Annotated in this window: 52 protein-coding genes, 1 tRNA gene and 1 pseudogene (1 of these 54 running past the window's edge); 25 read left to right on the forward strand and 29 right to left on the reverse strand. The window is 59.9% G+C overall.

The window, feature by feature from the left end; translation table 11 throughout:
• From ACQUTP_RS15180 to ACQUTP_RS15195, 4 genes and pseudogenes are all read right to left on the reverse strand, one after another.
• A pseudogene (locus ACQUTP_RS15180) lies at positions 1–174 on the reverse strand (carbohydrate porin); the annotation flags it as partial.
• 144 nt (positions 175–318) lie between these two features.
• Positions 319–621, reverse strand: coding sequence for a PTS lactose/cellobiose transporter subunit IIA (locus ACQUTP_RS15185; protein WP_004205145.1), 303 nt, complete (start codon positions 619–621; stop codon positions 319–321).
• A gap of 98 nt (positions 622–719) precedes the next feature.
• Positions 720–2,042 (reverse strand): PTS sugar transporter subunit IIC, encoded by a 1,323-nt coding sequence (locus tag ACQUTP_RS15190; RefSeq protein WP_004205144.1) that lies wholly within the window; start codon positions 2,040–2,042, stop codon positions 720–722.
• Positions 2,043–2,053: 11 nt separating this feature from the next.
• Positions 2,054–2,368: a PTS sugar transporter subunit IIB gene (locus tag ACQUTP_RS15195; protein ID WP_023291423.1), complete on the reverse strand. Its 315-nt coding sequence runs from the start codon at positions 2,366–2,368 to the stop codon at positions 2,054–2,056.
• A 293-nt stretch (positions 2,369–2,661) separates the two neighbouring features.
• Here ACQUTP_RS15195 and ACQUTP_RS15200 point away from each other — a divergent pair, with 293 nt between their 5' ends.
• The 3 genes from ACQUTP_RS15200 (at position 2,662) to ACQUTP_RS15210 (ending at position 6,463) form a co-directional block, all read left to right on the forward strand.
• Positions 2,662–3,603 (forward strand): LacI family DNA-binding transcriptional regulator, encoded by a 942-nt coding sequence (locus ACQUTP_RS15200; RefSeq protein ID WP_004205142.1) that lies wholly within the window; start codon positions 2,662–2,664, stop codon positions 3,601–3,603.
• Positions 3,604–3,816: 213 nt separating this feature from the next.
• A complete protein-coding gene (locus ACQUTP_RS15205) occupies positions 3,817–5,187 on the forward strand; it encodes an MFS transporter (protein WP_043522802.1) in 1,371 nt (456 codons plus the stop codon).
• A 13-nt stretch (positions 5,188–5,200) separates the two neighbouring features.
• Complete coding sequence (locus ACQUTP_RS15210) at positions 5,201–6,463, forward strand: gallate dioxygenase (protein WP_004205139.1); 1,263 nt, start codon at positions 5,201–5,203, stop codon at positions 6,461–6,463.
• Here the strand turns inward: ACQUTP_RS15210 and ACQUTP_RS15215 are convergent.
• A complete protein-coding gene (locus tag ACQUTP_RS15215; protein WP_017900183.1) occupies positions 6,460–7,686 on the reverse strand; it encodes a LysR family transcriptional regulator in 1,227 nt (408 codons plus the stop codon). The genes ACQUTP_RS15210 and ACQUTP_RS15215 overlap by 4 nt on opposite strands.
• 127 nt (positions 7,687–7,813) lie before the next feature.
• Between ACQUTP_RS15215 and galB the strand changes: the two genes are divergently transcribed.
• The 4 genes from galB to ACQUTP_RS15235 are packed head-to-tail and all read left to right on the forward strand — an operon-like array spanning position 7,814 to position 11,220.
• Complete coding sequence (gene galB, locus ACQUTP_RS15220; protein WP_004205133.1) at positions 7,814–8,554, forward strand: 4-oxalmesaconate hydratase; 741 nt, start codon at positions 7,814–7,816, stop codon at positions 8,552–8,554.
• On the forward strand, positions 8,551–9,264 hold the full coding sequence (locus tag ACQUTP_RS15225; protein WP_017900182.1) for a 4-carboxy-4-hydroxy-2-oxoadipate aldolase/oxaloacetate decarboxylase: 714 nt from the start codon (positions 8,551–8,553) through the stop codon (positions 9,262–9,264). The genes galB and ACQUTP_RS15225 overlap by 4 nt, the downstream gene beginning before the upstream one ends.
• A 1-nt stretch (position 9,265) precedes the next feature.
• Positions 9,266–10,351 carry a 4-oxalomesaconate tautomerase gene (locus tag ACQUTP_RS15230; RefSeq protein WP_004205131.1) on the forward strand — a complete coding sequence of 362 codons (1,086 nt, stop codon included), beginning with the start codon at positions 9,266–9,268 and terminating at the stop codon, positions 10,349–10,351.
• Positions 10,352–10,353: 2 nt separating this feature from the next.
• On the forward strand, positions 10,354–11,220 hold the full coding sequence (locus ACQUTP_RS15235) for an NAD(P)-dependent oxidoreductase (RefSeq protein WP_285756187.1): 867 nt from the start codon (positions 10,354–10,356) through the stop codon (positions 11,218–11,220).
• Positions 11,221–11,223: 3 nt separating this feature from the next.
• Here the strand turns inward: ACQUTP_RS15235 and ACQUTP_RS15240 are convergent, their stop codons facing one another.
• The 8 genes from ACQUTP_RS15240 to eefA all read right to left on the reverse strand — a co-directional run bounded on the left by ACQUTP_RS15240 (position 11,224) and on the right by eefA (position 22,003).
• Positions 11,224–11,514, reverse strand: a complete 291-nt coding sequence (locus ACQUTP_RS15240) for a YicS family protein (RefSeq protein WP_002923120.1) — start codon at positions 11,512–11,514, stop codon at positions 11,224–11,226.
• 106 nt (positions 11,515–11,620) lie between these two features.
• A complete protein-coding gene (locus ACQUTP_RS15245) occupies positions 11,621–12,523 on the reverse strand; it encodes a DMT family transporter (RefSeq protein WP_004205129.1) in 903 nt (300 codons plus the stop codon).
• 151 nt (positions 12,524–12,674) lie between these two features.
• Positions 12,675–14,105, reverse strand: a complete 1,431-nt coding sequence (gene murP / locus ACQUTP_RS15250; RefSeq protein ID WP_043522794.1) for a PTS N-acetylmuramic acid transporter subunit IIBC — start codon at positions 14,103–14,105, stop codon at positions 12,675–12,677.
• 24 nt (positions 14,106–14,129) lie between these two features.
• Complete coding sequence (gene murQ / locus ACQUTP_RS15255; RefSeq protein ID WP_017900180.1) at positions 14,130–15,032, reverse strand: N-acetylmuramic acid 6-phosphate etherase; 903 nt, start codon at positions 15,030–15,032, stop codon at positions 14,130–14,132.
• A 162-nt stretch (positions 15,033–15,194) separates the two neighbouring features.
• Positions 15,195–16,358, reverse strand: a complete 1,164-nt coding sequence (locus tag ACQUTP_RS15260) for a multidrug effflux MFS transporter (RefSeq protein ID WP_285756181.1) — start codon at positions 16,356–16,358, stop codon at positions 15,195–15,197.
• A gap of 45 nt (positions 16,359–16,403) precedes the next feature.
• Positions 16,404–17,768 (reverse strand): multidrug efflux RND transporter outer membrane subunit EefC, encoded by a 1,365-nt coding sequence (gene eefC, locus ACQUTP_RS15265; RefSeq protein ID WP_285756180.1) that lies wholly within the window; start codon positions 17,766–17,768, stop codon positions 16,404–16,406.
• 3 nt (positions 17,769–17,771) lie between these two features.
• Complete coding sequence (gene eefB / locus ACQUTP_RS15270) at positions 17,772–20,879, reverse strand: multidrug efflux RND transporter permease subunit EefB (RefSeq protein ID WP_428902437.1); 3,108 nt, start codon at positions 20,877–20,879, stop codon at positions 17,772–17,774.
• Positions 20,879–22,003: a multidrug efflux RND transporter periplasmic adaptor subunit EefA gene (eefA, locus tag ACQUTP_RS15275; RefSeq protein WP_032456753.1), complete on the reverse strand. Its 1,125-nt coding sequence runs from the start codon at positions 22,001–22,003 to the stop codon at positions 20,879–20,881. The genes eefB and eefA overlap by 1 nt, the downstream gene beginning before the upstream one ends.
• A gap of 206 nt (positions 22,004–22,209) precedes the next feature.
• Between eefA and ACQUTP_RS15280 the strand changes: the two genes are divergently transcribed.
• A complete protein-coding gene (locus tag ACQUTP_RS15280) occupies positions 22,210–22,332 on the forward strand; it encodes a hypothetical protein (RefSeq protein WP_032426094.1) in 123 nt (40 codons plus the stop codon).
• Here the strand turns inward: ACQUTP_RS15280 and ACQUTP_RS15285 are convergent.
• On the reverse strand, positions 22,292–22,408 hold the full coding sequence (locus ACQUTP_RS15285) for a hypothetical protein (RefSeq protein WP_032431163.1): 117 nt from the start codon (positions 22,406–22,408) through the stop codon (positions 22,292–22,294). The genes ACQUTP_RS15280 and ACQUTP_RS15285 overlap by 41 nt on opposite strands.
• On the opposite strand from ACQUTP_RS15285, the gene ACQUTP_RS15290 reads away from it, so the two are divergent.
• Positions 22,383–22,799, forward strand: a complete 417-nt coding sequence (locus tag ACQUTP_RS15290; RefSeq protein WP_004205120.1) for a GNAT family N-acetyltransferase — start codon at positions 22,383–22,385, stop codon at positions 22,797–22,799. The genes ACQUTP_RS15285 and ACQUTP_RS15290 overlap by 26 nt on opposite strands.
• Before the next feature lie 738 nt (positions 22,800–23,537).
• Here the strand turns inward: ACQUTP_RS15290 and ACQUTP_RS15295 are convergent.
• Positions 23,538–24,185, reverse strand: a complete 648-nt coding sequence (locus ACQUTP_RS15295) for a TetR/AcrR family transcriptional regulator (RefSeq protein WP_032456747.1) — start codon at positions 24,183–24,185, stop codon at positions 23,538–23,540.
• 80 nt (positions 24,186–24,265) lie between these two features.
• Between ACQUTP_RS15295 and ACQUTP_RS15300 the strand changes: the two genes are divergently transcribed.
• Complete coding sequence (locus tag ACQUTP_RS15300) at positions 24,266–25,759, forward strand: MDR family MFS transporter (protein WP_306738482.1); 1,494 nt, start codon at positions 24,266–24,268, stop codon at positions 25,757–25,759.
• Here ACQUTP_RS15300 and ACQUTP_RS15305 read toward each other — a convergent pair.
• Positions 25,756–26,670, reverse strand: a complete 915-nt coding sequence (locus ACQUTP_RS15305; protein ID WP_004205115.1) for a LysR substrate-binding domain-containing protein — start codon at positions 26,668–26,670, stop codon at positions 25,756–25,758. The genes ACQUTP_RS15300 and ACQUTP_RS15305 overlap by 4 nt on opposite strands.
• Before the next feature lie 95 nt (positions 26,671–26,765).
• Between ACQUTP_RS15305 and ACQUTP_RS15310 the strand changes: the two genes are divergently transcribed.
• Both ACQUTP_RS15310 and ACQUTP_RS15315 read left to right on the forward strand, forming a co-directional pair.
• Positions 26,766–27,398, forward strand: coding sequence for a pyridoxamine 5'-phosphate oxidase family protein (locus tag ACQUTP_RS15310; RefSeq protein WP_023319359.1), 633 nt, complete (start codon positions 26,766–26,768; stop codon positions 27,396–27,398).
• The gene (locus ACQUTP_RS15315) at positions 27,395–27,865 is read left to right on the forward strand and encodes a DUF1348 family protein (RefSeq protein ID WP_004205113.1); all 471 of its coding nucleotides are present in this window, start codon (positions 27,395–27,397) and stop codon (positions 27,863–27,865) included. Before ACQUTP_RS15310 ends, ACQUTP_RS15315 begins: the two co-directional genes overlap by 4 nt.
• Positions 27,866–27,885: 20 nt before the next feature.
• On the opposite strand, the gene ACQUTP_RS15320 is transcribed toward ACQUTP_RS15315, so the two are convergent.
• The gene (locus ACQUTP_RS15320; RefSeq protein ID WP_004205112.1) at positions 27,886–28,422 is read right to left on the reverse strand and encodes a carboxymuconolactone decarboxylase family protein; all 537 of its coding nucleotides are present in this window, start codon (positions 28,420–28,422) and stop codon (positions 27,886–27,888) included.
• Positions 28,423–28,540: 118 nt separating this feature from the next.
• On the opposite strand from ACQUTP_RS15320, the gene ACQUTP_RS15325 reads away from it, so the two are divergent.
• The 3 genes from ACQUTP_RS15325 (at position 28,541) to ACQUTP_RS15335 (ending at position 31,261) form a co-directional block, all read left to right on the forward strand.
• Complete coding sequence (locus ACQUTP_RS15325; protein ID WP_306738481.1) at positions 28,541–29,446, forward strand: AraC family transcriptional regulator; 906 nt, start codon at positions 28,541–28,543, stop codon at positions 29,444–29,446.
• A gap of 126 nt (positions 29,447–29,572) precedes the next feature.
• Complete coding sequence (gene nlpA / locus ACQUTP_RS15330; RefSeq protein ID WP_017900755.1) at positions 29,573–30,382, forward strand: lipoprotein NlpA; 810 nt, start codon at positions 29,573–29,575, stop codon at positions 30,380–30,382.
• A 24-nt stretch (positions 30,383–30,406) separates the two neighbouring features.
• The gene (locus tag ACQUTP_RS15335) at positions 30,407–31,261 is read left to right on the forward strand and encodes a DMT family transporter (protein ID WP_004205109.1); all 855 of its coding nucleotides are present in this window, start codon (positions 30,407–30,409) and stop codon (positions 31,259–31,261) included.
• Here ACQUTP_RS15335 and ACQUTP_RS15340 read toward each other — a convergent pair.
• Positions 31,251–31,811 carry an NUDIX hydrolase gene (locus tag ACQUTP_RS15340; RefSeq protein WP_004205107.1) on the reverse strand — a complete coding sequence of 187 codons (561 nt, stop codon included), beginning with the start codon at positions 31,809–31,811 and terminating at the stop codon, positions 31,251–31,253. The two genes, ACQUTP_RS15335 and ACQUTP_RS15340, sit on opposite strands and share 11 nt — an antisense overlap.
• A 166-nt stretch (positions 31,812–31,977) precedes the next feature.
• On the opposite strand from ACQUTP_RS15340, the gene ACQUTP_RS15345 reads away from it, so the two are divergent.
• Together ACQUTP_RS15345 and ACQUTP_RS15350 are read left to right on the forward strand one after the other, a co-directional pair.
• Entirely contained in the window at positions 31,978–32,757 is a 780-nt protein-coding gene (locus ACQUTP_RS15345; RefSeq protein WP_130945284.1) for an MBL fold metallo-hydrolase, read from the forward strand.
• A gap of 21 nt (positions 32,758–32,778) precedes the next feature.
• Positions 32,779–33,732, forward strand: coding sequence for a GlxA family transcriptional regulator (locus tag ACQUTP_RS15350; RefSeq protein ID WP_069135558.1), 954 nt, complete (start codon positions 32,779–32,781; stop codon positions 33,730–33,732).
• Here the strand turns inward: ACQUTP_RS15350 and ACQUTP_RS15355 are convergent.
• The 5 genes from ACQUTP_RS15355 to ACQUTP_RS15375 form a co-directional block, all read right to left on the reverse strand.
• Positions 33,729–34,778 (reverse strand): NAD(P)-dependent alcohol dehydrogenase, encoded by a 1,050-nt coding sequence (locus ACQUTP_RS15355; RefSeq protein WP_285756171.1) that lies wholly within the window; start codon positions 34,776–34,778, stop codon positions 33,729–33,731. The genes ACQUTP_RS15350 and ACQUTP_RS15355 overlap by 4 nt on opposite strands.
• 154 nt (positions 34,779–34,932) lie before the next feature.
• Positions 34,933–35,223 (reverse strand): putative quinol monooxygenase, encoded by a 291-nt coding sequence (locus tag ACQUTP_RS15360; protein WP_004205103.1) that lies wholly within the window; start codon positions 35,221–35,223, stop codon positions 34,933–34,935.
• 1 nt (position 35,224) lies between these two features.
• Positions 35,225–36,232, reverse strand: coding sequence for a zinc-binding alcohol dehydrogenase family protein (locus tag ACQUTP_RS15365; protein ID WP_004205102.1), 1,008 nt, complete (start codon positions 36,230–36,232; stop codon positions 35,225–35,227).
• A gap of 112 nt (positions 36,233–36,344) precedes the next feature.
• Positions 36,345–36,812, reverse strand: coding sequence for a DUF3237 domain-containing protein (locus tag ACQUTP_RS15370; RefSeq protein WP_032456750.1), 468 nt, complete (start codon positions 36,810–36,812; stop codon positions 36,345–36,347).
• 165 nt (positions 36,813–36,977) lie between these two features.
• Positions 36,978–37,072: transfer RNA gene (locus tag ACQUTP_RS15375), tRNA-Sec, on the reverse strand.
• A 292-nt stretch (positions 37,073–37,364) separates the two neighbouring features.
• On the opposite strand from ACQUTP_RS15375, the gene ACQUTP_RS15380 reads away from it, so the two are divergent.
• From ACQUTP_RS15380 to ACQUTP_RS15390, 3 genes are all read left to right on the forward strand, one after another.
• Positions 37,365–38,759 (forward strand): glycoside-pentoside-hexuronide family transporter, encoded by a 1,395-nt coding sequence (locus tag ACQUTP_RS15380; RefSeq protein WP_064794963.1) that lies wholly within the window; start codon positions 37,365–37,367, stop codon positions 38,757–38,759.
• 12 nt (positions 38,760–38,771) lie between these two features.
• Positions 38,772–41,090: an alpha-xylosidase gene (gene yicI / locus ACQUTP_RS15385; RefSeq protein ID WP_032456738.1), complete on the forward strand. Its 2,319-nt coding sequence runs from the start codon at positions 38,772–38,774 to the stop codon at positions 41,088–41,090.
• A 158-nt stretch (positions 41,091–41,248) separates the two neighbouring features.
• Positions 41,249–41,971, forward strand: a complete 723-nt coding sequence (locus ACQUTP_RS15390) for a MurR/RpiR family transcriptional regulator (protein ID WP_004205097.1) — start codon at positions 41,249–41,251, stop codon at positions 41,969–41,971.
• A 330-nt stretch (positions 41,972–42,301) separates the two neighbouring features.
• Here ACQUTP_RS15390 and ACQUTP_RS15395 read toward each other — a convergent pair whose 3' ends face one another.
• The 4 genes from ACQUTP_RS15395 to xanP all read right to left on the reverse strand — a co-directional run bounded on the left by ACQUTP_RS15395 (position 42,302) and on the right by xanP (position 48,762).
• Entirely contained in the window at positions 42,302–43,681 is a 1,380-nt protein-coding gene (locus tag ACQUTP_RS15395) for a maltose-6'-phosphate glucosidase (RefSeq protein ID WP_004205096.1), read from the reverse strand.
• A 12-nt stretch (positions 43,682–43,693) separates the two neighbouring features.
• A complete protein-coding gene (locus tag ACQUTP_RS15400; protein ID WP_004205095.1) occupies positions 43,694–45,253 on the reverse strand; it encodes a PTS transporter subunit EIIC in 1,560 nt (519 codons plus the stop codon).
• A 251-nt stretch (positions 45,254–45,504) separates the two neighbouring features.
• Positions 45,505–47,220, reverse strand: coding sequence for an AsmA family protein (locus ACQUTP_RS15405; RefSeq protein ID WP_062914601.1), 1,716 nt, complete (start codon positions 47,218–47,220; stop codon positions 45,505–45,507).
• 150 nt (positions 47,221–47,370) lie between these two features.
• Entirely contained in the window at positions 47,371–48,762 is a 1,392-nt protein-coding gene (gene xanP, locus ACQUTP_RS15410; protein ID WP_043522761.1) for a xanthine/proton symporter XanP, read from the reverse strand.
• 284 nt (positions 48,763–49,046) lie between these two features.
• Between xanP and gltS the strand changes: the two genes are divergently transcribed.
• Positions 49,047–50,249: a sodium/glutamate symporter gene (gene gltS / locus ACQUTP_RS15415; protein ID WP_004901437.1), complete on the forward strand. Its 1,203-nt coding sequence runs from the start codon at positions 49,047–49,049 to the stop codon at positions 50,247–50,249.
• A gap of 114 nt (positions 50,250–50,363) precedes the next feature.
• Here the strand turns inward: gltS and glpK are convergent, their stop codons facing one another.
• Both glpK and ACQUTP_RS15425 read right to left on the reverse strand, forming a co-directional pair.
• Positions 50,364–51,875, reverse strand: coding sequence for a glycerol kinase GlpK (gene glpK / locus ACQUTP_RS15420; protein ID WP_004873089.1), 1,512 nt, complete (start codon positions 51,873–51,875; stop codon positions 50,364–50,366).
• Positions 51,876–51,896: 21 nt separating this feature from the next.
• A complete protein-coding gene (locus tag ACQUTP_RS15425; RefSeq protein WP_004205091.1) occupies positions 51,897–52,748 on the reverse strand; it encodes an MIP/aquaporin family protein in 852 nt (283 codons plus the stop codon).
• Positions 52,749–53,190: 442 nt separating this feature from the next.
• On the opposite strand from ACQUTP_RS15425, the gene zapB reads away from it, so the two are divergent.
• The 4 genes from zapB to ACQUTP_RS15445 form a co-directional block, all read left to right on the forward strand.
• A complete protein-coding gene (zapB, locus tag ACQUTP_RS15430) occupies positions 53,191–53,436 on the forward strand; it encodes a septal ring assembly protein ZapB (protein WP_004150222.1) in 246 nt (81 codons plus the stop codon).
• A gap of 152 nt (positions 53,437–53,588) precedes the next feature.
• Positions 53,589–54,578 carry a sulfate ABC transporter substrate-binding protein gene (locus tag ACQUTP_RS15435; protein ID WP_004205090.1) on the forward strand — a complete coding sequence of 330 codons (990 nt, stop codon included), beginning with the start codon at positions 53,589–53,591 and terminating at the stop codon, positions 54,576–54,578.
• A 242-nt stretch (positions 54,579–54,820) separates the two neighbouring features.
• A complete protein-coding gene (locus tag ACQUTP_RS15440; RefSeq protein ID WP_285756170.1) occupies positions 54,821–55,591 on the forward strand; it encodes a CDP-diacylglycerol diphosphatase in 771 nt (256 codons plus the stop codon).
• Positions 55,592–55,655: 64 nt separating this feature from the next.
• Positions 55,656–55,775 carry the beginning of an SLC13 family permease gene (locus tag ACQUTP_RS15445; protein ID WP_043522754.1) on the forward strand. 1,185 nt of this gene lie beyond the right edge of the window, so only the first 120 of its 1,305 coding nucleotides appear in the window; the start codon lies at positions 55,656–55,658; the stop codon falls past the right edge of the window.

Here is a 55,775-nt window from a genome sequence, read left to right on the forward strand (position 1 = left end):
CTTTTTGTCGGCCGCGGCGTCGATTTTCGCCTGGCGTTCGGCCAGCGCTTTATCAACGGCTTTGGCGACGATGGCGTCGATCTGTTCCTGAGTAAATTCTTGCGCCATTACGGAAATTGGGCACAGCGCGGCGACAACCGCCATGGCTAAAGGCAGTTTTTTCACAGTATTCATGGTTATCTCGCTTTAATAATTAATATATTTCAGATAATAACCATCCCATTCTGGCTAAAATATATAGCCAAAATAAGCTGATTTGTTTTTTAGGGTACAGCGACGCCGGAGAATAATATTCTCGCAGGCGTTATTCCATATTAATTAACGCTGGTACAGATGGATTAATTCTTCTGAGAACTCGCGGGCCAGCAGCGAATTCATCAGATGATCCTGGGCATGTACCATAATCAGCGTCATAGGCTGACGCGCTTCACCGGCATCCTGCTCGATGAGCTGGGTCTGCATCTGATGCGCCCGACGGGCGTAACCGTCGGCTTCATTTAACAGTAAACGCGCTTCGTCGATATTTCCGGTTCGGGCCGCATGTAGCGCTTCAAAACATAATGAGCGTGACTGTCCCGCATTAACGATAATTTCCATTACCGCATCTTCTAATTCAATCATGTGTATTCCTGAGGTCTTTATTATTTAATAATGCAGTGAAAGTCCTTTTTCTGCATTATTACGCTGCCATCATATTATCTCTCCGGGGCGGAGAGGAATTAGCTAACGGTTTCTGCCACCGGAACGCTATTTTTGGTTTTCTCAACTTCGGTTTTCATTAAGGAACGTTCATAGGCGCGCAGGAACGGCAGGTAAATCACCGCCGACATCACCATGCAGATAAGGCACATCACTACCGGGCTCAGCGTCCAGTTGGCCGCCCACGAGGCGCCAATTGGTGCCGGCGTGGTCCACGGAGTGAGGGACACCACCTGGCTCAGCCAGCCAAGACGCGTCGCTCCGTAAGCCAGCACCGCGTTGACCATCGGTACGCAGACGAAGGGGATAAACATCATCGGGTTCATGATGATCGGCGCCCCGAACAGGATCGGCTCGTTGATATTAAAGAAGCTCGGCACGATACCCATCTTGCCGATGGTGCGCAGATGCGTGGCCCGACTACGCAGCAGCAGGAAGGCCAGCGGTAGGGTCGAACCGACGCCGCCAATCAGCAGATAGTGATCCCAGAAGCCCTGCAGATAGACGTGCGGCAACACCGTGCCGGCCGCCAGCGCCGCCTGGTTTGCCGAGAGGTTAGCCATCCAGAACGGGTTCATAATACCGGTGACAATCAGCGAGCCGTGGATCCCAGCGAACCAGAAAATCTGGCACATCAGGACGGAGAGCAAAATCGCCGGCAGCGAGTCGGATGCGGAAACCAGCGGCTCCAGCAGATGCATGATCGCCTGCGGCAGGATCATCCCGGTCTGCGCTTCGATAAACAGGTTCAGCGGATGCAAAGTACCAATCACCACCAGCACCGGGATAAGGATTTCAAACGAACGAGCGACGCCGGTCGGTACCTCTTTCGGCAGTCGAATGGTGATGTTGTTTTGCTTCAGCCACGCGTAGACGCGGGTGGAGTAGATGGCGGTGATGAGGGCGGTAAAAATGCCCTGTCCGGACAGATACTGAGTGGAAATTTTTCCATCGGCATAGGGCGCGGCGACCAGCAGGAAGGCCATAAACGCCAGCAGACCGGACATCACCGGATCCAGCTGAAACTGACGACCGAGGCTGGCGCCAATGCCGACCGAGATAAAGAAGGTCATTACGCCCATGCTGAGGTTAAACGGCAGCATCAGCTGTTCGCGGTAGTGCTGGGAGAAATCGAGCCAGCCGCGGGCAAAGCCGTTGGTGGTCTCGGGTGAAAACGGCGGAAAGATAAATACCAGCATGAAAGAGCCGATGATCATAAACGGCAATGCGGCAGTGAAGCCATCGCGGATAGCGATAACATATTTCTGCTGCCCAAGGCGTCCTGCCAGCGGAGTAATAGATTGCTCGATCACGGCAATCATGGACTGATACAGAGAACTCATTTCAACACCTCTCAGTGCGCCGCTGGGATCAGCGACAGAGCATAATTCAGGACGTTGTCTCCCCGCTGCATACCGTAGTCCATCGTATCGATGGGCTGAACGGGAATGTTCAGGGAAGCCGCTTTGTCAGACAGGGTTTTCAACATGTATTTCACCTGGGGGCCTAGCAACACCACCTGATACTGCGGAAACTGGATGTCAAATTCGGAAACGCCATAGGCGTCAATCTGCACCGGCAGATCACGTTCATTCGCCGCCTCCACCATCTTTCTGACCAGCAGACTGGTGGACATTCCGGCAGAGCAGCACAGCATAATCTTGTACATCGACGACCATCCTCAAAATGTAAAAAGTTATTGCGTGGATGATTTGATATCAGACGGAAACCGGTTTCCATTTATAAAAAGCAGAACTGTGATAGTGGTCAAGATCTCCTGCTTATGGGGCGGATTTATTGGATTTGGCTCACATTATTCTGTCGATTTGGCGATGTTTTGCGCTGAAATGGAAAATCGGTTTCCAAACAAATGGCGAAATGGATATACTGCGCTGGTCATAATTGAAGCGATTCAGGTTTACAGGATTTTGGCGGGACGTGGCGCCCGCGCAGGGGAAAATGATGTCGACAATCAATGATGTTTCACGACTTGCCGGGGTTTCCAAAGCCACGGTGTCGCGAGTGTTGAGCGGCTCACGTGGCGTGAAGGAAGCCAGTCGTCAGGCGGTGCTGCAGGCGGCGGAAGCGCTCAATTACCGGCCAAACATGATAGCCCAGTCGTTGCTTAGCCAGTCCACCGGCTGCATCGGCGTCATCTGCGCCCAGGACAATATCAATCAAACCACCAGCTATCTCTACGCCCTGGAAAAACAGCTCAGCCAGCACCAGAAGCACCTGCTGCTGCGCTTCGCCAACACCAGCAGCGGCGTGATGAACTCGCTGGAGGAGTTAACCTGCGGGCTGTGCGATAACGTGCTGATCATCGGCGCGCGTTTTCCTCTGAATATTAACCGCCCGGACGTGGTGTTGGTGGACTGCCTCGACAGCGAGGGCGAAAACAGCATTCAGTTCGATCACGCCTTCGCCGCCGAAACCGCCTGCCACTATCTGATAAGCCAGGGCAGAAGGCAGATTGCGCTGATCCATCCGCAGAGCAGCGGCTTTGCCGATCAGGTGCTGCTGGGCTACAAGCACGCGCTGGAAAAAAACTTTTTGCCGTTTAATCGCAATCTGGTGTTTCTGGATAACACCTCGCCGTCGGTGGCGGTGCAGGAGCTGGTCAATAACGCCACGACGCTGAACTTTAACGCGCTGCTGGTGAGCGATGAGCTGCAGGCGCAGCGCGTGGTCCCGCAGCTGCAGGCGTTTAACCGCGCCGTTCCGCAAAATGTGATGGTGTTTAGCCTCGCCGGATCGTTACAGCTGCCCGGAATCCCGACTATCCCGGCGATTGAATATTCCATGGACGCGATGGCGTCGCGGATCGTCAACTGGCTGACCGAGAAAACGGACAACCCGGGCGGCAGCCCGCTGCGCGGCGATTTAATTATTCCAAAGCACTGATCGTCGCTCTTGCCCTGACCCGCCGCCGTTGGCTGCGGGTTTTTTATTGGCTGTTTTTTGTCGTATCCCTCACATTATAAATAAAACTCATATCTGTCGCCGGGTTTTCGAACCGGACAGCCTGCGTGACCTGCCTTAAGTTGAGTACGAAAGTTCCACTCAAAAAAAACACTAACCAGAACATTCGTACCGCCTGCTTGAGGAAGTCACCCTATGAATCACATGAACGTTGTCGATGTGAAAGCGTGGATAGATGCCCGCCCGGTCTCGCGCTTTCAATGGAACGTGCTGCTGCTCTGTTTCATCATCATTATGCTGGATGGGTATGACGCTGCGGTGATGGGCTTTGTCGCCCCGGCGCTCATCGAGGACTGGGGCATCAGCCGGGCTGAAATGGGGCCGATTCTTGGGGCGGCTATGTTCGGCGTCGCCATTGGCGCGCTGGTGGCGGGCCCGCTTTCTGACCGCTACGGCCGAAAACGCATTTTACTCTGGTCGGTGGCGCTGTTTGCGCTGTTCAGCCTGGCCGGCGCCGTGGCGCAAAGCCCGTCGCAGCTGGCGCTGCTGCGCTTTCTCACCGGCCTCGGACTTGGCGCCGTGATGCCCAATTGCGTCACGCTGGTGGCGGAATATATGCCGGAGCGGCGTAAAGGGGTGATGATCACCCTGATGTACAGCGGATTCAACGTGGGTTCCGGCCTCGGCGGCTTTATCGCTGCCGGGTTGTTATCGCATTACAGCTGGCACTCGGCGCTGATTTTTGGCGGCGTGCTGCCGCTCGTGGTGCTTCCCTTTATGATCGTGATGTTGCCGGAGTCGGCGATGAGCATGGTGGCGCGCCGACTACCGGGCGAGCAGATCGCCAGGGCGCTTAACCGGCTTGGAGGCCAGTTTACGGCTGACACCGTCTTCCAGCTGAATGCGCCGCCCATCACGCGGAGCAGTAAAGTGGCGCAGCTGTTTCGGTATGGCTATGCCCGCGGCACGATAGCGCTGTGGCTGACCTATTTTATGGGGCTGTTCGTGATATATCTGCTGAACGGCTGGCTGCCAACCATTCTCCGCTCCGGCGGGCTGTCGCTGCAGCAGGCGGCGATGATGACCGGCTTGTTCCAGCTCGGCGGCCCGCTGGGCGGCATCCTTGTCGGTATGCTGATGGATCGTGCTTCGGCGAAAGCGGTGATTGCGGCAACCTATTTCCTTGGCTGCCTGTGCCTGTTGTCCCAGGGGTTGATGGACTTCGGATCGGCGGCGCTGTCGGTGCTGATTTTTATCAGCGGGATGTGCATTAACGGCGCGCAGAACGGTCTGCAGGCCTATTCGCCAGCCTATTATCAAACCGAGATCCGTGCTACCGGCGTCAGCTGGATGCATGGTATCGGCCGTACCGGGGCTATTCTCAGCTCCACGCTGGGCGGGATGCTGATGCTGGCCGTGCCGGGACACTCGTCGATCTTTTTGGTGCTTGCGCTGCCGGCCTGCCTGGCGGGGACCTGTATTTTGTTGCACCGTATGAATCACGCTAAGCCTCGACTCACAGAGGCAGAACTGGACGCTTTGTCATCCCCCCTGGAACACCGATAAGTGGAGTTATCTGATGGCTAACATTCTCGGCGGTATCGCCGTCTCTCATACCCCGACTATCGGCTTCGCGGTCGATCATCATAAACAGCAGGACCCGGCATGGTCGCCGATCTTCCAGAGCTTCGAACCGCTGCAGCGCTGGCTGGAGGAGAAAAAACCGGATGCGCTGGTGTACATCTTTAATGACCATGTGACCGCCTTTTTCTTCGATCACTATTCGACATTTACGCTGGGAATCGATAGTCAATATGACGTTGCCGATGAAGGCGGCGGACCACGCTGTCTGCCGCCGGTCCAGGGCAATGCGGCGCTCTCAAGGCACATTGGCGCCAGCCTGATGGCCGATGAGTTTGATATGTCGTTCTTTATGGATAAAAAGCTCGACCACGGCCTTTTCTCGCCGCTTTCGGCGCTGTTGCCCTGGGATGAAGCGCAGGGGTGGCCGACGGCGGTAATCCCGTTACAGATCGGCGTGCTGCAATTTCCGGTACCGAGCGCGCGCCGTTGTTACCGACTCGGCCAGGCGCTGCGCCGGGCAATTGAAAGCTTCCCGGAAGATATCAATGTGGCGATTGTCGCGACCGGCGGGCTCTCGCATCAGGTTCATGGCGAGCGCTGCGGATTTAATAATCCCGACTGGGATGCCCAGTTTGTTGACATGCTGGTTAATGACCCGGAAAAGCTTACCGAAATGACCCTTGGCGAATATGCCGAGCTGGGGGGAATGGAAGGGTCTGAGGTGATCATGTGGCTGGTGATGCGCGGCGCGCTATCAGCCAATGTCACCGAAACCTGGCGCGACTATTACCTGCCGTCGATGACCGGTATCGCTACGCTGATCCTTGAGAACAATGCGCGCCTGCCCCCCGTCGATACCCTGACGCGCCATCGCCAGCATATGGCGCAGCAGCTGGCCGGGGTGGAGAAACTGCCGGGAACCTATCCTTTTACCCACGAGCGCAGCCTGAATGGCTTGCGGCTTAACCGTTTCCTGCATCGGCTGATTGAGCCTGCCTGGCGCGAACGTTTTCTGCAGTCGCCTCAGTCGCTTTATGCCGAAGCCGGACTGAGTGAGGAGGAACAGCAGTTGCTCAACGCACGCGACTGGCGGGGATTGATTCAGTATGGCGCCAGTTTCTTCCTGCTGGAGAAAATGGGCGCGGTGGTCGGCGTATCCAACCTGCATATTTACGCCGCGATGCGCGGGCAGACGCTGGAGGCGTTTCAGCAAACGCGCAACCAACAGGTAACCTATTCGGTGGCGGGTAAACGTTAAACAGTCCCGTCCTGAACCTGCTGATAAATAAAACGCAACAGCGCCTGCGTCGCCGGGGAGGGCAGGCTGCCGGCGCGAAACGTCAGCCCGATACGCCGGGTGGTATCGGGCAGGGGGACCGGCAACACGCTGAGCAACCCATTGTCAGTTTCAAAACGCATCTGGCTGGCGGAAACCGCCGCCAGCATGTCGGAGTCCTGCAGCAATCCTCGCACCATCGCCGCATCCCCGGTCTCCACCGTCGGCTGGGGCAGCGGCAGCCCCAGGGTGACAAACGCCTTATCCAGCAAATGGCGCGCCGGCGCGTTGGCGCGCGGCAGCACCCATTGTGCCGTCGCCAGCTGGCTGCGCGGATCCGGATGGCGCAGCAGCGGGTGGTTATTACGCAGTAAAATCAGCATATCCTCTTCGAATAACGCCTCGCTACAGAGGTCCGGGAGATCTTCATCCTGACGCAGGGCGCCGATAATAAAATCGATATTACCTGCGCGCATATCGGCGACCAGCGACTCATACGGGCTTTCATTGGTCATGAGGGTAATGCCCGGGTGCTGGGCCAGAAAGGCGGCGATGGCGGAGGGCAGTAGCCGGGTGCGACTCAGCGGCAGGGCGCCAATGCGCACGGTGCCCTCCAGCACCCCGCGACGGGCGGCGAGATCGCTCCAGATGTTTTCCAGCTCGTTGAGCGCTCTGCTCACCGGGGGATAGAGCAGTTCTGCGGCAGGCGTGGGACGCACCCCTTCTGGCGTTCGGCGAAACAGCGCCGAATCCGCCCCTTTCTCCAGGACCTTCAGCGCGGCGCTGACCGCCGGCTGGGTGATCCCCAACTGTTGCGCGACGGTTTGGGTATGGTTGACGTGATAGAGCTGAATAAAAATGGCTAACCGGCGGGTATTGAACAGCCAACCGGCGTCCGCCAGCGGGCCGCTGGTGCGGGTATGGTGCTTCTGCAACAGCGCCGGGATGGCCTGCAGGTCGTCAATCGCCCGCCGGGCGCGCGGCAGGATGCACTTGCCATACTCGGTGGGCACCATGCCGCTGTAATGGCGTTCGAACAGCGTGACGTTCAACGCGGCTTCAAGGTCGCGGATAGCCCGGGTTATCGCTGACTGCGTGCGGAATAAGTCATCGGCAGCACGCGAGACGCTTCCGCGCAGCGCGACCTGACAAAAAAAGCGCAGCTGCATGATATTTATGATTTTATCGTGCTTTCTCTTCAGCATTATTCGTCAGGCCTGAAATAGTGAGTGAGTCGACAACATAAATAAAAATCATAGCCTTCGCAAGTTAACGAATTACCTTCCAACGGCGGGACATGACAAGCTGAAAAAAACAACAGAGGAAGCCATCATGTCTCATCCGGTTAGCGAAAAAAGTGCCCTTGTCGTCAGCGCCCACTCGGCCGATTTCGTCTGGCGCGCGGGCGGTGCGATAGCCCTGCATGCCCTGCAGGGCTATCAGGTCCATGTGGTCTGTTTGTCCTTTGGCGAGCGCGGCGAGTCCGCCAAACTGTGGCGTAAAGGCAACATGACCGAGGAGGCGGTGAAGCAAGTCCGTCGCGAAGAGGCGCAGGCCGCCGCCGAGATCCTGGGCGCCAGCGTCGAATTCTTTGATATCGGCGACTATCCGTTGCGCGCCGATAAAGAGACGCTGTTTCGTCTGGCGGATGTGTATCGCCGTATCCAGCCCCACTTTGTTCTGACGCACTCGCTGCAGGATCCCTATAACTACGATCACCCGCTGGCCTCCCACCTGGCTCAGGAGGCTCGGATTATCGCTCAGGCAGAAGGCTATCGCCCCGGCGAGAAAATTGTCGCTGCTCCCCCGGTTTACTGTTTCGAACCGCACCAGCCGGAGCAGTGCAACTGGAAGCCTGATGTGCTGCTGGACATCACCACTGTCTGGGAGAAAAAGTATCAGGCCATTCAGTGTATGCAGGGCCAGGAGCATTTGTGGGAGTACTACACCCGCGTGGCGCTGCAGCGCGGAGTGCAGGCCAAACGCAACATCGGCATCACGGCCGCGCGCGATATCGTTCACGGCGAAGCCTTCCAGAGCATCTTCCCCCGCGTAACGGAGAACCTGGCATGAAGCTGTTAAATAAAAAAGGCCTTGTGATCCGCCATCTGCCGCGCCATGACGAGGCGGTTTTGCGCCGCTGTGAGGCGGCCGGGGTGGCGACGCTCCATGAAGCCTGGGCACGCCAGGGGCTGATGGGACCGGCAATCCGTCCGATTCAGCAGGGCGTCAGCCGGGCGGGCAACGCGGTCACGGTACTGGTGACGCCAGGCGACAACTGGATGTTTCATGTCGCGGTCGAGCAGTGCCGCGCCGGCGATATTCTGGTGGTGGCCCCGACGTCGCCGTGCGGCGATGGCTTCTTCGGCGATCTGCTGGCGACGTCTCTCCAATCGCGCGGTGTGGTCGGTCTGGTGGGCGATATCGGCATTCGCGATTCGCAAACGTTGCGGGAGATGGGATTCGCCGTCTGGTCCCGTCAGGTTTATGCCCAGGGAACGGTGAAAGAGAGCCTCGGCTCGGTTAACGTCCCGGTGATTTGCGCAGGCCAGCTTGTGCAGCCGGGCGATGTCGTGGTGGCCGACGACGATGGCGTCGTGGTGCTGCCTCACGCCCAGGTGCGTGATGTGCTCGATAAAGCGGAAGCACGCATGAGCAATGAGCTTGCGAAGCGTGAGCGGATGCGCCATGGCGAGCTGGGGCTGGATATTTACGCGATGCGCCAGCGTCTGGCGGAAAAGGGGCTGCGGTATTACGACAGCGCAGATGAGGTGGAGGAGTAAGATGGCGCAACGCGGAATTCCCTGTCTATGGATGCGCGGCGGCACCTCGAAGGCGGCCTGTTTTCTGGCTGACGATCTGCCTGCCGATCCGGTGCAACGTGATGCGGTGCTGCTGGCGGTGATGGGCTCGCCTGATCCCCGGCAAATTGACGGGATCGGCGGCGCCGATCCGCTGACCAGTAAAGTGGCGATTATCCGCCGCTCCGCACGGCCTGACGCCGATGTGGACTATCTGTTTGCCCAGGTGAACGTGACGGGGGCCTCTGTGGACTACGGCCAAAACTGCGGCAATATTCTTGCCGCCGTTGGCCCTTTCGCCATCGAGCGTGGGCTGATTCGCCACGATGCGCCGCTCACTCGGGTGCGTATTTATATGGAGAACACGGGGCAACTGGCGGTGGCAGAGATCCCCTGCGATGCCGACGGGGTCGACTACGTCGGCGAGAGTCGTATCGATGGCGTACCGGGCAGCGCCAGCCCGATCCTGCTCCATTTTCTTGATGTGGCAGGCTCCAGCTGCGGGGCACTGCTGCCGACCGGCCGGGTCCGTGATCGTTTTGACGGCGTCGAGGTGACCTGCATCGATAACGGAATGCCGGTGATCCTGCTGCGCGCGTGCGACCTCGGTTGCACCGGCTATGAGACACGCGAACAGCTGGATAATGACGACGCGCTTAAACGTCGCCTGGAGTCGATTCGCCTGCAGGCCGGGCCGCTGATGCAGCTTGGCGACGTCAGCCAGCGCACGGTGCCCAAGATGACCCTGATCGCCGAGCCGCGACACGGCGGCGCCATCAGCAGCCGCACCTTTATCCCGCACCGCTGCCACGCGTCGATCGGCGTATTTGGCGCGGTGAGCGTGGCCAGCGCCTGTCTGCTTCCTGGATCCGTCGCGCAGGGCATGGCGCAGGTCGCGCCAGGCGCTACGCCGCTGCTCAGCGTTGAGCATCCGACAGGCGAATTTAGCGTGACGCTTCAGCTTGACGCAGACGGCGCCCTGACAGGCTGCGGCCTGTTACGCACGGCGCGACTGCTGTTTGCTGGCGAAGTTTTTATTCCGGCCCGCGTCTGGCCGCGTGAGGAGTAATGATGACGACAATCGCGTTTATTGGTTTTGGCGAGGCGGGTGGCATTCTGGCGGCAGATCTGGCCCGTGAGCATGCGGTGACCATATGGGATTGCAAGCTCAATGGCCCGGAGCGAGAGGCAATGGTCAGGAAAGCCGGTGATTCGCGCGTTCAGGCGGGGAGTTCGCTGGCGCAGGCGCTGGAGAGCGCCGCGCTGATTTTTTCTACTGTGACCGCCGGTGAGGCGCTAAAGGTCGCGCAGCAGGCCGCCGCGCTGCTGCAGCCGGGGCAATATTTCCTCGATCTCAACTCCGTGGCGCCGGAAACGAAACGGCAGGCAGCTGAACATTTTCTGCCCGGCGCCTACATTGATGTCGCGGTGATGGCGCCGGTGCCGCCGGCCCGATTGCAGACACCGTTATTGATCGGCGGGCCGCAGGCGGAGGCGATCGCGCCGCGTCTGCAGGGGCTGGGGCTGAATGCCCGCTATGGCGCCAGTACGGTGGGCCAGATGTCGGCGATAAAAATGTGCCGTAGCGTGATGATCAAAGGTCTTGAAGCGCTCACCACAGAATGCCTGTTCGCGGCCCGTGAATATGGCGTCGAGGAGGAGGTGCTTAGCTCCTTGCATCATAGTTTCCCGTCTCTGGGCTGGACAGGCGCGTTTCCCGACTATCTGATCAGCCGGGTGGCGGAACATGGCGTTCGGCGCAGCGAAGAGATGGAAGAGGTGGTAAAAACCCTGCGTGATGTGGGGAGCGGCGGGATAATGAGCGAGGCGATCGCGAAAAGCCAGCGCCAGCTTCCGGAGCAGATGGCCGCCCGTAGCCTGAGCTACAGGCAGCTGACGCCGTTTGACTGGAAAACGCTGGTCGCCAGGCTGAAATAACCGCTATTTGGCCGGACAGACGATTTTGTCGATTGCGGCCTGGTAGCTTTTTTGGTTATTGCGCTCTTTCGCCAGCGTCGCTTCGCGGACCGCGTTCTTGTTGCCGTCGGTCGCCAGTACTTTATTGGCAAAATCGTTGTCGCTGAGGTGGCTTGCTGGCGCGCATTTTTCCTTCACCGCTTTGAGCACCTGCTGCTTTTGCTGCTCGAACTGCAGGCTTTGCAGCGGTGATTCGGCCCACGCCGACGTGGCGCTCAGGGCGGTGACCAGGCATACCATCCAACATGCTTTCATCAGGCTTCTCCTTCCGTAATCGCTTCCGTCAACTATATGCGCAGGTGGGAAAACACGCAAATAGCGGTTAATTTAACTTATTGAAAAGGCGTTTGTTATCATCGCCTCAGGCGGCTCTCACCCGCCGCCGCGAGTCGATAGCGATCAGCACCACCGACGCCAGGATCAGCAGAGTGCCCAGCCAGTCCGGCAGCGTGAAGGTGATCCCCAGCAGCAGGAGCGACAGCAGGGCGCTGCTCAGCGGTTCGGCGCAGCTGAGGATCCCCGCTTTGGCGCCGCCAATCTTCTGCGCGCCGTTAAGATAAAGGCTGAATGTCAGCGAAGTACCGATCACCACCAGGTAGAAAAAAGCTAACAGCAGGCTGCCGTTCACCACAAAATCGGTGCCCTGGCCGCCGTAAAACGGCAGCAGCATCGCACCGCCGAACAACATACTCCAGCCGACGATCGGCAGCGTCCCGTAGCGGGCAATTAGCGTCGAGGGATAGGTGGTATAAAACGCGGCGGCAAACGCCGAGGCGATCCCCCAGAACAGCGCCGCCGGCGAAATCGACAGCGTCGTCGGGTTGCCGTGGGTTACCAGCAGAAAGGTGCCCGCCAGCGAGGTGCAGATAGCCCCCAGCACCAACGGAGTGGGGCGCGCTTTGCGGGCGAGGGCGAACCAGGCGACGATGATCGTCGGGGACAGGAACTGCAGCACTGTGGCCGTGGCGGCATTCGATTTTTCAATGGTCATCAAAAAGGTGAATTGCACGGTTAACGCGCCAAACAGCGAGAAAAACAGCAGGCTGACGGCGTCGCGGCGGTTTTGCAGCACGCGGAAAATGCGGTCGCCGTGAACAAAGCCGAGCATCAGCAGGATCAGCCCGGCGAACAGCAGACGCGTCATGGTCAGAAACGGCGACGACATCTGGCTTTCCTGCATAATAAACTGCGCGCATACCCCGGAACTGCCCCACAGCACGGCGGCAATCAGTACGTTCAGCATCCCTTTTTTGCTGGAGCCCATCTTTTCCTCTGGTGAAATGTGACAAAGGGGAATCATAACATGCGCCCGCCCGGGCGGCGGGGCAGGAAATGGTAGTTGGCCGCGCCGGGGTAACGATTTTGCAGGCCCGGGAAGGCGAAGTCGCCGCCGGGCATGACCCGACAATCGCGTTCTAGCTTAAATCGACATTTTTACTGCCGAACAGCCAGGTGAGCACAAAGCCGCACAGGTAGGAGACCGCCAGTCCGCCGGCGTAAACCGCCATCCCGGCGTAAATCCCGCTGCCGGAGGTCATCAGCGGCAGCGCCACCAGCCCGGACGGACCGAACACGGTGTTCAGGCCGACCGGCAGCCCCAGCCAGGCGATCAGTCCGACGAAGAAGCCGCCGCAGGCGCCGCCGAGGCAGGCGGTGACAAACGGCTTCATCCGCGGCAGGGTGACGCCGTAGATCAGCGGCTCGCCAATCCCGAGGAAGCCCGGAATAATCGCCCCTTTAATCTGGGTTCGCAGCAGCGAATCGCGCTTCGCCCGCCAGAACAGCGCCAGCGCCGCCCCCACCTGCCCGGCCCCGGCCATCGCCAGGATCGGGAACAGCGAGTTAAAGCCTTGGGCGTCCACCAGCGCAAAATAGACCGGGACAAACCCCTGATGGACGCCGAACATCACCGCCAGCAGGAACAGACCGGCCAGCACCGCCGAGCCAAACGGATTGCCATTAAGATGCAGGAACAACCACGACATGCCGGTAAACAACCAGCCGCCAATCGGCATGATCACCGTAAAGGTCACCGCGCCCATGATCAGCAGCGTCACCGCCGAGGTGAGGATCATATCGAGGTTGGCCGGCATTACCCGCCGCACCTGGCGTTCAACCCACGCGCCAAGGATGGCGGCGATCAGTACGCCGATGATATTGCCGCGCGGATCGATGCTGTGGCCGAAGAAGGTGGAGATCCCGGCGTAGACGCCGCTGGTCGCCTCCGGGTTGTAGCCCAGCACGAACAGCGAGGCGATAATCGCGCCGTTTACCCCGGAGCCGCCGAACGCCTTCTGAGCGTTATAGCCAATCAGGATGCTCAGGAAGGTGAACATCCCTTTGCTGAAGACCTTCATATAGCCAATCAGCGCCACCAGGCTGGCGTTCGGATGGGCGTTCTCCAGCACGAAAACCTGTTCCGCCAGGGTGGCGAAGCCCAGCAGCAGCCCGACGGCGATAAAGCCGGGGATTAGCGGCGTAAAGATGGTGGCGAATTTGGCGAGAAACTTCTGTACCGCGCTGGTCTGCTTGCCCTTCAGCGCCTGTTTTCTCTCCGCCGCGACGTCGGCCAGCGACGGCGCGGCAGGGGCCTCCTCCAGCAGGCCGTTCATCATCTCGGCGGCGGTTTGCGCTTTGCCGGGGCCGAGCACTACCTGGAACTGCTCGTCGCTGACGATTACCCCCATCACGCCGTCAATCTGGCGGATGGCGGTGGTGTCGGCCAGCCCTTCATCGCGCAGGGTCAAGCGCAGGCGCGTCATGCAGTTGCCCGCCTGCGCGACGTTTGCGGCGCCGCCCACGTGGCTGAGGATCCGCGCTATCATCTCTTTCGTTATTTTTGCCATTGCCCGTTACCTGTCTGTCGGCGCTCAGGCGTTGCTGAGCGCCTTGCGGATATAGCCGTTGTTTTTCGCCAGCAGCGACTGCGCCTCTTCGGCGCTTAAGTCTGCCAGCACCATCACGATCGCGGTTTTACAGTGGCGGCCGCAGGCCTCCAGCGCATTCTGGGCGGTGGGGCGATCGCAGTCGGTCGCCTCCATCACGATGGAAACCTGGCGCTCAATCAGCTTGGCGTTGGTCGCTTCGACGTCGACCATCAGATTGCTGTAGACCTTGCCGACGCGGATCATCGCCCCGGTGGAGATCATGTTCAGCACCAGCTTCTGCGCAGTGCCGGCTTTCAGGCGGGTTGAGCCGGTCACCACCTCCGGGCCGACCACCGGAGTAATGGCGACGTCCGCCAGCTGGGCCATTTCGCCATGCGGGTTACAGCTGACGATGGCGACAAAGGCATTCTGGCGATGGGCATACTCCATGGCGCCAATGACGTACGGCGTGCGTCCGCTGGCCGCCAGCCCCACCAGCACATCGCGGTGGCTGAAGTTCAGGTTCTGCAGATCCATCGCCCCCTGCGCTTTATTGTCTTCCACGTTTTCCACGGCGCTGAGAATCGCTTTATGTCCGCCGGCGATGATCCCCACCACCTGCTCCGGGCGGGTGCCGAAGGTCGGTGGGCATTCGCTGGCATCGAGGATCCCCAGACGCCCTGAGGTGCCAGCACCGATATAAATCAAGCGGCCACCGGCCTGCAGCGCCGTCGCGACCTTATCCACCACCTCGGCAATCTGCGGCAGATAGGGCGTAATCGCCTGGGCCACCTGCTGGTCTTCCTGGTTTATCACCGTCAGCATCTCAAGGGTGGAAAGGGTGTCAATGTTGGCGCTGTTGGCGTTGCGTCGCTCGGTCAGCAGTTTGCTCAGGTCGATACTCATAGAAACCTCGTTATTCTCAGTCGTGCGCAGTATAAGGAATTATTTATTCCTTGCCTGTGAAGAGTATCACGATTAGTACGCGGAGAATAATACGAGAATGGTAGAGATGGCGGGAAATGGTGCGGTAATAAAGGTGGAATATTTTATTACCGCACCTGGCGTTTAGCGCGCGCTGCGCGACTGGCTGAGGCCCATTAGCAGCGCCAGCAGGTAGCAGATCGCCATCGCGAGGCTCATTTTCAGCATCGTTTCGCCGCCGAGGCCCGCCAGCGGCGCGGCGATGCCGCCGAAGACAAACATCAGGGTGCCCATCAGCGCGGACGCGGTGCCGGACTGGGCGGCGTCAACGGCGCTCATCGCCTCCGCGCCGGCGACGGTGCTGATGCCGCTCATCAGCGACACGGTAAAGAACAGGCCGACCAGCGCCAGCACCGGCAGCTGCAGCCAGGCAAACAGCAGCATGATCGCCGCGCAGCTCACCGCCAGCGTCAGGCCGCCGCGCAGCAGGCTTTCGGCGCTGAAGCGGCGCGCCAGACGGGAAAAGATCATCGCCGCGATAATCAGCCCGATACCGTTCAGACCGAACAGCAGGCTGAACTGCATGGCGCTCATGCCGTATTCGCTCTGCATCACGAAGGAAGAGGAGCCGATGTAGGAGAACAGTCCGGCCATCATAAAGGCCTGAATCAGGCAGAAGCGTAGAAAACGACGATTCTTCAGCACCGGCTGGCCGGGCCGCTGGCGGGTCGCATTGGTTGCCGCGGCCGGGCGCGTTTCCCGCAGGATAGTCAGGCTCATCACCAGCAGCGCGCCGCCAATGGCGGCCATCGTCCAGAAGAGAATTCGCCAGTCGAAGGCGGTGATCACGTAGCCGCCCAGCACCGGTGACAGAACCGGCGCAATACCGTTCACCGTCATCAGCAGGGCGAAAAACTGGGTCAGCAGGGTGCCCTGGTATTTATCGCGGGCGATGGAGCGCGACAGCACCGAACCGCCGGCGCCGGCGAAGCCCTGTAAAAAACGCCAGACAATCAGCATGTTGATATCCCTTGTCAGGGCGCACATCGCCGAAGAGAAGATAAACAGCAGCAGGGACAGCGCCAGGGGTTTCAGGCGGCCAATGCGGTCGCTCAGCGGGCCGAAAAACAGCTGACCCAGGCCGAGGCCAATCAGCGCGGCGGTCAGCGACAGCTGGGTCTGGGTGCTGGTGGCCTGCAGCTGCTGAGTGATCTCCGGCAGCGCCGGCAGATAAAAATCAGTGCACAGCGGGCCGATACCCGACAGCAGGCCGAGGATCAGCGCCCAGGAGAGGGAAACACGTGCCATAACGATTCCTTGTAGAGGCCGGGCTCGGTCGCCCGGCGGGTAAGTTTAACTGGCGCCGCCGCCCAGCGACTGCCAGAGGGTGATCCGGTTATTGAGGTCGGTCTGCTGCAGGGACAGCAGCGTATTTTTCGCCGACCACAGCGTGCGCTGAGCGGTGAGCACCGACAGATAATCGCCGACCCCGGCCTGATAGCTCTTCATGGCGATATCCAGCGATGTCTGCTCGGCGGCGACGTACTGCCGCTGGGCATCGAGCTCTTCGCTCAGCGTTTCCCGGCGGGCCAGCGCATCGGCAACGTCCTTAAAGGCGCTCTGAATCGATTTCTCGTAGGTGGCGATCAGCCCCTTTTTCTCCGCTTCCGCATAGCGCAACTGCGCCAGGTTGCTGCCGCCGGTGAACAGCGGCAGGCTGATGGAGGGGGCGAACGACCACACCTGCATCCCGTGGCTGAACAGCGACGACAGCGAGTCGCTGCCGACCCCGGCGCTGGCGGTCAGGGAAATCGACGGGAAGAAGTTCGCTCGCGCCGCGCCGATATCGGCATTGGCGCTCTTCAGATTGTGCTCCGCTTCCTGAATGTCCGGCCGACGCAGCAGCACCGACGACGACACGCCCGCCGGCACCAGCGCGATGCTGTTATCCCCGAGACTCTCGAGAGTGCCGGGCAGCAGGCTCTCCGGCACGGTTTCCCCCGCCAGCAGGTTAATGGCGTTTTTATCCTGCGCCACCAGCGTGCGATAGCTGGCGACGCTGGCGCGCGCCTGCTGATAGACGCTTTCCGCCGAGCTTACATCGCCGGCTGAGGCGGTGCCAACCGCCATCTGGCGGGCGACGATGTTGCGCGAGTTTGCCGCGCTGTCCATGGTCTGCTGCGCCAGCGCCAGATTGCTGTTATCCGTCGCCAGCGTCACCCAGGCGGTGGTCAAATCGGCAATCATCGTCAGTCGGGTATTCTGCGCGGTGAATTCGCTGGCAAGCCAGGTTTCGCGCGCCGCGCGCGACAGGCTCTGGTTCTTGCCAAACAGATCCAGCTCGAAGCTGGAGACCGCGCCGTCGGCCTGCGAAGTTGAGCTCAGGCCGCTGGCCACCGTTTTGCTGCGGGTATGGCTCAGCTCGGCATCAACGGTGGGAAACAGCGACGCCCGCGTCTCGCCGTACTGGGCGCGCGCGGCCTCGATATCGGCCAGCGCCTTTTGCACATCGCGGTTGCTGTTCAGCGCGATACTGACCACTTTTTTCAGCCGCGCGTCATTGACCACTTTCTGCCAGTCGCCGACCACCGCCGTCGATTCGCCGTGCGCCCCGGGCAGGGTGGCCGGCACCGGCGCGGCCGGGCGATCATAATGCGGATCAAGCGAGACGCAGCCCGCGGTCAGGAGCGCGATAAACATAAAACTCAAACGAAACATACTTTACTCCTGAGAAGGACGTTGGCGAGTGAAGAAGCGTTTCACCAGCACGAAGAACAGCGGCACAAAGAACACCGCCAGCAGGGTGGCCGTCAGGGTGCCGCCGATGATGCCGGTGCCGATCGCCACGCGGCTGTTGGCCCCGGCGCCGGTGGCGACGGCCAGCGGCAGCACCCCGGCAATAAACGCCAGCGAGGTCATGACAATGGGGCGCAGACGGGTCTGCGCGGCGCGGATCGCCGCCCGGGAGAGCGAATACCCCTCATCCACGGCGGATTCAGCGAACTCGACGATCAGGATGGCGTTCTTCGACGACAGGCCGATGGTGGTCAGCAGCGCCACCTGGAAGTAAACGTCGTTGCTTAAGCCGCGCAGCGTCGCCGCCAGCGCCGCGCCGAGCAGGCCGAGCGGGATGACCATGATCACCGAGAACGGCACCGACCAGCTCTCATACAGCGCCGCCAGGCACAGGAACACCACCAGAATCGAAATGGCGTACAGGCTCATCGCCTGGCCGCTGGCCAGCTTTTCCTGCAGCGAAATGCCGCTCCACGCCCAGGTGGAGCCCGCCGGCAGGCTGTCGGCCAGCTTTTCCATCTTGTCCATCGCCGCGCCGGAGCTGAAGCCGGCGGCGTTTTCGCCCTGGATCTCAAAGGCGGCGGAGCCGTTGTAGCGCACCAGGCTTTCCGGGCCGTATTGCCAGTGGGTGGTGGCGAAGGCGGAGAACGGCGTCATGCTGTTATCGCTGCCGCGAACGAACCATTTGCCAAGGTCGGAGGGCACCGCGCGCGCGTCGCTCTCGCCCTGGATATAGACCTTCTTCACCCGGCCGCGATCGATAAAGTCATTCACGTAGGTGCCGCCCCAGGCGCTGGAGAGCGTATCGGTCACGTCGCTCAGCGACAGCCCCAGCGAGACCGCTTTGTTGTTATCGATATCCACCTGCAGCTGCGGCATCTGCGGCAGGTCGTTGGCGCGCACCGACTGCAGCTCGCCGCTCTGGTTGGCCGCCGCCAGTAGCTGACTGCGCAGCTTCATCAGGCTGTCGCGGTCGGTACCGCCGCTGGCCATCAGCTCGAAGGTGAAGCCGTTGCTCTGTCCGAGACCGTCCACCGACGGCGGGGTCATGGCGAACAGGGTGGCGTCGCGGATCGCCCCAAGTTCTTTGTTGGCGCGCAGGGCGATGGCCTGGGCGGTATTGTCGTCGCCTTTGCGCTGCGACCAGTTGTTCAGCGACACGAAGGCCATCCCGGCGTTCTGACCGCTGCCGCTAAAGCTGAAGCCGTCGACGGTGAAAATGACGTTGGTATTGGCTTTCTCTTTCGTCAGGAACCAGTCGGTTACCTGGCGGCGCACCTCGGCGGTGCGCACCGCGGTGGCCCCGGCGGGCAGGGTGTACTGGACCATGATCTCGCCCTGGTCCTCCACCGGCAGGAAGCTGCCCGGCAGTTTCCACATCGCCAGCGCCATCGCCCCGCAAATCAGGACGTAAGCGGCCATCATCACCGCGCCCCGGCGCAGGCCGCCGAGCACGCGGCGCTGGTAGCCCGCTTCCGTACGCCCCCACAGGCGGTTAAACGCGCCGAAGAACCCTTTGGTATGAGGCCTGGAGTGGCTGAGCAGCGCGCCGCACAGCGCCGGAGTGAGGGTCAGGGCCACCACCACCGACAGCATCATCGCCGAGATAATGGTCACTGAGAACTGGCGATAGATGACCCCGGTCGAGCCGCCGAAAAAGGCCATCGGCAGAAAGACCGCCGACAGCACCAGGGCGATCGCCACCAGCGCGCCGGAGATTTCGCCCATCGATTTTTCGGTGGCTTCCCGGGCGGGCAGCCCTTCGTCGCGCATAATGCGCTCGACGTTCTCCACCACCACGATGGCGTCGTCCACCAGCAGGCCGATCGCCAGCACCATGGCGAACAGCGTCAGGGTGTTAATCGAGTAGCCGAACAGCGCCAGCACCCCGAAGGTGCCGAGCAGCACCACCGGCACCGCCACCGCCGGAATGAGCGTCGCGCGGAAATTCTGCAGGAACAGATACATCACACAGACCACGAGAACGATCGCTTCGAACAGGGTCTGAATCACGTCCTCGACCGAAATTTTAATAAACTCGGTGCTGTCCTTCGGATAGGCGATATCGTATCCCTGCGGCATCTGACGCTGGAATTCGGCGATCTTGCTTTTCACCAGGGTCGCGGTATCCAGCGCGTTGGCGCCGGGGGCCATCATCACCGCGATCCCGGCGGCCGGATGGCCGTTCAGATTGGCGGTAGCGGTATAATCCTCGCTGCCCATCTCCACCCGCGCGACATCGCTCAGGCGCACCACCGAGCCGTCGGCCTGGCTTTTCACGATGATCGCTTTGAACTGATCGGGGGTTTGCAGCCGCGACTGCGCGCGTACGGTGGCGGTCAGCTGCTGGGCGCTGGACGACGGCAGGGCGCCGATTTTACCGGCGGAGATCTGCACGTTCTGCGCCTCAATCGCCGACTGGACGTCGGAAGGCATCAGCGAGTAGGAGGCGAGTTTGGTCGGATCCATCCAGACGCGCATCGCGTATTCGGCGCCGAACACCTGCAGGCTGCCGACGCCCTCCACGCGCGCCAGCGGATCCTGCAGGTTGCTGACCAGCCAGTCGGAGATATCGGAGCTGGTGGCGCGGTCGGTTTTGTCATACACCGCGAGGATCAGCAGGAAGCTGCTCTGCGATTTTTCCACCGTCACGCCGGACTGCTGGACTTCGCTCGGCAGCCGCGATTCCGCCTGCTGGACTTTGTTCTGCACCTGCACCTGGGCGGTGTCCGGGTCGGTCCCCTGCTCAAAGGTGACGGTGATGCTGACCGAGCCGTCGGAGCTGCTGGTAGAGCTGAAGTAGAGCAGATGGTCGAGGCCGGTAAGCTGCTGCTCGATGACCTGGGTGACGCTGTTCTCCAGGGTTTCGGCAGAGGCGCCGGTATAGGTGGCGGAGATTTTCACCGCCGGCGGGGCGACGTCCGGATACTGGCCCACCGGTAGGGTGCGGATCGCCAGCACGCCGGCGAGCATAATCAGAATGGCGATCACCCAGGCAAAGACCGGGCGACGCACGAAGAAACGGGAGAACATCAGGCGTTGCCTCCGTTATTGTTGACGGCAACGGCCTTCACCGTCTGGCCAGGGGCCACTTTACCGGTGCCTTCGACGATCAGCTTGTCGCCCGCTTTCAGGCCGCTCAGCACCAGCCATTTATCGCCGTAGGTGTCGCCGGTTTCCACGGCGCGCTGCGCAACTTTGTTGTCGGCATCGACCACCAGCGCCGTGGCGTTGCCTTTGGCATCGCGGGTAATCCCCTGCTGCGGGGCGAGGATCGCGTCGTTCATGATGCCTTCATCGATGCGCGCGCGAACAAACATCCCCGGCAACAGGACGTGCTGCGGGTTGGGGAAGATAGCGCGCAGGGTTACCGAGCCGGTGGATTCATCGACGGCGACTTCGGTGAGCGCCAGACGCCCTTTTTCCTGATAGGTGCTGCCATCTTCCAGGGTTAACGTCACGCTGAGGGTGTCGCTGTTGCTGGCCAGGCTTTGTTTGCGTAAGCGCAGGAGATCGACGCTGGATCGCGTCAGATCGACATACATGGTGTCGAGCCCGCGGATCGTCGCCAGCGCGGTATCCTGATCGGCGGAGACCAGCGCCCCCGGCGTGACCGACGAGATGCCGATGCGCCCGGCAATCGGCGCGGTGACGGTGGTCCAGTTCAGGTTGATGCGCGCGCTCTCCAGCGCCGCTTTCTTCGATTCCACGCTGGCCTTGTCCTGGGCGCAGGTGGAGGCGGCGTCGTCGGCATCCTGGCGGGAGACGCCGTTATCCCGGACCAGCGACGCGTAGCGCTGAGCCTTCTGGCAGTCGGAGACTACCAGCGCCTGGGCCTGTTTCAGCGCCGCCGCCGCTTCGTTCCAGGTCGCGCGATAGCTGGAGGGATCGATCTGGTAAAGGGCCTGCCCGGCCTTCACCATATCGCCTTCGGTAAACAGGCGCTTCTGGATGATGCCGCCCACCTGCGGGCGTACTTCGGCGCTGAGCGAGGCGGTGGTGCGGCCGGTGAGCTGGCTGACTACCGGAACCGGCTGGCTTTGCAGAGTGACCACGCCCACTTCCGGCGTGGGTTGCTGCGGGGCAGATGTCTGCGCATTATCGCATCCGCTAAGGAGAAATAATGCTGTCGCGATGGGAGCTATGATGTATTTCATTATATTTTCTCAAGATATAAGACGTCCGCCCCGTTTATTTAAAAACGAGGGAATAGGTTGGGCGCTGAGGCATTTTCGGCTAAGCGAAAATGACAAAAAAGGAACACAGATGTTCCTGAACGTGATTGTTATTGTGTCTCCGCTGAAGCCAACCTCTTCGGCCTTCAGGAGGTGAAAAGTGCATCTCCTCTGGTTTTTTGGTGAGAATGATCATTCTCATTTTTTGCCATTATACGATCCGCCGCGATAATGGAAAGGTTTTTTTGCTTACTTTTAGAACGCAAAAAATTAAGGCAAATAATCATGGAGAAAATAAGAATTTTTTGTGAAAGTGGAGAGGGAAAATAACCATTCGGCATCGCGATACTGGAGATAGTTAATGGCGTTAATCATTACAAAAAGCATTAATCCCGACGATCAACAAGAATTATTCGCCGGTCTGCGGCACTATAATCAGCAGTATCTTGATGCGGCGCAGTTTGGCGATCTGGGGGTTTACTCCCGCGATGCACAAGGGGTGATGCAGGGCGGGCTGATTGCCAAACGCAAAGGCAACTGGCTGTGTATTGAGTATCTGTGGGTCAGCGAGGCGACCCGCGGACGCGGTCTGGGAAGCGAGCTGATGCAGGAGGCGGAGCGGCAGGCGCAGGCGCTGGGCTGCAGCCATCTGCTGGTGGATACCTTTAGCTTCCAGGCGCTGCCGTTTTATCAGAAATTAGGCTATCAGTTGCAGATGTCGCTGCCCGACTTCCCGCACGCGGGGATGCAGCGTCACTATTTGTCGAAAGCGCTGTAACGATCCTGATATCGCCGGGCGGTCAGGTACCGTACCTGTGATTGTGCCGGATGGCGGCATAAATGCCTTATCCGGCCTACACCGTTCTCCCATAGTTTCGCCCCACCCAGGACCGGCAAGCGCAGCGCCGCCGGGCAGGATATCAGGCACGTCACCTGTATTCTTGCCGGGTGGAGCCTGTCGCCTTACCCGTCCTGGGGTTCGTGCGACCTGTTGTTAATTTAACCACTTGCGCGACTGAAACTGCCGGTGCTGGCGGCCTCAAAATCGCTGAGACGTTCCCGGAAGGCCGGGGCAGCCCGCATGGATGCGGGCTGAGGGCCGTGTTTTGCATGGACGCTGCCTCGGCCCGACCCGAAGCCTGCAGGGATAAGTCGAAGGCACCGCGCAGCGGCGATTTTGCTGGCCGGAGCCCGGGGGTACAGGGGGCGGCGGCGACTGGCCACCCCCTGTGCGCTCCCTGCTCCATAAGAGACATAACGCAGAAGATCAACCGGGAGCGCAATCTGCCCGGATATAACACGGGAGTGGTAGCCCTGCTAAACGTTGTGGCCCTGCCAAACATAGTGCGAACAGGGACATTTCCGGTTGTGCCGTTATTTCGCCGTGTGGCGGCTGCGCCTGACCCGGCCTACGACTGTAGCCCTGCTAAGCGTAGCGCGAGCAGGGAAAATCCCGGATGGCGGCGCGTGGCGCCTTATCCGGGCTACAAAAGCTTTTGCCCGTCGGCGGCTGCGCTTAACCCCCGACGCCATGGCCCATCAACGCCAGCGCGTGGCTGACGATGGTCTGGCGGTTGACCGCCTGTAAACGCGGATCGCTGTGGATGCGCGAAAACGGCACCAGCACCAGGCTAATCACCGTGGTAAACAGCAGCTCCGGCGACAGCGCCGGGTTAATCTTGCCCTCCAGCTGCCAGCGGCGCACTGCCTCCAGCATCACCTGAAAACGCTCCTCGCCGAAGCGGGCATCCATATGCTGACGCAGGATCGGCATCTCGCCGATGATCTCCTGCATCCACAGCGGCGCGAACCAGGTGTTCTTCTCCGCCATATGCGCCAGCGTTTCGACCATCATCGTCAGCGCCAGCACCGGGTCCTGCGGATGGTCGACAAAGATGCGGCTGATGTGGTTGCGCAGCGGCATAAAGCGCTCCTCAATCAGCTGCGTCACCAGCGCATCCCGCGAACTGAAATAGTAATGCAGCATCGCCGGCGTTACCCCGGCCTCTTTGGCGATGGCGTTCAACGACACGCGGGCCGCACCGTCGCGGGCAAACAGCGTCAGGGCGATGTCCATCAGCTGTTCGCGGTTGGCGGTACCCGGTTTTTTTCCACGCGGTCGCCCCGGGCGGCGGGGGGCATTCTGATCCTTTTGTGCTGTCATGATATGGCGATCTCTTGACCCGACTCATTCTTTCACTAAATATTAATTATTCGTTTAATTAATTTCAAGCGAGCGTTGTAATGACTTCTCAAATCGCGAATCCACCGGTGCAGTCGATACGCCTGCTGTTCAGCGCATTGCTGTTGGTGATGCTGCTCTCCGCGCTGGATCAGACCATTGTCTCCACCGCGCTGCCGACGATTGTCGGCGAACTGGGGGGGCTGGACAAGCTTTCCTGGGTGGTCACCGCCTATATCCTCAGCTCCACCATCGCGGTGCCGCTGTACGGTAAATTCGGCGATCTGTTCGGTCGCAAAATCGTGCTGCAGGTGGCGATTGGGCTGTTTCTCGTCGGCTCCGCCCTCTGCGGGCTGGCGCAAAACATGACCCAGCTGGTGCTGATGCGCGGCCTGCAGGGGCTCGGCGGCGGCGGCCTGATGGTGATCAGCATGGCGGCGGTGGCCGACGTCATCCCGCCCGCCAACCGCGGCCGCTATCAGGGTCTGTTCGGCGGCGTTTTTGGCCTGGCGACGGTGATCGGCCCGCTGATCGGCGGCTTTCTGGTGCAACACGCCTCCTGGCGCTGGATCTTCTACATCAATCTGCCGCTGGGCCTCTTCGCGCTGCTGGTGATCGGCGCGGTATTCCACAGCAGCAGTAAACGCAGCCAGCATCAGATTGACTGGCTGGGAGCGATTTACCTCAGCATGGCGCTGTTGTGCATCATCCTGTTTACCTCGGAAGGGGGCAGCGTCCATGCCTGGAATGACCCGCAGCTGTGGTGCATTCTGGCCTTCGGCATCGTGGGTGTCATCGGCTTTATCTACGAAGAGCGGATGGCCGCCGAGCCGATTATTCCGCTGTCGCTGTTCCGCAACCGCAGCTTCCTGCTGTGCAGCCTGATCGGCTTCGTCATCGGCATGTCGCTGTTCGGGTCGGTCACCTTCCTGCCGCTCTATCTGCAGGTGGTGAAGGAGGCAACCCCCACCGAGGCCGGGCTGCAGCTGATCCCCCTGATGGGCGGCCTGCTGCTGACCTCGGTTATCAGTGGGCGCATTATCAGCCGGACCGGTAAATATCGCCTGTTTCCGATCCTCGGCACCCTGCTTGGCGTGACCGGCATGGTGCTGCTGACCCGGATCACCATTCACTCGCCGCTGTGGCAGCTGTACCTGTTTACCGGCGTGCTGGGGGCGGGTCTGGGGCTGGTGATGCAGGTGCTGGTCCTGGCGGTGCAGAACGCGATGCCGGCGAAGCTGTACGGCGTGGCCACTTCCGGCGTGACCCTGTTCCGCTCGATCGGCGGCTCCATCGGCGTGGCGCTGTTTGGCGCGGTGTTCACACACGTACTGCAGAGCAACCTGCAAAAGCTGTTGCCGGAAGGCGCGGTACTGCCGCCGGGAATGAATCCGGTGGCGGTGCAGCACCTGCCCGCGGATATCCGCCTCGACTATCTCGACGCCTTCGGCGCGGCGATCCACGCGGCGTTCCTGATGGCGGCCGGCATTATGGCGGTGGCGTTTGTCCTCTCCTGGCTGTTAAAGGAGGCGCCGCTGAAGACCGCGACGCACTAAGCGGCCCCGGCGATGCGCAGCAGCGCCTGACGCAGCGCCGGCGCGGCAAAATCGATAAATTTTCGCAGCTTAAGCGGCGCCAGGTCCCGCGCGGTATACAGCAAATGGACCGGCGCCGGTTCCGGCTCGACGCGTTCCAGCAGCAGACGGAGCTCACCCTGTCGCAGGCCGTCCAGCGCCTGATAGTGCAGTAAGCGAGCTACGCCCACCCCCAGCCGCGCGGCATCAGCAGCGCTCTCCGGCGTGGTGACCGATAGCGCCGGCGGCAGATTAATTAGCTGGTCCTCGCGCTCAGCGGCGCGAAAGCGCCAGCCGCGATAGGGCATCGGCGATTCAATACGGATGATCGGCAGCGCCGCCAGATCGCGCGGCCGCTGCGGCTCGCCGTATTTCGCCAGCAGCGCCGGATGGGCGCAGGCCACAATGCGCATCCTGCCGAGGCGGGTGGCCACCATGCTGCTGTCCGCCAGGTCGCCAATCCGCACCGCCAGATCGATATGGTCGCCCACCAGGTCGGCGTTACGATCGCTGAGCAGCAAACGGACGCGAATTTGCGGGTAACGGGCGATAAATTCAGCGATCACCGGGAGAACGTGCTGGCGTCCAAACATCGTCGGCGCAGAGATCACCAGCTCGCCTTTCGGCTCCTGATACTCGCCCGTCGCCTGGCGCTCGGCGTTTTCCACCTCCTCGAGGATCCGCCGCGCGGCGGCGACATAATCGACCCCAGCGTCGGTGAGCGTCAGTTTGCGGGTGGTCCGCGCCAGCAGGCGCACCCCCAGCGCGTTCTCCAGCTCGCCGATATGGCGGCTGACGGTGGTCAACGGCATATTCAGCGCCCGCGCCGCCGCTGACATACTCCCCAGCTCGGTCACTTTCACCAGCAGCGCCATCGCGCTTAATCGATCCATTATTCTCCCGATTTTTGGAAAGATGATTGCCACTAAATCAGTATTATCATTTTTCGCAGTACAGTCCATGATGGCGCCAGACAACAGGAGGCGCTATGGCAGCAACCTTTCTCGATATCGCCATCACCCCGGACGTGATGGATGTGCAGCATGAAATGGGCAGCGACCAGCTGTGGCAAACGCCGCATAGCCGCCGCCAGGCCGACCGCTTCGGCGACAGCGAAGCGGGGATGATCGCCACCCGCGACAGCTTCTATCTGGCGACGGTGTCGCAGAGCGGCTGGCCCTATGTCCAGCACCGCGGCGGCCCGCCGGGGTTTCTGCATCTGCTGGATGACACCACCCTGGCGATGGCGGATTTCGGCGGTAACCGTCAGTACATCACCACCGGCAACCTGCGCGGCAGCGACCGGGCCTGCCTGTTTTTGATGGATTATCCACGCCGTGCCAGGCTGAAAATCTACGCCACCGTCGAGGTCGTGGCGGCAGAGGACCACCCGCAGCTGCTGGCGCAGGTGGCGCCGGCCAACTATCGCGCCCGCATCGAGCGCCTGTTTCTCTTTCATCTGCAGGCGTTTGACTGGAACTGCCCGCAGCACATTACGCCGCGCTACAGCGCGCAGCAGGTGGCGGAGTACAGCCAGAACCTGCAGCAACGTATTCATGACCTGGAGCAGGAGAATCAGCGCCTGCAGCAGCAATTAGCCCGCAGAGGAGAGTCAGCATGACCGAACAACGTCCCCCGTTACCGCCGTTTACCCGTGACAGCGCTATCCAGAAGGTTCGCGCCGCAGAAGATGGCTGGAACAGCCGCGATGCCGAAAAAGTCGCTCTGGCCTACACCGTGGACAGCGAATGGCGCAACCGCAGCGAGTTTGTTCATGGCAGGAGGGAAATTGTCGAATTCCTGCAGCGAAAATGGCGCAAAGAGCAGCAATATCGGCTGATTAAGGAGCTGTGGGCATGGCAGGAAAATCGTATCGCCGTGCGCTTCGCCTACGAGTGGTGCGACGACAGCGGCAACTGGTTTCGCTCGTACGGCAATGAAAACTGGGAGTTTGATAAGCATGGACTGATGCAGACGCGCTACGCCTGCATCAACGATCTGCCGATCGCTGAAAGCGAGCGCCTGTTCCACTGGCCCCAGGGGCGTCGCCCGGACGATCATCCGGGGCTCAGCGATCTGGGGCTGTAAAACCGGCGCTGCGCGACGGATTAATCGGCTTTCGGGAAGTCGACCACCGTGTCGTTAACCCGGTTCACCATGTTGGTGAACAGGATCGCGCTGATGGCGCTGATAATCTCAATCACCTGCTGGTCACTAAACCCGGCGTTGCGTAGCGCGGCGACGTCGGCTTCCGGCAGCGTACCGGTGGTGGTGACCAGAGTCTGCGCAAATTTCACCAGCGCATCAAGCTGTGTCTCTTCCGCATACGCCCCGCGGCGCAGGGCGTGGATCTGCTCGCTGCTGAAGCCGGCTTTTTTCGCCATCAGGGTGTGCGCGGCCAGGCAGTAGTCACAGCCGGTGGCTTCGCTGACTGACAGATTAATCGCCTCCAGCTGTTGGGCGCTGAGGCTGCCTTTATGGAGCATCGCATTGTGCGCCAGCGCCTGCTGCAACGCCGCCGGCGAGTGGCCGCCGATGGTCAGGTAGGCGTTTGGCACTTTGCCCATCGCTTTTTTGATCCCGGCGAAAATATCGGCGGCTTTGCCGGTGGCGTCTTGTTCACGGATATCAGCTAAACGGCTCATAGTTAACTCCTGTTGTTATCGAGGGTGTGTGTTGGCATTGGGGTCATCTTAGGCCGTTGCCGCATGCTAGACTGGCGGTCTTCGTCTCACCTTTTTGTCTTATCGTCTCAGGAGAAGCATGGACAGTCTCAGTCATCTGCTGGCGCTGCTGGCGCCGCGCTGCGAAGTGAACCTGCACTGTCGCTTCGGCGGCCGCTGGCAGGCCGGGCACCAGCAAATGCGCAGCGGCGTGGTGCCGTGGCACGTGGTGCTGCGCGGTGAGGGGCGGCTTAACGTCGGCGGCCTGACTCATCACCTGCGCGCGGGAGATGTGGTCCTCCTGCCGCACGGTTCGCCGCATCTGATGGAGAGCCTGGTGGAGTGGGGCCAGGTGCTGCCGGTAGCGCACCGGTTTAACGGCACGGTGACGGAAATGCGCGCCGGCCCGGCGGAGGGGGCGCTGGAGATGCTGTGCGGCGAATTTTATTTTGGTCCGCACGTTAGCTGGCTGTTCACTGAGGCATCGACGCTGATCCATCTCCATACCGATACGCGCGAAGACTGCCCGGAGCTGCAGCCGTTGCTTAACATACTGGTCCGCGAAAGCCTGGCGCAGCGTCCCGGCGGCAGCGCTATCGTGCGCAGCCTCGGCGATACGCTGCTGGTGCTGCTGCTGCGCATGCTGCTTGGCGAGCAGCAGCCGCCCGGCGGGCTGCTGCGTCTGATGAGCGATGAACGCCTGATGCCGGCGGTGCTGGCGGTGATGGCAACCCCGGAGCAGCCGTGGACGCTGGAAACCATGGCCGCCCGCGCCTTTCTGTCGCGGGCCACCTTTGCCCGTCATTTTTCCCGCGTTTATCACCTGACGCCGCAGGCGTGGCTGTCGCAGCTGCGAATGGCGCTGGCCGCCCGGCTGCTGCGCCTCAAGCGTCAGACCAACCTCGAGGTGATTGCCGAACGCTGCGGCTTTCAGTCGCTGGCGTCCTTCTCGAAGCGTTTCAAAATGCGCTATGGCGTGACGCCGGGCGAGTGGCGACGGGGCTAGTGCTTCGCTCTGGGGAAGATGATTTTATTTCCGGTTGCGTGGTTTGCTGTTTATTACCCCACCCGAAAGTCGCTATAGTTTTGCACGAAAAAAACAATGACAGTCAGGACGGACAGGGTGAAGAGGATGAGATTACGTTTACGTGCCGCCGCCGCGGTAATGCTGGCGGGTCTGGCGCTGGTCGGCTGCGACCAAAAGAGTAATGAAGCGAAGCACATTAAGGTCGGCGTGATTAATGGCGCTGAACAGGATGTGGCGGAAGTGGCGAAGAAGGTGGCCAAAGAGAAGTATGGTCTGGAGGTTGAGCTGGTGGGGTTCAGCGGCTCGCTGTTGCCTAACGAATCGACCAACGCCGGGGATCTGGACGCCAACGTCTTCCAGCATCGGCCTTTCCTTGAGCAGGACAACAAAGCGCATAACTACCATCTGGTGGCGGTCGGCAATACCTTCGTCTTCCCGATGGCCGGCTATTCGCGCAAGATCAAGTCAGTCGCCGAACTGAAAGACGGCGCGACAATCGCCATCCCCAACGACCCGACCAATCTCGGGCGGGCGCTGCTGCTGTTGCAAAAAGAGAAGCTGATTACCCTCAAAGCCGGCACCGGCCTGCTGCCGACGGCGGTGGATATCACCGACAACCCGCATCACCTGAGAATTATGGAGCTGGAAGGGGCGCAGCTGCCGCGCGTACTCGACGATCCTAAAGTCGACGTGGCCATCATCAGCACCACCTACCTGCAGCAAACCGGGCTGTCGCCGGTTCGCGATGGCATCTTTATCGAAGATAAAAACTCGCCCTACGTGAACATCATCGTGACCCGTGAAGACAATAAAGACGCGGAAAACGTGAAGGAGTTTATGCAGTCGTACCAGTCGCCGGAGGTGGCGAAGGCGGCAGAGACTATCTTCAACGGCGGCGCGGTGCCGGGCTGGTAAGCCAACACACAGGGAGAGGCGCGTATGGTACGCCAACGGCAGGCTGACCTGCTGCTGATTGCCGCGACGGTGATTGCCGCCTGCGGCTGGATTTTTTCCCGCGAGGCGATCGCCGGCATGCCGGTATTCGCGTTCCTTGGGCTGCGCTTTTTTTTCGCCGCCCTGCTGCTGCTGCCGTTCTGCCGCGGGTTTCGCCCGCAAAAGCAGCACTGGCCAAAGCTCATCATCAGCGGGCTGTGGTTTGCGCTCAACCTCTGCCTGTGGATCTACTCGGTCTCCACGACGGCGTCGCTCGGCGAAGGGGCGTTTATTATGAGCCTGTCGATGATGTTCGTCCCGCTGACCGCGTGGGTGATGATGAAGGTGCGTCCGCCGCGGGCCTGGTGGGAGTGCCTGCCGATCGCGGTGGTGGGCCTGGGCCTGCTCAGCCTGCACATGCCGATAGCCTTCCATCCCAGCCAGGGCTGGTTTTTGCTGACGGCGCTGGTGCAGTCGATCTGGTTCTGTTACACCAGCCGCTGCGCGCGTGAAGTACCGCTGATCCCCCTGACCACCGTGCAGCTGGCGATCACTGGTATCGTCGGGTTGACCATCTCCGCTGCCGTTGAACGCTGGGACCAGCCGATGACCCTGCCGACCTTCGGCTGGCTGGTGGCCAGCATAGTCATCGCCACCAGCCTGCGCTTCGGTCTGCAGATGAAGGGGCAAAAGTACGCGGCGGTGGCCAGCGCGGCGATCATTATGGTGCTCGAACCGCTGCTGACGGTCATTGCCGCCGCGCTGTGGTACGGCGAACAGCTGCCGCTGCAGAAAATTATCGGCGGCGTGCTGATCCTGGTTGCCCAGCTGTGGTTCCGCTGGCGAATGCTTAAGCCGTAGCCTGCCCGGTGCGCGGCTGCGCCATCAATTGCAGCAGCGGCACCAGCGACAGCCCGTCCGGCATTTCGCCGCGGGCGATCAGCTGGTTTATCTCCTCAAAGGTAAACCAGCCGGTTTCCATTACCTCATCCTGATCCGCATCCATCCCCACCCAGCGTAAACCGGTAGCCAGCCAGGTGATAAACAGCTGATCGCTGCTGCCGTAGGAGGGGTTGAAGCGAATGATCTCCTCGACGCGTTGCGCCTGCCAGCCGGTCTCTTCCCGCAGCTCGCGCAGCGCGGCCGCCGCCGGATCTTCCCCTTCGTCAACGCCGCCAGACGGAATGGCCCACACCACCTTGTCGATCAGGTAGCGGTAGTGGCGAATCAGCAGCACTTTGCCCTCCTGGATAGCCACAACCCCCACCGCCGGGCGGGGATAGTGAATGGCGTAAAAGTCGCGGCGCTCGCCGGGGGCGATATCAATACCCACCTTGCGCATGCTGAACCACGGCGTCTCGGCGATGACCTGCGGGTCGTGCATATCGGCGGCGGTCAGTTTTTTCTTCATCCTGCCACTCCTGTCAAAAATGGAGCCTTCAGAACAACATAGCCGGAGACGGATAGCAATCGCCGCAGGTTGGCCCGATTTCATCGATCCTTGCCCAAATGCCCCTATTGCGCCAGGCTGGTACTCATTACGATGTTCGTCAAATCACCCCCTGAGGAACGCCGACATGAACATCACCCATATCCGTAACGCGACCCAGATTATTGAATACGCCGGGAAAAAGTTTCTGATCGATCCGATGCTGGCGGACAAAGGCGCCTGGCCGGGTTTTCCGGGCACCGCGCGCAGCGAGCTGCGCAACCCGCTGGTGGCCTTGCCTTTTTCCCGCGATAACATTATCGACGTTGACGCAGTGATCGTCACCCACACCCATGACGATCACTGGGACGAGGCGGCGATCGCCGCGATCCCGAAAACCCTGCCGGTGTTCGTCCAGCACGAGGCCGACGGTGCGCTGCTGCGCAGCCAGGGATTCCAGGATATCCGCCTGCTGATGGCAGACAGCGAATTTGCCGGCGTGCGCCTGCTGAAAACCACCTCCGGCCAGCACGGCAGCGATCGCACCTACGCGGTGCCGGCGATGGCCGAACGCCTGGGCGAGGCCTGCGGCGTGCTGTTTCGCCATCCGCAGGAGAAGACGCTGTGGCTGGTGGGGGATACCATCTGGCGTGATGAAATTGCGGCCGACCTGCTGAAGCTGCGCCCGGACGTGGTGGTCCTCAACGCCGGCTATGCCCACGTCATCGGCTTTGGCCCGATTATCATGGGCAAAGAGGATCTCCTGAACGTACACTTCACCCTGCCGGAAGCGAAAATCATGGCTATCCACCTCGAGGCGGTCAACCACTGCCTGGTGAGTCGGGAAGAGATGCGCCAGTATGCGCTGGATAATCAGATTGCCGAGGTCGTGTGTATCCCGCAGGATGGGGAAACCGTGGTTTATTAACGTGCGCAAGGGGAAAGGACGATGAAGCTCACCGACGTGGCGATTGTTGCCGTAGAGGGCTTTAGCCCGTTTCATTACGCCGTTCCCTGCATGCTGTTTGGCGATTCGGTCTCTGAAAACAAACGCTTTAATCTGCACATTTGCGCCGAGCGACCGGGGCTGCTGCGCGCCCGCGACGGCTTCGCGCTGTACGCCAGCGGCGATTACGCCGTACTGGAACAGGCGGATATCGTGGTGGTGCCTTACTGGGGCGAGGTCGACCGGCGCCCGCCGCAGGCGCTGCTTGATAGCCTGGTGCGGGCCCGGAATAACGGCGCGGAAATCGTCGGTCTGTGCCTGGGCGCGTTCGTCCTTGGCTACGCCGGGCTGCTGGACGGGAAACGCGCGGCGACCCACTGGGAGTTTGAGCAGGATTTTCAGCACCGGTTTCCGCAGGTGCGGCTGGATATCAACGCCCTGTACGTCGACGATCAGCGGATCATTACTTCAGCGGGCACCGCGGCGGCGCTCGACTGTTGCCTCTACATTATCCGCCAGCGTTACGGCAGCCTCGCGGCCAACCAGATCGCCCGGCGGCTGATTGTTTCGCCGCACCGCGAGGGCGGCCAGGCGCAGTTCATCGCTCAGCCGGTGCCGAAAAATACCCGCGATGCGCGAATCAACTGCCTGCTGGATTATCTGCAGCAGCATATTGCCGAGCCGCATAATCTCGATTCGCTGGCCCGGGTGGTGGCGATGAGCCGCCGCAGCCTGACCCGCCACTTCGCCCGGGCGACCGGGATGAGCATCACCGACTGGCTGACCGCCGAACGCCTGCGCCGCAGCCAGAGCCTGCTTGAGGCGGGGGATCTGCCGGTCGAGCAGGTGGCGGAGGCGGTGGGTTATCTCTCTGCCGTCACCTGGCGTCAGCAGTTTAAGGCGCGCTTTGGCGTCAGTCCGACCGAATGGCGGCGTACCTTCCGCCGCGGCGCTTAGCCGCCGAGGGTCGCGCTGTCGATCACGAAGCGGTATTTCACGTCACCCTTGACCATTCTTTCCCAGGCTTCGTTGATCTCATCGCCGCGGATCAGTTCGATATCGGCGACGATGCCGTGTTCAGCGCAGAAGTCGAGCATCTCCTGGGTTTCCGCGATCCCGCCAATCATCGACCCGGCAATTGACCGGCGGCGGATGATCAGATTGAACACTTCCGGCGACGGATGCGGTGTGGCCGGCGCGCCTACCAGCGTCATGGTGCCATCGCGCTTCAGCAGCGTGGTGAAGGCATCGAGATTATGCGGCGCCGCCACGGTGTTGAGGATGAAATCGAAGCTTTTAACGTGGGCCGCCATTTCCTCTTCGTTACGCGACACCACCACTTCATCAGCGCCTAGCGCTCTGGCCGCACTACGCTTGGATTCGGAGGTGGTAAAGGCCACCACGTGGGCCCCCATGGCGTGGGCCAACTTGATTCCCATATGTCCAAGGCCGCCAATGCCAACCACGCCGACTTTTTTACCCGGCCCGGCGTGCCAGTGGCGCAGCGGCGAGTAGGTTGTGATCCCGGCGCACAGCAGCGGCGCGACGGCGGCCAGCTGTGCTTCGGGATGAGTTATCCGCAGCACGTAGTGTTCTTTGACCACGATCTGCTGTGAATAGCCGCCCAGGGTGTGGCCCGGCGCGTCCTGGGTCGGTCCGTTGTAGGTCAGCACCATATGGTCGCAGTAGTTCTCCAGCCCTTCAGCGCACTCCTCGCACTGTTGACAGCTATCGACCATGCAGCCGACGCCCACCAGATCGCCGACGGCGTAGCGCGAGACGGCCTCGCCGACCGCGGTGACCCGGCCCACAATTTCATGCCCCGGCACGCAGGGGTAGAGCGTTCCGGCCCATTCCGATCGCGCCTGGTGGAGATCGGAGTGGCAGACGCCGCAGTAGGCGATGGCGATCTGCACATCCTGCGGCCCCGGTTCGCGGCGGGTGATGGCCATTGATTCCAGCGGTTGGCTGGCGGAGTAGGTACCTATAGCGTTGATCAGCATAGCGAAACCTCTTGATTATATCGGTGTTAAAACGGGCGGACGGAGGTGAGCGTTTTTTGCGCGGTAAAGATAAGCGTAGCCTGGAGCGCCCGGGATGCGAGACGGGTAGCTCAAAGCGTTAAAACCGCTCCTCACCGGGTGAGGAGCAGACTTTTCAGGGGGCGACTGGCGTCAGATAGTCCAGGCGCAGTGGCTCGGCGAGCAGGGAATCCATCTCGCCAATAAAGGCCTGAAAGTAGGGTTGGTCGATATGCTCATCCAGCGCCTGCTGGTCACGCCAGGACTCACGCATGTAGAAGGTATCCGGCGCGTCGCGCAGCTGGAACAGCGCGTAGTCAAGATTGCCCGGCTCTTGTCTCGTCGGCAGGAGCAGACCCTGCAGGACCTTGCGCAGCGCGTCCGTTTGGCCTGGTTTCGCCTTGAGCACGGCGAGAAGGGTTATCATCTTAAAATCCCTCCAGCACAATCTTGCCCACTGCGCGTCCGGTTTCCAGCTGGCGATGCGCTTTCTGCAGATTGTCGGCGGTGATAGCGCCGTAGTGTTCGCCGAGTGTGGTTTTGATCGTGTGGTTGTCGATCAGGGCCGCCACGCGGGTTAGCAACTGATGCTGGGCGATCATGTCATCCGTCTCAAACATTGAGCGGGTGAACATAAATTCCCAGTGCAGGGACAGGCTTTTGGCTTTCAGCGGCACCACGTCCAGGGTCTCCGGGTCATCAATCAGCGCCAGCTTGCCCTGCGGGGCGAGGGCGTCGATCAGCGCGTTGAAGTGCTGGTCGGTGTTGGTCAGGCTGGCGACATGGGTCACCGCGTTGATGCCGATGCGCGCCAGCTCGTCGGAGAGCGGCTTGCTGTGATCGATAACATGGTGCGCGCCCGCCTCGCGGACCCAGCGTTGGCTCTCCGGACGCGAGGCGGTGCCGATCACCGTCATGGCGGTCAGTTTGCTGGCCAGCTGGGTCAGGATCGACCCTACGCCGCCCGCCGCGCCGACGATCAGCAGCGTGTCGCCCGCGTTGCCGCCTTCCGTGACGCCAAGACGGTGAAACAGCAGCTCCCAGGCGGTGATAGCCGTCAGCGGCAGCGCGGCGGCGGAGGCGTTATCGAGGGTGCGCGGTTTGTGGGCCACCAGGCGCTCATCCACCAGCTGATATTCACTGTTGCTGCCGGCCCGGCCCAGGGCGCCGGCGTACCAGACCTCATCGCCTGGTGCGAACAGCGTCACTTCCTCACCGACGGACTGCACCACGCCAACGGCGTCCCAGCCCAGCACCCGCGGCGTGTCGCCCTGGAAGCCGGCGCGCACTTTGGTGTCCACCGGATTGACCGAGACCGCCTTCACGGCAACCAGCAGGTCACGCCCGTGGGCGGAAGGGACCGGCAGGTCGATCTCGGTTAAAAAAGGGATATTGTCGCCGTCAGCGGCGGCTTGAGTAATGGCGATAGCTTTCATAACTGCTCCGGTCTGTGAATCGGGTGAATAAAGCGATGACGCGATAGTAGACCGGCGCCGGGAGGGGAAAAACGGGTTAACGGCAATAACAGTTATATGCAGAAAGTGAAAATCAGCCCACCTGATAGAAATCGAGCATCACCCCATCCTGAGTACGTCCGCCCGCGCAGATAAACAGCGAGGTGGTTAGCCAGCTGAGCGCGGGGGTATCCACCTCGAAGGTGGGGACGGTGCGAAAATAGATTTCTTCCGGCGGAATAGTGCTAAAAAAGCGCATATCGTCGGCGAACAGCTGGTCATGATAGCGGGCCGGCACCCGGCGAATACCGTGGTTTTCCACGTACACCGTTCCTTCCTCCACCTGCAGGGCATAGCGGGCGGATAGCCTGCACGTGCCGTCGGGCTCGATAATCTGGCTGTCGACGCCGCCGGGCAGCACGTGGCCGCGAAGTTGACCCGAAACGCTACCGCCGAGAATCGGGATCAGCTGACGCTTGCCGGTTTGCGGACTGCGGGAAACGATTATCGGTTTATCAACCTGGATGGTAATGGAAAAACAGTGTCTCAGTTCGGGGGTCATCATGGCTCTCCTGTTTCGGTTGGCAACGGCACGCGGTCTTTGCGCCAGTGTAACGGGTTCGCAGGAGACAAAATAACGCAGAGTTTGGATGAAAATGATTGACTGGGATGATGGGTTTTGCGGCTCAGTTTGGTATGGCGTGGCGGTGGAGGAGCAGAGGCAAACTGGCGGAAGATCACAGGAGTTGAACCTGCCCGGGACCGCTGGCGGCCCCAACTGGATTTGAAGTCCAGCCACCTCACCGGAGATGACGATCTTCCGCGCCTCGATTGCTACATGGAGGCGGGGCGCATTATAGCTACTTTCAGCCGTTTACCACATACCTGAACGCACTTTTTTACTGTTAAAACTGGACTTTGCAGAACAGTCTGAAACAAATCCGTTCAAAATCCATGGGTTACACTTTTTCATACGCTTTCAGGCTACCGCGATCACAGAAAACAAGAAACGTAATCTGATAACGAGATATCGCAATTCATCTTCCTGCGGCAAAGGTTTACAAGAAATGTAACCGGTACCAATCCGTGGCGCCGCTAAGGGAATTGTGCCCATATGAAAGATCATATTTTGTCCGTCAAAGAGAAAATTGGCTACGGCATGGGTGACGCCGCCAGCCACATCATTTTTGATAACGTTATGTTGTATATGATGTTTTTCTACACCGATATCTTCGGCATCCCCGCTGGTTTTGTCGGCACCATGTTCCTGCTGGCGCGCGCGCTGGATGCGATCTCCGACCCGTGCATGGGCCTGCTGGCCGACCGTACCCGCAGCCGCTGGGGTAAATTTCGCCCGTGGATCCTCTTCGGCGCCATTCCGTTCGGCCTCGTCTGCGTACTAGCCTACAGCTCGCCGGACTTAAGCCACCACGGCAAGCTGATTTACGCTGCGGTAACCTACACGCTACTGACCCTGCTCTACACCGTGGTGAATATCCCCTACTGCGCGCTCGGCGGCGTGATCACCGACAACCCGACACAGCGCATCTCACTCCAGTCCTGGCGCTTTGTGCTGGCGACGGCAGGCGGCATGCTTTCCACCGTGCTGATGATGCCGCTGGTCAACTTTATCGGCGGCGAAGACAAAGCGCTTGGCTTCCAGGGCGGCATCGCGGTGCTGTCGGCGATCGCCTTCCTGATGCTGGCCTTCTGCTTTTTTACCACCAAAGAGCGTGTCGAAGCGCCGCCGAGCAGCACCTCGATGCGCGAAGATTTGCGCGATATCTGGCGCAATGACCAGTGGCGAGTGGTTGGCGTGCTCACCATTCTCAATATCCTCGCGGTCTGCGTTCGCGGCGGCGCGATGATGTACTACACCACCTGGATCATGGGCTCGGCGGCGCTGTTCACCGTCTTCCTCACCACCTACTGCGTCGGCAACCTGATTGGCTCGGCGCTGGCGAAACCGCTGACCGACTGGAAATGCAAAGTCAGCGTCTTCTGGTGGACCAACGCCATCCTGGCGGTGCTCAGCGTGGCGATGTTTTTCGTACCGATGAATGCCGAAATCACCATGTTCGTCTTTATCTTCGCCATTGGCGTACTGCACCAGCTGGTGACGCCAATCCAGTGGGTGATGATGTCCGACACCGTCGACTACGGCGAATGGTGCAACGGCAAACGCCTGACCGGCATCAGCTTTGCCGGCACCCTGTTTGTGCTCAAGCTGGGTCTGGCGCTGGGCGGCGCGCTCATCGGCTGGATGCTGGCCGGCGGCGGTTACGACGCCGCAGCCAAAACTCAGAACGGCGCCACCCTCACCATTATTATCGCCTTGTTCACCCTCGTTCCAGCGGTGTGCTACCTGCTGAGCGCGGCGATCGCCAAACGCTACTACACGCTGAAAACGCCGTTCCTGAAAAAAATGATGGCCGAGCTGGCCGAGGGCGCGCGTCGTAATGAACAAGATTTCGCAACAGCCCCGATCGACAAAGAATGGCAAAACTAAGAGGACGTTTTAATGAAAATCAGTGATGGAAACTGGCTCATTCAACCAGGGCTCACCCTGATCCAACCCGTACAGGTTTATGAGGTGGAGCAGCAGGGGAATGAAATGGTGGTCTATGCCGCGCCGCGCGATGTCCGCGAACGCGCCTGGCAGCTGGATACGCCGTTATTCACCCTGCGCTTTTTCTCCCCGCTGGAAGGGGTGATTGGGGTGCGTATGGAGCACTTCCAGGGCGCGCTGGATAACGGTCCGCACTACCCGCTGAACGTGCAGAACGACGTCAATGTCACCATAGAGGATACGGCCGAATTCGCCGAGCTGAAAAGCGGTAGCCTTAGCGTGCGCGTCACTAAAGGCGAATTCTGGGCGCTGGATTTTCTGCGCGACGGCGTGCGTATCACCGGTAGTCAGCTGAAAAACAACGGCTACGTGCAGGATAGTCAGACCCAGCGCAATTATCTGTTTGAGCGCCTCGACCTCGGTGTCGGCGAAACCGTCTACGGTCTCGGCGAGCGCTTTACCGCCCTGGTGCGCAACGGCCAGACGGTAGAAACCTGGAACGAAGACGGCGGCACCAGCACCGAGCAATCCTATAAAAACATTCCGTTCTACCTGACCAACCGCGGCTACGGCGTGCTGGTCAATCACCCGCAGCGCGTCTCCTTCGAGGTGGGCTCGGAGAAGGTCTCGAAAGTCCAGTTTAGCGTGGAAGGTGAATACCTTGAGTACTTCGTGATCGATGGCCCGACGCCGAAAGCGGTGCTCAACCGCTATACGCAGCTCACCGGTCGCCCGGCGCTGCCGCCGGCATGGTCGTTTGGTCTGTGGCTGACCACCTCGTTCACCACCAACTATGACGAAGCGACGGTGAACCGCTTTATCGACGGCATGGCCGAGCGCCAGCTGCCGCTGCACGTCTTCCATTTCGACTGTTTCTGGATGAAGGCCTTCCAGTGGTGCGATTTCGAATGGGATCCGCTGACTTTCCCGGACCCGGAAGGGATGATCAAGCGCCTGAAGGCGAAAGGGCTGAAGATCTGCGTGTGGATCAATCCGTATATCGGCCAGCGCTCGCCGGTGTTCAAGGAGCTGAGAGAGAAGGGCTATCTGCTGAAGCGCCCGGACGGTTCGCTGTGGCAGTGGGATAAGTGGCAGCCTGGGCTGGCGATATATGACTTCACCAACCCGGAAGCCTGTCAGTGGTACGCCGACAAACTCAAAGGCCTGGTGGCGATGGGCGTCGACTGCTTCAAGACCGACTTCGGCGAACGCATCCCGACCGATGTGCAGTGGTTTGATGGTTCTGACCCGCAGAAAATGCACAACCATTACGCCTTCATCTATAACGAACTGGTGTGGAACGTGCTGAAAGAGACCGTCGGCGAGAAAGAAGCGGTGCTGTTCGCTCGCTCCGCCTCGGTGGGCGCGCAGCAGTTCCCGGTGCACTGGGGCGGCGACTGCTACGCCAATTACGAATCGATGGCGGAAAGCCTGCGCGGCGGGTTGTCGATCGGCATGTCTGGCTTCGGTTTCTGGAGCCACGATATCGGCGGTTTCGAGAATACCGCCCCGGCCCACGTCTACAAGCGCTGGTGCGCCTTCGGCCTGCTTTCCAGCCACAGCCGCCTGCACGGCAGTAAATCCTATCGTGTGCCATGGGCCTACGACGAAGAGTCCTGCGACGTGGTGCGCCACTTCACGCAGCTGAAATGCCGCATGATGCCCTATCTCTATCGTCAGGCGGCATTGGCCAATGAGTACGGCACCCCGATGCTGCGCGCGATGATGCTCGAGTTCCCGGACGATCCGACCTGCGACTATCTCGACCGCCAGTATATGCTGGGTGATTCAGTGCTGGTCGCGCCGGTGTTCTCCGAAGCGGGCGATGTGCAGTTTTATCTGCCGGAAGGGCGCTGGACGCATCTGTGGCATAACGATGAATTGCCGGGTAGCCGCTGGCATAAGCAGAATCATAATGCGCTGAGTCTGCCGGTCTACATTCGCGACAATACTCTGCTGGCGCTGGGCAACAATGACCAGAAACCCGATTATGCCTGGCATGAAGGCACCGCCTTCCAGCTGTTCCACCTCGAAGAGGGGCGCGAGGCGCGCTGTCAGGTTCCGGCGGCGGACGGTTCCACGATCTTCACCCTGAAGGCGAAGCGCCAGGGCAACACCATCGCCGTGAGCGGCGAAGGCGAAGCCCGCGGCTGGACGCTGTGCCTGCGCAATATCCAGCAGATAGCCGGCGTTCAGGGCGGCACGCAGACCGGCAGCGAATGGGGTGTGGTGGTGAGCGCCCAGGGCAATACGCTGACGATTACATTGTAAAAGACTGCATTAACGGCAGAGACCCTCTTCGCCTGGCGGAGAGGGTTTTTTATTCCATTTTTGTACAAAAAGTAATATTCATTTCAGTCTGGTGACTCAGGCCGCAGACGCCGTTGCTGAACGGTGATAGCGTATTCTGCCGCTGAGAGGAGCCCGCCATGGACGTAGAAAATATCTTTCGTGACGTGAAGCTAAGCAAAACGGAAATGACCGTGCTGCGCTTTATCCAGAACGACCCGGAGCAGTGTATCCGCCAGGGGGTCCGCGCCGTGGCGGAGCAGTGCTACAGTAATCCCTCCTCGCTGGTACGGCTGGCGAAAAAGCTTAAGTTCAGCGGCTGGCTGGAGCTGGTCTATTTCATCAAGTTCAATATCACCATGCCGAAGCTCGATGTCACCAACGATATCGACTATATGAGCATTCAGCCGGCGGAGGCGCTGACGCCACTGCTGGCAAGCCTCGCGCAGCAGCGCGTCCTGATCCACGGCAGCGGCTTTTCGCAGCTGATCGCCCAGTATATTTATAACAAGTTTCTCGTCACTGGGGTGAATGCCAGCCTGGCGCTGTGGCCGGATTACGAAATTCTTGAACAGAAAAACGCCGCTCGCTTCGACTCCATCTGGATCATTTCGAAATCCGGGCGCAGCAGCTCAGCGCTTAACTGGGTGAAGGCCCTGGAGGGGAAGGAGATTAATCTGGTCTGCTTTACCGGTGATTATCAGAGCCCGCTGGCGCAGGCTGCAGATACGGCGTTTATTATTCACGACCCGCAGAAGTTTGACGATGATATTTACTGGAGCAACCCGTTTTTCGGCTACTGCATCTTAGGCTTTGAGCGGCTACTGAAGATGTGGTTTACCCGCGTACGGAGCAATAGCTAGACCCGCTAAGCGCGGTGCGAGCGGGGGGAGTTCCCGGATGGCGGCTGGCGCCTTATCCGGGCTACCGGGTGATGCAGCTATTTGTCGGGTGGCGGCTTACGCTTGAACCGACCTACATAAAATCATAACCGCTCCGTTCGTAGCCCCGCTAAGCGCGGTGCGAGCGGGGGAGTTCCCGGATGGCGGCTGGCGCCTTATCCGGGCTACCGGGTGATGCGGCTATTTGTCGGGTGGCGGCTTACGCCTGACCCGACCTACATATAATAATAACCGCTCCGTTCGTAGCCCCGCTAAGCGTAGCGCAAGCGGGGGAATCCCATCGGCAGCAGGTTACCGCCAGGCGGCGAACTGCTCATCGTCGAGGTAGGCCTCGACCAGGGTTTTCGCCAGCGACCAGGAACCGATCAGCGGGTGCGCCATCAGCGCCCGCACCGCCAGCGACTTATCCTGCTGCAGGATCGCCGCAACCGCCAGCCGCTCATACTCTTTCACGCAGGAAATCATATTTTTCTGCGCCGTCGGCACCTTCACCGGCGTTACCGGCTTGAGACCCTCCCGGCTCAGGTCGCAGCTGATCTCAATCACGTCGTCAGGGCGCAAAAAGTCGAGCGTGCCATTATTCTGGATCGACACCACGATCCGCTTGGTGGTGGTGCTGTTCACCGCTTCCAGAATATCCAGCGCCACCCCGGCATAGCCGCCGGTGTCCGGCTCTTCGATAAACTGCCGCAGCGTCAGCGGCTCGCGGGTATGAAATTTCTCCTGACGGGATTCGTTCTGCATATAGCTGTTTTCCCGGCGAAGGTAGTGTTGCATCCAGATATTGAAGGCGGCTTCCGGCTGCGTTCTGGCATCCACGGTGCGCAGCGCCTGGCGCATCTCCTGATTGATACGGGCGATCTGCTCCCCGCGCGTTTCGCCTGCCCCCTGAATCGCCTTCAGCGCCTCGTCGCGATAGTAATAATAATAGAGATATTCGTTGAGTAACTGGTTATCGCACAGCCGCACCAGTTCGGGTGAGAAATACTGCATCGCGGTCTTCTGGTACAGCGCCGGGCTGGCGATCAGCCGCTCGGTCACCGCTTCCCCGCGCACGGTGAAGTGGGTAAACCAGGAGAAATGGTTCAGCCCATAGCATTCCACGCTCAGGTCGCGCTCCTCACAGCCGAGGATCGCCGGCAGCTCACGAATCAGCTCGGAGGGGGCATCGCAGATCCCGTAGACCCGACGCTTAAAGCCGGACTTGACGATCGCTTCCGTCACCAGGCCTGAGGGGTTGGTAAAGTTAAACAGAATGGCGTCTTCGGCGGCATGCGCTTCGATCAGCCGGCAATAGTCGAGGATCGCCGGGATCGAACGCATGGCCATCGCAAAGCCGCCGGCGCCGGTGGTCTCCTGGCCGAGGGTGTTATGTTGCAGCGCAATGCGCTCGTCGCGAATACGGCTTTCATCACCACCGACCCGCAGGGTGGTAATAATATAATTGGCGTTTTGTAGCGCCGCGACCGGGTCGGTGGTGGTCGTGAAATGAATATCCGGGCGAATGGTCGTAAATACATAGCGGGCAATTTCGCCGAATATCGCCAGATTATCTGCAGAGTTATCGAGAAAAACCACCTCCGTTAAACCAATGCGGTGAGCATTATATGCCAGAGATTTCGCTAAAAATGCAGAGCGAACGCCGCCCCCGCCTAATACGGTTAATTTCATACAAACTCCTCATTAATTTTCTGCTAACCAGTTATCAACCCGGGAACGTACCTGTCCCACTTTTACGCCATAAATAACCTGAACCTCATTGCGATTGCGCACTACGCCGTTGGCGCCAGTATTTTTTAATTGCGCGTCATCAACCCGCGCCATATCGCGCACGGCCACGCGCAGGCGGGTAAAACAATTATCGACGGAGAGAATATTCTCCTTGCCCCCGAGACCGCGGATAATGTCATCGGTGACCGACTGCGGCTGCGCGACTTTCTGGCGATACTCCGCTTTGCTGTAGAGCTTCACGTTCTCGTCATCTTCCCGGCCCGGCGTTTTCAGATTCAGCTTCACCACCAGAGTGCGGAAAATCACGTAGTAGACGGCGAACTGGCCGATACCGATAAGGACATATCCCGGCCAGCGCGTTAAGGAGACCGGTAGCGGCAGGTTATAGATCAGAAATTCGATCAGGCCCGAGGCTCCCCAGGGGCGTACGGTGAAGAGGTCGCAAATGGCCTGCGAGGCGGCGGTTAACGTCGCATGGATCACCCACAGCAGCGGCGAGACAAACAAGAAGGTAAACTCAATCGGCTCGGTGATGCCGGTCAGCATAGAGGTGATAATCGCCGGCAGCAGAATCGCCTTGGCCATCACTTTTTTCTCCGGCTTCGCGGTGTGGTAGAACGCCAGCGAGGCGCCGGCCAGGCCGAAGATGGTGGTCATCCCTTGCTGTGAGAAGCGTAGGGCCTCATTCATCACCGGGGTCAGATCCGGATGGCGCATGTAGGCGAGAAAAATGGCTTGGGTACCGGAGACCACCTGACCGTCCACGTTCAGGGTGCCGCCAATCTGGGTGAGCTGGAAGGGTGACCAGACAAAATGGTGCAGGCCGGTCGGGATAAGAAATTTTTCAAAGAAACCATAGACGAAGACCCCGGCGACCCCAGCATTTTTCATAAAGCCGGTGAGGGCGGAGATGCCGTGGGTCATAAACGGCCAAATCCAGGTAAAGGCGATGGCGTAGAAGATAACCACCGGCGTCATCGCCACCAGCGTCAGCTTGGCGCCGCCGTACATCGACAGCGCGCCGGGCAGCTCAATGGTAGAGACTTTATTGTGCACCCACGCGATAGTGCAGCCGAGAATAATGCCAAGGAAAACGCCCATATCCACCACTACAAAGCCCAGCAGTTGGGTTTGCCCGGTGCCATAATATTCACCGTTAATTTTTTCGGCGAGTCCGTGGGTGTGTTCCAGCCAGGAGTGGTTGGCGCCAAGAAACATAATGAAGCACATCACCGCAACCAGCGCGACTTCGGTTTTTTTATCTTTTGCCAGGCCATAGCTAATACCGACGCAAAATAATAAGCCGAGGTTGCCAAATAGAGGCCAAAAGGTGTCGCCGAGCATCTGCCCCAGCTGGTGCAGGAAACTGGTTTCAGCAATTAATGTCGGATTAGTTAATACTGAACTGAGGGCCAGAATTAAGCCAATGACCGGCAAGAACAATACGGCGCCGATCATGGCCCGGGAGAATTTTTGCATATTCTCCAGAATACGCTGACGTATTTCAGGCATGATTGATCCTTTTATATTTTTGTAGGTACAGGGAGCGGTTTGTTTTTATCGACTTCCAGTATTTTGGTTATAGCAACTCTGATATTTGAAAGGAACCAGTAGCGGTAAATAGGCACAGATAGCCGCTTATTGCACACAGGTTGCAGAATGCTTGCAGACCCCCTCCCTGAAAGGGAAAGGGCGTAGCCAGAGCGGAGTGTTTGCAGAGAAGCGTTCCCTCTCCCCGTGGGGGAGAGGGTGATGGGGCATCGCTAGGGCGTGACGGGAGTGGGCGCTGGCGCGGCGGGGGCGGTATTGACCTCGCCGTTGCGCATCGTTTGCGCCACCTGCTGTTTCTCCATATTCACGGCGCTAAGCTGTGCGTTGACCGTCGGCTTGAGCGGGGCATCGGCCTGCACGCTACCGCTGGCGGTCAGCTGGAGATTGCCATCCCCGCTAATGGGGAGCGAAGGCCAGCCCCAGGCCTGCAGAATATTCAGCGGCACGCCGCGGCCGTTCAGGCTCAGATTGACCTGGCGCTGCGGCAGCTGGGATACGGCGGCGGTGGCCTGCAGAATGCCGCGCTCGGTGAAGGCGCTGAGCTCAGTGATATTGACCGTCGACGCCGTGGCGCTCAGCTTGAGTGAAGGGCGACGCACGTCAATTCGGTTAAAGGTCGCCGCCGCGGCGTTCAGCGTCGCGCTACCGTTCCACACCCCCCAGCTGCCGTTTTTCACCAGCTGAAGCTCGCCGCCATAGCCATCAAGAGCGGTAATTTGCCATGGGAAGGCTGGGTCCACATCGATGATCAGGTTGCGGCTGGCGCTGAATTTTTTCAGCGTCAGGCTTTGCAGCCAGGCCGGCAGCGGCGTCATCCACAGTGGCTTCCAGTTCGCCGGCAGCGTGTACTCCAGCCCGGCGAAGGCGGTGTCGTCAAGCACCAGCGCGTTACCGGCGCGCAGCCAGTTGCCGGAGGTTCGCACCATACCGCCCTCCCAGCGCGAGGAGAACTGGCGCAGGGCAATACCCTGGGGTGAAAATTCGGCATTCAGGATCGGGTCGAAAAAGTGCAGCGAGCCGTAGATAAATTCGCTGGCATTCATCGACAGCGCGCCGTCCTGGCTCTGCCAGCCGCCGTGACTGAGCGTCAGGTTGCGCAGGCTCAGGTCAAGGTCGGTTACCGCCCAGTCCGGCCCCTGCAGGCGGGCGTCGGTGATATCCAGGCGGCCAATCTGCAGAGAGGGGACCGTGGTTAACGGCGCGAAAAAGTCGGCCAGCGAGGCGGCGCTCTGCAGTCGGATCTCATTGAGCTGCAGGTTATCCACCAGCCAGCTGCCGTCGGCGCTGCGTTTCGCATTGCCGGTTAAGGTGCCGCGGGCGACATCGGCGCCGAGGGTGGAGAGGGTGACCTCGCCCTGATCAATCTTGCCCTGAATCAGAACATTGCTGGCTTCGACGCCATTGAGCGTCATCGAGCCCGCGCTCATCTGGATCTGCGCCGTTTTCCCCAGCACATTGCCTGCCTCCGGCGCCCATGGGCTGACGCCGCCAGTGACGCGCTGCGCGCTGAGCGCCCAGCCGGTTTCCGGACTATTGAAGGCCATATTGCGCAACATTAGCCGGTCTGCAGCGAACGGCAGGTCGGCAGAGTGGGGTGACAGATTCAGGGTGCCGTCGTTAAGGACAATCTCATCCGCATGCAGCGGGTCGCTAAACTGGCGGGTGCTGAAGCCAATATCGACCGTTTTCGCCACCAGGGTTGCCGGCTTGCCTTCCCGGCCAAAGGTGACGTTTTGCAACTGCACATGAAGAGGGGAGGAGAAATCGTGGTCCATCGCATCGAAGGAGACCTGCCAGCCGGTGCCATTGCTGAGCCAGGCGCTGGCCTGGCGGGCGCCCCAGTGGGTTTGCAGCAGGAACCACGCGCCAACGATGACGAGCAGCAGAGCGACTAGCAGCCAGAGAATCAGCTTTCCAAGAAATTTCATGGTCTTCCATTCTGTGAGATGCACATAACCGTGTTATGCCCGATTTATGCGCACTTCTCAAGGCAGGCGTGGTTTATTTCCGTGACGGGGCAGGCGGTGGAGGGCAGCGCCAGGGTGCCCCGGCCGATGGCACGACCGGGACGCGTTAAATCAGGCTTTTTCTGGCGGGAAAATTAAATTCAGAACAATCGCCGTGATACCGCCGGCGGCGATACCGGAGGAGAGCAGATTCTTCAGCCAGTCCGGCGCGAACTGCAGGATCAACGGCTGCTGCGACACGCCGAGGCCCACCGCCAGCGACAGGGCGATAATCAGGATCGCCCGGCGATTCAGCGGCTCGCGGGAGACGATGCGCACGCCGGACGCGGCGATGGTGCCGAACATCACCAGCGTGGCGCCGCCGAGCACTGGCTCAGGGATATGCTGTACGAAGCCGCTCACCGCCGGGAACAGCCCGAGGACGATCAGCATCAGCGCCACCACAAAGCCGACGTAGCGGCTGGCGACGCCGGTCAGCTGGATCACGCCGTTGTTCTGGCCGAAGCAGGAGTTCGGGAAGGTGTTGAAGACCGCGGACACAAAGGAGTTGAGGCCGTTAGCCAGCACGCCGCCTTTCAGGCGTTTCATATACAGCGGACCGGAGACAGGCTGCTCGGAGACATCAGAGGTGGCGGTGATATCGCCGATGGTTTCCAGGGAGGTGATCATAAACACCAGCATCAGCGGCAGCAGCAGGCTCCAGTCAATGCCGAGGCCATAGTAGAGCGGCGTCGGGACGGTGATGAGGCTGCTGTTGGTCGGGGCGGTGCTGGCCGGCAGCATATCGAGGAACCACGCCGCCAGATAGCCCGCCGCCATGGCAATCACCAGCGAAGCGATGCGCAAATAGGGATTACGCTGGCGGTTGAGAATGATGATCAGCGCCAGCACGATGCCCGCCAGCAGCAGGTTCTTCGGCGCGCCGAAGGTATGGTCGGCCATCGCCGCGTAGCCGCCGCCGATGGAGGTCAACCCAACCTGAATCAGCGACAGGCCGATGATCATCACCACCACGCCGGAGACCAGCGGGGTAATGATGCGGCGCGCGAGGTGCAGGACGCGGGAGAGGACCATTTCCGTGCAGCTGGCCAGCATCAGGGTGCCGAACAGGGCGGCCATCATCGTCGGGACGTCGGCGCCGCCGGTTTTCAGCGCGGTGCCGCCCATGATCAGCGGGGCGACAAAGTTGAAGCTGGTGCCCTGGATGGAGAGCAGTCCGGAACCGACCGGGCCCCAGGCTTTGATCTGAATAATGGAGGCCACGCCGGAGGCGAACAGCGACATGCTGATGATATGTTGGGTATCTTGCGCCGGGAGACCGAGAGCCTGGCAGATTAATAGCGCCGGGGTGATCACCGCGACAAACATCGCCAGCAGGTGCTGGAAGGCGGCGAACAGGGTTTGCGGTAGGGGCGGGCGATCTTCGAGGCGGTAAATTAATTCGCTGGCTGGTTTATGCGCAACCGGTTGCGCATTTTCTGACTCTGCGGTGTTAACGGACATCACAAGCAATCCCAAGGTGGCAAAGCGGGAATTTTATCGGACTGTAGACCAAAAGCAAACGTTTGCCAGCGTTTGCCCATAAAAATTTATGCTGTGAATATGCGCAACGAGATTATTAACATTATGTATGCTAAATCGCATCATTCAGGATACAAAATATCTTTTTCTGTCATTTTTTCCGCCGTTCTGCGTAAAATCCCCCTCTGCCTCCTCATGAAGAGAAGCTAAAGACACCAGGAATATCGTCGCGTGTGAATGGATCATGCGCCCATAAGGAGCTTTTTATGTTTCATCTCGATACCTTATCGACGCTCGTTGCCGCAACGCTTGTGCTATTACTCGGCAGAAAACTCGTCCAAACCGTACCCCTCCTCAAGAAATACACCATTCCTGAACCTGTTGCCGGCGGTCTGCTGGTGGCGCTGGCGCTGCTGGTGCTGAAAAAAAGTATGGATATCGATATTGATTTCGATATGAGCCTCAAAGATCCGCTGATGCTGGCGTTCTTCGCCACCATCGGTCTGAACGCCAACCTGGCCAGCCTGCGGGCGGGCGGCAAGGTACTGGGTACCTTTCTGATTGTGGTGGTTGGTCTGTTGCTGCTGCAGAACGCCCTCGGTATCGGCATGGCGAAGCTGTTGGGCCTGGATCCGCTGATGGGTCTGCTGGCCGGTTCTATTACCCTTTCCGGCGGCCACGGCACCGGGGCGGCATGGAGCAAGCTGTTCGTTGAGCGCTATGGTTTTGCCAACGCCACCGAGGTGGCGATGGCCTGCGCGACTTTCGGCCTGGTGCTCGGCGGCCTGATCGGCGGCCCGGTGGCGCGTTACCTGGTGAAACACTCTTCCTCGCCGGACGGGACGCCGGACGATCAGGTGGCGCCGACCGCCTTCGAAAAGCCGGACGTGGGGCGGGTGATCACCTCGCTGGTGCTGATCGAGAGTATCGCCCTGATCGCCATCTGTCTGACGGTGGGCAAGGTGGTTGCGCAACTGCTGGCGGGCAGTGTCTTTGAATTGCCGACCTTTGTCTGCGTGCTGTTTATCGGCGTGATCCTCAGCAACAGCCTGGCGCTGGCGGGGCTGTATCGGGTGTTCGATCGCGCGGTGTCGGTGCTGGGCAACGTCAGCCTGTCGCTGTTCCTCGCCATGGCGCTGATGAGCCTCAAGCTCTGGGAACTGGCTTCTCTGGCGCTGCCGATGATTATTATCCTGGCGGTGCAGGCGGTAGCGATGGCGCTGTATGCAGTGTTCGTCACCTATCGGATGATGGGTAAAAACTACGATGCCGCGGTGCTGGCAGCCGGGCATTGCGGGTTTGGTCTGGGGGCAACGCCGACGGCGATCGCCAATATGCAGGCAATTACCGACCGTTTCGGCCCGTCACATATGGCCTTCCTGGTGGTGCCGATGGTGGGGGCGTTCTTTATCGATATCGTCAACGCGCTGGTGATTAAGCTGTACCTGTTGCTGCCGATATTTGGTTGATAAAAAACCCGGAGGCGGTGCTGCGCACCTGTCCGGGCTACAAGATCGTGCTGTTTGGGGTTTTGTAGCCCGGCTAAGGCGTTTACGCCGCAAGCCGGGAATACCTCCACAATCTTACGCTTCGTCGTGCTCTTCCCACGCTAACGCGCGTTTCACCGCTTTCTTCCAGCCGCTGTAACGATAGTTACGCTCGGTGGTTTCAATCCCCGGGCGGAATTCACGCTCAATCACCGCTTTTTCCTGCAGCTCATCGAGGTTCTGCCAGAAGCCGACCGCCAGACCGGCCAGATAGGCGGCGCCCAGGGCTGTCACTTCGCGCACTTCCGGACGCTCCACGCGGGTGCCGAGGATATCGGACTGGAACTGCATGAGGAAGTTGTTGGCCACCGCGCCGCCATCCACGCGCAGCGCATGCAGACGGATACCGGAGTCAGCCTGCATCGCTTCCAGCACGTCGCGGGTCTGATAGGCGATGGACTCCAGCGTCGCACGGATAATGTGGTTCGAGTTCACGCCACGGGTGAGGCCGAAAATCGCGCCGCGGGCATAGGGGTCCCAGTACGGCGCGCCAAGACCGGTGAACGCAGGCACGACGTACACGCCGTTGGTGTCCTTCACTTTGGTGGCGAAGTACTCGGAATCGAACGCATCGCTGATGAGCTTCATCTCGTCGCGCAGCCACTGAATGGAGGCGCCAGCCATAAACACCGCCCCTTCCAGTGCGTAGTTCACCTCGCCGCGCGGACCGCAGGCGATGGTGGTCAGCAGACCGTGAGTGGAGGTCACCGCTTTTTCGCCGGTGTTCATCAGCATAAAGCAGCCGGTGCCGTAGGTATTTTTCGCCATCCCTTCCTTGACGCACAGCTGGCCGAACAGGGCCGCCTGCTGGTCACCGGCGATCCCGGCGATAGGAATACGGGTCCCGCCTTTACCACCGATGTTGGTCTGGCCGTACACTTCGGACGACTTGCGTACTTCCGGCAGCATGGCGCGCGGAATATCCAGCGCGTCGAGCATCTTGTCGTCCCAGTCCAGGTCGTGGATGTTGAACAGCATGGTACGCGAGGCGTTGGTGTAGTCGGTGACGTGCACGCGACCCTGGGTCATCTTCCAGATAAGCCAGGTGTCCACGGTGCCGAACAGCAGCTCACCGCGCTTCGCACGCTCACGGGAACCTTCGACATGGTCGAGGATCCATTTCACCTTGGTGCCGGAGAAGTAGGGGTCCACCACCAGGCCAGTGGCCTTGCGGATATACTCCTCCATCCCGTCACGCTTGAGCTGCTCGCAGATCTCGGCGGTGCGGCGGCACTGCCAGACGATGGCGTTATAGATCGGTTTGCCGGTCTCGCGCTCCCACACCACCACGGTCTCACGCTGGTTGGTGATACCGATGGCCGCGATCTGATCGGAGTTGATATCCGCTTTGGCCAGCGCTTCGACCAGCGTCGAGCTTTGGGACGCCCAGATTTCCATCGGGTCGTGTTCAACCCAGCCTGGCTTAGGATAAATTTGTTCGAATTCTCGCTGGGAGACGCTGACGATATTGGCATCATGATCCATCACAACGGCCCGGGAGCTGGTAGTGCCCTGGTCAAGCGCAACGATATATTTTTTGTCGGTCATAGTCGGTGTCCCGTAGTCAGATTACAGCGAAGCTTTATGTTGAGTGGAGGAAGAGGAGGGGCTCTCTTGCTCTTCGTCCACGCAGGTGTCGCAAGGCAGGTGGCGGCCAATCAGCTTACGATAGCTGAACGCGCCCAGCGCCGCGCCGACCACCGGTGCGCACAGCGGCACCAGGAAATAAGGAATATCTTTACCGCCGGTGAAGGCGACGTCGCCCCAGCCGGCCAGCCAGGCGAAGGCTTTCGGGCCGATATCACGCGCCGGGTTCATGGCGAAGCCGGTCAGCGGTCCCATGGAGGCGCCAATCACCGCGATCAGCAGGCCGATCAGCAGCGGCGCCAGCGGGCCGCGCGGCACACCGTTGCCATCGTCGGTCAGCGCCAGGATGACGCCCATCAGGATAGCGGTAATCACCATCTCTACCGCGAAGGCCTGCACAAAATTGATATGCGGGTTCGGGTAAGTGGAGAAGATGCCAGCCAGATCAAGGCTTTCCACGCTGCCGCGTACCATATGGTGGGTGGTTTCATAATCGAGGAAAAGATTGTAATAAAGCCCGTAAACTAATGCCGCAGCGCAAAAGGCGCCAGCGAATTGCGAAATAATAAAAGGAACCACTTTGCGGCCATCGAAGCAGGCGAACAGCCAGAGCGCGATAGTCACCGCAGGGTTAAGGTGCGCACCGGATACGCCTGCGGTCAGGTAGATCGCCATGGCGACGCCCAGACCCCAGATGATGCTGATTTCCCACTGTCCGAAGCTGGCTCCCGCGACCTTGAGCGCAGCCACGCACCCAACGCCGAAAAAGATCAACAACCCGGTACCGAGGAACTCTGCGATGCACTGGCCTTTTAAGGTTGATGTTTGGCTCATAATCGAATCCTGAAGCGTGGTGATGATTATTGTATGTAGGGTGGTCACAGACGACCATATTGCCATGTAGGCATAGTGTTAATTTATCGTTAACGAGCAAAAACGAGAAATATCGAACTTCAAATGTGTGTACCACGTCAAGAAAATGAGCGTTTTCGCGCCATTCGCGCGCATTAAGCGCGCTGCCGGAGCGTTTCACCTCGCATTTTGTTAACCATAATATTAACAATGGCTCATGAAGTACGAGCGAACTGCGCTGAAAGTACCAGGTAAAGACTGAAAAGTGTTGCAAACCGCAATCTGCGCGGCTTGCCGCTGGACAGGGGCGGCGGGGATTCATACAATCGACGATAACACCGCTATGTGCGCTAATTTTCGTTAAGGCGGGACCGCGTATACGAAACACCAGTTTCTATCAACGCCTTGCAAGTTCAGGAGAGGTATGACGATGTCATTAGAAGTGTTTGAGAAATTAGAATCTAAGGTTCAGCAGGCGATTGATACCATCACTCTGTTGCAGATGGAAATCGAAGAGCTGAAAGAAAAGAACAACACCCTGGTGCAGGAAGTTCAGAGCGCGCAGCATGGTCGTGAAGAGCTGGAGCGCGAAAACAGCCAGCTGAAAGAGCAGCAGCAGGGCTGGCAGGAGCGTCTGCAGGCGCTGCTGGGCCGCATGGAAGAAGTCTAATCGCTTCACGCCCTCTCCCGCCAGGGAGGGGGTGATCCTTATCCCTTCCTTTATACTCACAAGTTATAGCCAATCTTTTTTTATTCTTTAATCATTGAATCGCTTTCTGGCACGCTTAGCCCATCACAACACGACATAAAGAGAGCGGTGCGATGAATAAGTGGGGCGTAGGGTTAACTCTGTTGCTGGCATCCGCCAGCGTTCTGGCAAAAGATTTTCAGCTATTAAACGTATCTTATGATCCAACGCGCGAGCTGTACGAACAGTACAACAAAGCGTTCAGCGCGCACTGGAAGCAGGAGACCGGCGACAACGTGGTGATCCGCCAGTCGCACGGCGGCTCCGGCAAGCAGGCGACCTCGGTGATTAACGGTATTGAAGCGGATGTGGTTACGCTGGCGCTGGCCTACGACGTCGACGCGATCGCCGAGCGCGGCCGTATCGATAAAAACTGGCTGAAGCGCCTGCCGGATAACTCCGCGCCTTATACTTCCACCATCGTGTTCCTTGTCCGTAAGGGCAACCCGAAACAGATCCATGACTGGAACGACCTGATCAAACCGGGCGTGTCGGTCATCACCCCGAACCCGAAAAGCTCCGGCGGCGCTCGCTGGAACTACCTGGCGGCATGGGGCTATGCCCTGCATCAGAACCATGGCGACCAGGCGAAAGCCCAGGATTTCGTCAAGGCGCTGTATAAAAATGTGGAGGTGCTGGACTCTGGCGCGCGCGGTTCGACCAATACCTTCGTAGAACGCGGGATCGGCGATGTGCTGATCGCCTGGGAAAACGAAGCGCTGCTGGCGACCAACGAACTGGGCAAAGACAAGTTTGAAATCGTGACCCCGAGTGAGTCGATTCTGGCTGAGCCGACCGTTTCGGTGGTCGATAAAGTCGTGGATAAGAAAGGCACCCGCCAGGTGGCGGAAGCGTACCTGAAGTATCTCTACTCGCCGGAAGGCCAGGAGATTGCGGCGAAGAACTTCTACCGTCCGCGCGATCCGAACGTGGCGAAGAAATATGCTAATGAATTCCCGAAACTGAAACTGTTCACTATCGATCAGGAGTTCGGCGGCTGGACGAAAGCGCAGAAAGAGCACTTCTCCAACGGTGGCACCTTCGACCAGATTAGCCAGCGTTAATTCTCTTGTCCCTGCTTGCGCTACGCTTAGCAGGGCTACAGTTCTGCGCTGTGCGTAACCCGGGTAAGGCGCCAGACGCCACCCGGGAATCCCTGCTTGCACTAGGCTTAGCAGGGCTACACTTCTGCGCTGTGCGTAGCCCGGGTAAGGCGCCAGCCGCGACCCGGAAAACGCTCCGCCCGTCATCTGTTTTCATTTAGTCATCAAATTACGTTACTCTTCCGCTTCAGGCTTAACAGGGAATGAAAATGAGAAGAGTAAGATACTTTTTGCTGGCGCTGCTGGTGGCGATCCTCGCGGCGCTGGCGGGCGGCTACTACTGGCTGCACTCTGGCAACCCGGACGCGTTGCGCAAGATTGTTCTGCAGCAGTGCGTTCCTTATCAGCAACAGCAGCAAAACCCGTCGCCGTGTGCCGAAGTGAACCTCAAGGGCGGCTATGTGCTGTTTAAAGATCGTAACGGCCCGCTGCAGTATTTGCTGATGCCGACCTACCGCATTAACGGCACCGAAAGCCCGCTGCTGTTGGATCCACTGACGCCGAACTTCTTCTGGCAGGCCTGGCAGGGGCGTGAGATCATGAGCCAGCGCCACGGCGCGCCGGTTCCCGATAACGCGGTATCGCTGGCGATCAACTCGCGCAGCGGACGCACGCAAAACCATTTCCATATTCATATCTCCTGCCTGCGCCCCGATGTGCGCGCGCAGTTAGACAAGGATGCGGCGGCGATCAGCAGCCGCTGGCTGCCGTTGCCGGGTGGGCTTCAGGGCCATGAATATCTGGCGCGCCGGGTGACGGAGGCGGAGCTCGCCCAGCGCAGCCCGTTCCTGATGCTGGCGGAAGAGGTGCCGGAGGCGCGTCAGCATATGGGACGCTATGCGCTGGCGATGGCGCAGCAGAGCGACGGCTCGCTGGTGCTGCTGGCGACGGAGCGTAACCTGCTGTCCCTGAACCGGGCTTCAGCGGAAGAAATTCAGGATCATCGCTGCGCCATCCTTAACGCAAACCACTAGTTCTGGCGTTTACCTGTCTTACCTGTCGTCGTATTCTTGCTGAAAAAAACGACAGGAGACAGGCATGTCGCTCTGGCTTACCCACCCGCTGTTCCTCCCTTCACTGATTGTCGGCGTTACCATTGTGCTCTGGGCGACGTCGCTGCTGCCGGAATTTATCACCGCGCTGCTGTTTTTCGCTGCG

This window comes from Klebsiella sp. 2-CIP_Kleb., assembly GCF_050378715.1.
Lineage (GTDB): Bacteria > Pseudomonadota > Gammaproteobacteria > Enterobacterales > Enterobacteriaceae > Klebsiella > Klebsiella quasipneumoniae.

Coding starts and splice junctions, on each gene's coding strand:
- ACQUTP_RS15260 (WP_285756181.1), bottom strand. CDS start 16,358: ATGGCACGTGTTTCCCTCTCCTGGGCGCTGATCCTCGGCCTGCTGTCG.
- galB (WP_004205133.1), top strand. CDS start 7,814: ATGTCTCATCCGGTTAGCGAAAAAAGTGCCCTTGTCGTCAGCGCCCAC.
- eefC (WP_285756180.1), bottom strand. CDS start 17,768: ATGTTTCGTTTGAGTTTTATGTTTATCGCGCTCCTGACCGCGGGCTGC.
- ACQUTP_RS15335 (WP_004205109.1), top strand. CDS start 30,407: ATGGTACGCCAACGGCAGGCTGACCTGCTGCTGATTGCCGCGACGGTG.
- ACQUTP_RS15310 (WP_023319359.1), top strand. CDS start 26,766: ATGGCAGCAACCTTTCTCGATATCGCCATCACCCCGGACGTGATGGAT.
- xanP (WP_043522761.1), bottom strand. CDS start 48,762: ATGTCCGTTAACACCGCAGAGTCAGAAAATGCGCAACCGGTTGCGCAT.
- ACQUTP_RS15190 (WP_004205144.1), bottom strand. CDS start 2,042: ATGAGTTCTCTGTATCAGTCCATGATTGCCGTGATCGAGCAATCTATT.
- ACQUTP_RS15225 (WP_017900182.1), top strand. CDS start 8,551: ATGAAGCTGTTAAATAAAAAAGGCCTTGTGATCCGCCATCTGCCGCGC.
- ACQUTP_RS15440 (WP_285756170.1), top strand. CDS start 54,821: ATGAAAATGAGAAGAGTAAGATACTTTTTGCTGGCGCTGCTGGTGGCG.
- ACQUTP_RS15205 (WP_043522802.1), top strand. CDS start 3,817: ATGAATCACATGAACGTTGTCGATGTGAAAGCGTGGATAGATGCCCGC.
- eefB (WP_428902437.1), bottom strand. CDS start 20,879: ATGTTCTCCCGTTTCTTCGTGCGTCGCCCGGTCTTTGCCTGGGTGATC.
- ACQUTP_RS15365 (WP_004205102.1), bottom strand. CDS start 36,232: ATGAAAGCTATCGCCATTACTCAAGCCGCCGCTGACGGCGACAATATC.
- ACQUTP_RS15400 (WP_004205095.1), bottom strand. CDS start 45,253: ATGCCTGAAATACGTCAGCGTATTCTGGAGAATATGCAAAAATTCTCC.
- murQ (WP_017900180.1), bottom strand. CDS start 15,032: ATGAGTATCGACCTGAGCAAACTGCTGACCGAGCGACGCAACGCCAAC.
- ACQUTP_RS15345 (WP_130945284.1), top strand. CDS start 31,978: ATGAACATCACCCATATCCGTAACGCGACCCAGATTATTGAATACGCC.
- ACQUTP_RS15370 (WP_032456750.1), bottom strand. CDS start 36,812: ATGACCCCCGAACTGAGACACTGTTTTTCCATTACCATCCAGGTTGAT.
- ACQUTP_RS15235 (WP_285756187.1), top strand. CDS start 10,354: ATGACGACAATCGCGTTTATTGGTTTTGGCGAGGCGGGTGGCATTCTG.
- glpK (WP_004873089.1), bottom strand. CDS start 51,875: ATGACCGACAAAAAATATATCGTTGCGCTTGACCAGGGCACTACCAGC.
- ACQUTP_RS15305 (WP_004205115.1), bottom strand. CDS start 26,670: ATGGATCGATTAAGCGCGATGGCGCTGCTGGTGAAAGTGACCGAGCTG.
- ACQUTP_RS15340 (WP_004205107.1), bottom strand. CDS start 31,811: ATGAAGAAAAAACTGACCGCCGCCGATATGCACGACCCGCAGGTCATC.
- ACQUTP_RS15280 (WP_032426094.1), top strand. CDS start 22,210: ATGATCATTCTCATTTTTTGCCATTATACGATCCGCCGCGATAATGGA.
- ACQUTP_RS15435 (WP_004205090.1), top strand. CDS start 53,589: ATGAATAAGTGGGGCGTAGGGTTAACTCTGTTGCTGGCATCCGCCAGC.
- ACQUTP_RS15315 (WP_004205113.1), top strand. CDS start 27,395: ATGACCGAACAACGTCCCCCGTTACCGCCGTTTACCCGTGACAGCGCT.
- ACQUTP_RS15295 (WP_032456747.1), bottom strand. CDS start 24,185: ATGACAGCACAAAAGGATCAGAATGCCCCCCGCCGCCCGGGGCGACCG.
- ACQUTP_RS15325 (WP_306738481.1), top strand. CDS start 28,541: ATGGACAGTCTCAGTCATCTGCTGGCGCTGCTGGCGCCGCGCTGCGAA.
- ACQUTP_RS15320 (WP_004205112.1), bottom strand. CDS start 28,422: ATGAGCCGTTTAGCTGATATCCGTGAACAAGACGCCACCGGCAAAGCC.
- ACQUTP_RS15395 (WP_004205096.1), bottom strand. CDS start 43,681: ATGAAATTAACCGTATTAGGCGGGGGCGGCGTTCGCTCTGCATTTTTA.
- ACQUTP_RS15405 (WP_062914601.1), bottom strand. CDS start 47,220: ATGAAATTTCTTGGAAAGCTGATTCTCTGGCTGCTAGTCGCTCTGCTG.
- ACQUTP_RS15390 (WP_004205097.1), top strand. CDS start 41,249: ATGGACGTAGAAAATATCTTTCGTGACGTGAAGCTAAGCAAAACGGAA.
- ACQUTP_RS15285 (WP_032431163.1), bottom strand. CDS start 22,408: ATGCTTTTTGTAATGATTAACGCCATTAACTATCTCCAGTATCGCGAT.
- ACQUTP_RS15195 (WP_023291423.1), bottom strand. CDS start 2,368: ATGTACAAGATTATGCTGTGCTGCTCTGCCGGAATGTCCACCAGTCTG.
- zapB (WP_004150222.1), top strand. CDS start 53,191: ATGACGATGTCATTAGAAGTGTTTGAGAAATTAGAATCTAAGGTTCAG.
- ACQUTP_RS15290 (WP_004205120.1), top strand. CDS start 22,383: ATGGCGTTAATCATTACAAAAAGCATTAATCCCGACGATCAACAAGAA.
- ACQUTP_RS15425 (WP_004205091.1), bottom strand. CDS start 52,748: ATGAGCCAAACATCAACCTTAAAAGGCCAGTGCATCGCAGAGTTCCTC.
- nlpA (WP_017900755.1), top strand. CDS start 29,573: ATGAGATTACGTTTACGTGCCGCCGCCGCGGTAATGCTGGCGGGTCTG.
- ACQUTP_RS15355 (WP_285756171.1), bottom strand. CDS start 34,778: ATGCTGATCAACGCTATAGGTACCTACTCCGCCAGCCAACCGCTGGAA.
- ACQUTP_RS15350 (WP_069135558.1), top strand. CDS start 32,779: ATGAAGCTCACCGACGTGGCGATTGTTGCCGTAGAGGGCTTTAGCCCG.
- ACQUTP_RS15380 (WP_064794963.1), top strand. CDS start 37,365: ATGAAAGATCATATTTTGTCCGTCAAAGAGAAAATTGGCTACGGCATG.
- ACQUTP_RS15185 (WP_004205145.1), bottom strand. CDS start 621: ATGATTGAATTAGAAGATGCGGTAATGGAAATTATCGTTAATGCGGGA.
- yicI (WP_032456738.1), top strand. CDS start 38,772: ATGAAAATCAGTGATGGAAACTGGCTCATTCAACCAGGGCTCACCCTG.
- ACQUTP_RS15210 (WP_004205139.1), top strand. CDS start 5,201: ATGGCTAACATTCTCGGCGGTATCGCCGTCTCTCATACCCCGACTATC.
- ACQUTP_RS15215 (WP_017900183.1), bottom strand. CDS start 7,686: ATGCTGAAGAGAAAGCACGATAAAATCATAAATATCATGCAGCTGCGC.
- ACQUTP_RS15240 (WP_002923120.1), bottom strand. CDS start 11,514: ATGAAAGCATGTTGGATGGTATGCCTGGTCACCGCCCTGAGCGCCACG.
- ACQUTP_RS15300 (WP_306738482.1), top strand. CDS start 24,266: ATGACTTCTCAAATCGCGAATCCACCGGTGCAGTCGATACGCCTGCTG.
- ACQUTP_RS15200 (WP_004205142.1), top strand. CDS start 2,662: ATGTCGACAATCAATGATGTTTCACGACTTGCCGGGGTTTCCAAAGCC.
- ACQUTP_RS15245 (WP_004205129.1), bottom strand. CDS start 12,523: ATGGGCTCCAGCAAAAAAGGGATGCTGAACGTACTGATTGCCGCCGTG.
- ACQUTP_RS15360 (WP_004205103.1), bottom strand. CDS start 35,223: ATGATAACCCTTCTCGCCGTGCTCAAGGCGAAACCAGGCCAAACGGAC.
- eefA (WP_032456753.1), bottom strand. CDS start 22,003: ATGAAATACATCATAGCTCCCATCGCGACAGCATTATTTCTCCTTAGC.
- gltS (WP_004901437.1), top strand. CDS start 49,047: ATGTTTCATCTCGATACCTTATCGACGCTCGTTGCCGCAACGCTTGTG.
- murP (WP_043522794.1), bottom strand. CDS start 14,105: ATGGCAAAAATAACGAAAGAGATGATAGCGCGGATCCTCAGCCACGTG.
- ACQUTP_RS15230 (WP_004205131.1), top strand. CDS start 9,266: ATGGCGCAACGCGGAATTCCCTGTCTATGGATGCGCGGCGGCACCTCG.